Source organism: Cupriavidus sp. GW821-FHT02F09 (assembly GCF_059421605.1).
The window spans coordinates 1-54431 of record NZ_JBWKVH010000047.1; the positions used below are offsets into that span (position 1 = coordinate 1).

At 67.1% G+C, this 54431-nt stretch carries 43 protein-coding genes; 26 read left to right on the plus strand and 17 right to left on the minus strand.

Annotated features, from left to right (window positions below):
- Positions 1 to 273: 273 nt before the first annotated feature.
- From AC07XB_RS32745 to cobU, 4 genes are read right to left on the minus strand one after another with little or no spacing between them, the layout of a single operon-like run.
- Positions 274 to 1197, minus strand: a complete 924-nt coding sequence (locus tag AC07XB_RS32745) for a cobalamin-binding protein (protein ID WP_492375201.1) — start codon at positions 1195 to 1197, stop codon at positions 274 to 276.
- Between the two features lie 6 nt (positions 1198 to 1203).
- Positions 1204 to 2256: a threonine-phosphate decarboxylase CobD gene (gene cobD / locus AC07XB_RS32750; protein ID WP_492831551.1), complete on the minus strand. Its 1053-nt coding sequence runs from the start codon at positions 2254 to 2256 to the stop codon at positions 1204 to 1206.
- Positions 2253 to 3263, minus strand: a complete 1011-nt coding sequence (gene cbiB / locus AC07XB_RS32755) for an adenosylcobinamide-phosphate synthase CbiB (RefSeq protein ID WP_492831552.1) — start codon at positions 3261 to 3263, stop codon at positions 2253 to 2255. The genes cobD and cbiB overlap by 4 nt, the downstream gene beginning before the upstream one ends.
- On the minus strand, positions 3263 to 3973 hold the full coding sequence (gene cobU / locus AC07XB_RS32760; protein ID WP_492375204.1) for a bifunctional adenosylcobinamide kinase/adenosylcobinamide-phosphate guanylyltransferase: 711 nt from the start codon (positions 3971 to 3973) through the stop codon (positions 3263 to 3265). The genes cbiB and cobU overlap by 1 nt, the downstream gene beginning before the upstream one ends.
- 93 nt (positions 3974 to 4066) lie before the next feature.
- Between cobU and AC07XB_RS32765 the strand changes: the two genes are divergently transcribed.
- The gene (locus AC07XB_RS32765) at positions 4067 to 5590 is read left to right on the plus strand and encodes a cobyric acid synthase (protein WP_492831553.1); all 1524 of its coding nucleotides are present in this window, start codon (positions 4067 to 4069) and stop codon (positions 5588 to 5590) included.
- Between the two features lie 175 nt (positions 5591 to 5765).
- Positions 5766 to 6416: a nucleotide-binding protein gene (locus AC07XB_RS32770; protein WP_492375206.1), complete on the plus strand. Its 651-nt coding sequence runs from the start codon at positions 5766 to 5768 to the stop codon at positions 6414 to 6416.
- Here AC07XB_RS32770 and AC07XB_RS32775 read toward each other — a convergent pair.
- Positions 6367 to 6948 carry a GNAT family N-acetyltransferase gene (locus AC07XB_RS32775; RefSeq protein WP_492831554.1) on the minus strand — a complete coding sequence of 194 codons (582 nt, stop codon included), beginning with the start codon at positions 6946 to 6948 and terminating at the stop codon, positions 6367 to 6369. The two genes, AC07XB_RS32770 and AC07XB_RS32775, sit on opposite strands and share 50 nt — an antisense overlap.
- Positions 6949 to 7172: 224 nt before the next feature.
- On the opposite strand from AC07XB_RS32775, the gene AC07XB_RS32780 reads away from it, so the two are divergent.
- Complete coding sequence (locus AC07XB_RS32780) at positions 7173 to 8396, plus strand: PepSY-associated TM helix domain-containing protein (protein ID WP_492831555.1); 1224 nt, start codon at positions 7173 to 7175, stop codon at positions 8394 to 8396.
- A gap of 345 nt (positions 8397 to 8741) precedes the next feature.
- On the opposite strand, the gene panC is transcribed toward AC07XB_RS32780, so the two are convergent.
- The 3 genes from panC to AC07XB_RS32795 all read right to left on the minus strand — a co-directional run bounded on the left by panC (position 8742) and on the right by AC07XB_RS32795 (position 10845).
- Positions 8742 to 9590, minus strand: a complete 849-nt coding sequence (panC, locus tag AC07XB_RS32785; protein ID WP_492374967.1) for a pantoate--beta-alanine ligase — start codon at positions 9588 to 9590, stop codon at positions 8742 to 8744.
- Between the two features lie 138 nt (positions 9591 to 9728).
- A complete protein-coding gene (locus AC07XB_RS32790; protein WP_174422669.1) occupies positions 9729 to 10610 on the minus strand; it encodes a segregation and condensation protein A in 882 nt (293 codons plus the stop codon).
- Positions 10611 to 10656: 46 nt separating this feature from the next.
- On the minus strand, positions 10657 to 10845 hold the full coding sequence (locus tag AC07XB_RS32795; protein WP_006160566.1) for a DUF3460 family protein: 189 nt from the start codon (positions 10843 to 10845) through the stop codon (positions 10657 to 10659).
- Between the two features lie 243 nt (positions 10846 to 11088).
- Here AC07XB_RS32795 and AC07XB_RS32800 point away from each other — a divergent pair, with 243 nt between their 5' ends.
- The 3 genes from AC07XB_RS32800 (at position 11089) to bamE (ending at position 17783) form a co-directional block, all read left to right on the plus strand.
- Positions 11089 to 12945 carry an autotransporter assembly complex protein TamA gene (locus AC07XB_RS32800; protein WP_492831556.1) on the plus strand — a complete coding sequence of 619 codons (1857 nt, stop codon included), beginning with the start codon at positions 11089 to 11091 and terminating at the stop codon, positions 12943 to 12945.
- 79 nt (positions 12946 to 13024) lie between these two features.
- The gene (locus AC07XB_RS32805; protein ID WP_492831557.1) at positions 13025 to 17164 is read left to right on the plus strand and encodes a translocation/assembly module TamB domain-containing protein; all 4140 of its coding nucleotides are present in this window, start codon (positions 13025 to 13027) and stop codon (positions 17162 to 17164) included.
- A gap of 76 nt (positions 17165 to 17240) precedes the next feature.
- Positions 17241 to 17783 (plus strand): outer membrane protein assembly factor BamE domain-containing protein, encoded by a 543-nt coding sequence (bamE, locus tag AC07XB_RS32810; RefSeq protein WP_043352217.1) that lies wholly within the window; start codon positions 17241 to 17243, stop codon positions 17781 to 17783.
- On the opposite strand, the gene AC07XB_RS32815 is transcribed toward bamE, so the two are convergent.
- From AC07XB_RS32815 to AC07XB_RS32825, 3 genes are all read right to left on the minus strand, one after another.
- A complete protein-coding gene (locus AC07XB_RS32815; RefSeq protein ID WP_492831558.1) occupies positions 17780 to 19645 on the minus strand; it encodes a SulP family inorganic anion transporter in 1866 nt (621 codons plus the stop codon). The genes bamE and AC07XB_RS32815 overlap by 4 nt on opposite strands.
- Positions 19646 to 19776: 131 nt before the next feature.
- Positions 19777 to 21846 carry a methionine--tRNA ligase gene (gene metG, locus AC07XB_RS32820; RefSeq protein WP_492374971.1) on the minus strand — a complete coding sequence of 690 codons (2070 nt, stop codon included), beginning with the start codon at positions 21844 to 21846 and terminating at the stop codon, positions 19777 to 19779.
- Between the two features lie 324 nt (positions 21847 to 22170).
- Positions 22171 to 22803, minus strand: a complete 633-nt coding sequence (locus AC07XB_RS32825) for a YiaD family glycine zipper/OmpA-like lipoprotein (RefSeq protein WP_150984015.1) — start codon at positions 22801 to 22803, stop codon at positions 22171 to 22173.
- Between the two features lie 323 nt (positions 22804 to 23126).
- Between AC07XB_RS32825 and apbC the strand changes: the two genes are divergently transcribed.
- From apbC to AC07XB_RS32905, 16 genes are all read left to right on the plus strand, one after another.
- A complete protein-coding gene (apbC, locus tag AC07XB_RS32830; protein WP_492831559.1) occupies positions 23127 to 24215 on the plus strand; it encodes an iron-sulfur cluster carrier protein ApbC in 1089 nt (362 codons plus the stop codon).
- A 5-nt stretch (positions 24216 to 24220) separates the two neighbouring features.
- Positions 24221 to 24793, plus strand: a complete 573-nt coding sequence (locus AC07XB_RS32835) for a DUF3305 domain-containing protein (protein ID WP_492810796.1) — start codon at positions 24221 to 24223, stop codon at positions 24791 to 24793.
- Positions 24794 to 24809: 16 nt separating this feature from the next.
- Positions 24810 to 25484: a DUF3306 domain-containing protein gene (locus AC07XB_RS32840; RefSeq protein WP_492831560.1), complete on the plus strand. Its 675-nt coding sequence runs from the start codon at positions 24810 to 24812 to the stop codon at positions 25482 to 25484.
- Between the two features lie 100 nt (positions 25485 to 25584).
- Complete coding sequence (locus AC07XB_RS32845; protein WP_492831561.1) at positions 25585 to 27750, plus strand: 4Fe-4S binding protein; 2166 nt, start codon at positions 25585 to 25587, stop codon at positions 27748 to 27750.
- Positions 27751 to 27782: 32 nt separating this feature from the next.
- On the plus strand, positions 27783 to 28421 hold the full coding sequence (locus AC07XB_RS32850; protein ID WP_492831562.1) for a TorD/DmsD family molecular chaperone: 639 nt from the start codon (positions 27783 to 27785) through the stop codon (positions 28419 to 28421).
- Between the two features lie 136 nt (positions 28422 to 28557).
- Entirely contained in the window at positions 28558 to 28776 is a 219-nt protein-coding gene (locus AC07XB_RS32855; RefSeq protein WP_043348783.1) for a formate dehydrogenase, read from the plus strand.
- Between the two features lie 55 nt (positions 28777 to 28831).
- Positions 28832 to 31855, plus strand: coding sequence for a molybdopterin-dependent oxidoreductase (locus AC07XB_RS32860; RefSeq protein WP_492831563.1), 3024 nt, complete (start codon positions 28832 to 28834; stop codon positions 31853 to 31855).
- A 97-nt stretch (positions 31856 to 31952) separates the two neighbouring features.
- A complete protein-coding gene (gene fdh3B / locus AC07XB_RS32865; RefSeq protein WP_492374978.1) occupies positions 31953 to 32618 on the plus strand; it encodes a formate dehydrogenase FDH3 subunit beta in 666 nt (221 codons plus the stop codon).
- On the plus strand, positions 32615 to 32848 hold the full coding sequence (locus tag AC07XB_RS32870) for a hypothetical protein (protein ID WP_150984024.1): 234 nt from the start codon (positions 32615 to 32617) through the stop codon (positions 32846 to 32848). Before fdh3B ends, AC07XB_RS32870 begins: the two co-directional genes overlap by 4 nt.
- 52 nt (positions 32849 to 32900) lie before the next feature.
- Entirely contained in the window at positions 32901 to 34118 is a 1218-nt protein-coding gene (locus AC07XB_RS32875) for a formate dehydrogenase subunit gamma (RefSeq protein WP_492831564.1), read from the plus strand.
- 36 nt (positions 34119 to 34154) lie between these two features.
- Positions 34155 to 34556: a hypothetical protein gene (locus AC07XB_RS32880; RefSeq protein WP_492374981.1), complete on the plus strand. Its 402-nt coding sequence runs from the start codon at positions 34155 to 34157 to the stop codon at positions 34554 to 34556.
- 13 nt (positions 34557 to 34569) lie between these two features.
- On the plus strand, positions 34570 to 35109 hold the full coding sequence (locus AC07XB_RS32885; protein ID WP_492374982.1) for a superoxide dismutase family protein: 540 nt from the start codon (positions 34570 to 34572) through the stop codon (positions 35107 to 35109).
- A 66-nt stretch (positions 35110 to 35175) separates the two neighbouring features.
- Positions 35176 to 36006: a formate dehydrogenase accessory sulfurtransferase FdhD gene (locus AC07XB_RS32890; protein WP_416049447.1), complete on the plus strand. Its 831-nt coding sequence runs from the start codon at positions 35176 to 35178 to the stop codon at positions 36004 to 36006.
- A gap of 192 nt (positions 36007 to 36198) precedes the next feature.
- Entirely contained in the window at positions 36199 to 36765 is a 567-nt protein-coding gene (gene dcd, locus AC07XB_RS32895; protein ID WP_017230746.1) for a dCTP deaminase, read from the plus strand.
- Between the two features lie 142 nt (positions 36766 to 36907).
- Entirely contained in the window at positions 36908 to 39172 is a 2265-nt protein-coding gene (locus AC07XB_RS32900) for an arginine/lysine/ornithine decarboxylase (RefSeq protein WP_183036612.1), read from the plus strand.
- Between the two features lie 143 nt (positions 39173 to 39315).
- Positions 39316 to 40296: a quinone oxidoreductase family protein gene (locus tag AC07XB_RS32905; RefSeq protein WP_492831565.1), complete on the plus strand. Its 981-nt coding sequence runs from the start codon at positions 39316 to 39318 to the stop codon at positions 40294 to 40296.
- A 118-nt stretch (positions 40297 to 40414) separates the two neighbouring features.
- Here the strand turns inward: AC07XB_RS32905 and AC07XB_RS32910 are convergent, their stop codons facing one another.
- From AC07XB_RS32910 to AC07XB_RS32930, 5 genes are all read right to left on the minus strand, one after another.
- Positions 40415 to 42163 (minus strand): TRAP transporter large permease, encoded by a 1749-nt coding sequence (locus AC07XB_RS32910; protein WP_492831566.1) that lies wholly within the window; start codon positions 42161 to 42163, stop codon positions 40415 to 40417.
- Positions 42160 to 42702 carry a TRAP transporter small permease subunit gene (locus AC07XB_RS32915; RefSeq protein ID WP_492831567.1) on the minus strand — a complete coding sequence of 181 codons (543 nt, stop codon included), beginning with the start codon at positions 42700 to 42702 and terminating at the stop codon, positions 42160 to 42162. The genes AC07XB_RS32910 and AC07XB_RS32915 overlap by 4 nt, the downstream gene beginning before the upstream one ends.
- 214 nt (positions 42703 to 42916) lie before the next feature.
- Positions 42917 to 44326, minus strand: coding sequence for an argininosuccinate lyase (argH, locus tag AC07XB_RS32920; RefSeq protein ID WP_492374992.1), 1410 nt, complete (start codon positions 44324 to 44326; stop codon positions 42917 to 42919).
- Positions 44327 to 44462: 136 nt separating this feature from the next.
- Complete coding sequence (locus AC07XB_RS32925) at positions 44463 to 45209, minus strand: anti-sigma factor (protein WP_492831568.1); 747 nt, start codon at positions 45207 to 45209, stop codon at positions 44463 to 44465.
- A complete protein-coding gene (locus AC07XB_RS32930; protein WP_416049442.1) occupies positions 45206 to 45811 on the minus strand; it encodes a sigma-70 family RNA polymerase sigma factor in 606 nt (201 codons plus the stop codon). The genes AC07XB_RS32925 and AC07XB_RS32930 overlap by 4 nt, the downstream gene beginning before the upstream one ends.
- Before the next feature lie 195 nt (positions 45812 to 46006).
- Here AC07XB_RS32930 and AC07XB_RS32935 point away from each other — a divergent pair, with 195 nt between their 5' ends.
- Positions 46007 to 46642, plus strand: coding sequence for a ferritin-like domain-containing protein (locus AC07XB_RS32935; RefSeq protein ID WP_492376711.1), 636 nt, complete (start codon positions 46007 to 46009; stop codon positions 46640 to 46642).
- 182 nt (positions 46643 to 46824) lie between these two features.
- Here AC07XB_RS32935 and ppc read toward each other — a convergent pair whose 3' ends face one another.
- Positions 46825 to 49839, minus strand: a complete 3015-nt coding sequence (gene ppc / locus AC07XB_RS32940; protein WP_492810817.1) for a phosphoenolpyruvate carboxylase — start codon at positions 49837 to 49839, stop codon at positions 46825 to 46827.
- Between the two features lie 79 nt (positions 49840 to 49918).
- On the opposite strand from ppc, the gene hemC reads away from it, so the two are divergent.
- From hemC to AC07XB_RS32955, 3 genes are read left to right on the plus strand one after another with little or no spacing between them, the layout of a single operon-like run.
- On the plus strand, positions 49919 to 50920 hold the full coding sequence (gene hemC / locus AC07XB_RS32945) for a hydroxymethylbilane synthase (RefSeq protein ID WP_492831569.1): 1002 nt from the start codon (positions 49919 to 49921) through the stop codon (positions 50918 to 50920).
- Positions 50921 to 50929: 9 nt separating this feature from the next.
- On the plus strand, positions 50930 to 53089 hold the full coding sequence (hemDX, locus tag AC07XB_RS32950) for a fused uroporphyrinogen-III synthase HemD/membrane protein HemX (protein WP_492831570.1): 2160 nt from the start codon (positions 50930 to 50932) through the stop codon (positions 53087 to 53089).
- Between the two features lie 3 nt (positions 53090 to 53092).
- Positions 53093 to 54283: a heme biosynthesis protein HemY gene (locus AC07XB_RS32955; protein WP_174422644.1), complete on the plus strand. Its 1191-nt coding sequence runs from the start codon at positions 53093 to 53095 to the stop codon at positions 54281 to 54283.
- The last annotated feature ends 148 nt before the right edge of the window (positions 54284 to 54431 follow it).

Below are 54431 nucleotides of genomic sequence, written 5' to 3' on the forward strand. Positions count from 1 at the left end.
GATACTCAGACATGGGTCCCTCGTTTCCGCTCTTTTCGCCGAATCCCGAGGCGCCCCATACGGCCTTGGCACACCTTCACGGCTCGCTTCGCATCGCGCTGGGGTGTTCCCCGCCTGAGGGCGGGTCACACGGCTACGCCGAATCGTTGGTCTGACGATGTCGATTCTGCTCCTGCTGGTTGGCTCCCCTCTCCCACTTGTGGGAGAGGGGCCGGGGGAGAGGGCGGGCGCTCGTCAAGTACGAGATGTCAGACCTGACCCATTGTCTCGCTCCTACTGCGCTGGCCGTTTGCGCCTTGCGTTGTCCAGATCCTTGCACACGACTTCCGCGCCTTGGGCGATGCGTGGTCCGGCCCGGTTGACCAGGTCGCCGTCGATGGCGTAGAGGTTGCCACGCGCCACGGCGGTTACCTGTTTCCAGCGTTCCCACATGGCGAAGTCCGGCAGCGGCCGGTCGGAGCGGGTCGCGCCCATGCTGGCGGTCATCATGACTTCCGGGTTGCCGGCTACCACGGATTCCACCGAGACCGTCGGCACCAGCAGTGCTTCGTTGGCGAACAGGTTGCGGCCGCCGCATAGCGCGAGCACGTCGCTGATCAGGTGCTGGCCGCTGAGCGTCATCAGCGGTTGTTGCCATACCTGGTAGAACACCGTCACCGGCGCACGCGCCGCATAGGTCTGGCGCAGTTTGTCGATCTGCTGGCGGAAACTGGTGGCGGCGCTGTTGGCGGTGGGCTCGGTGCCGAGCAGCACGCCCATTCTCTCGATATTGCTGGGGATGCCTTCGAGCTTGCGCGGCTCGCTGTAGAACAGCGGCAGGCCGAGCGCGCGCAGGCGGTCGGTTTGTTTCTGCGCATTGCCGTGGCGCCACACCACGATCAGGTCGGGCTTGAGCGCGGCGATGCGTTCGAGATCCAGCGCCTTGTTGTCGCCGACCCGGGGGATGTCGCGGGCCTGTGGCGGGTAGTCGCTGTAGCTTACGGTGCCGACGATGCGCGAGCCGCCGCCGGCGGCGTAGAGCATTTCGGTGACGTGCGGCGCGAGCGAGATCACGCGGCGCGCGGGCTGGTCCAGCGTGACGGTCTGGCCGGCGTCATCGACCACGGATACGGCGGCGCCGGCGTGGCTGCAAAGGCCGCCGCCCAGCAGTGTGGCGAGGACCAGCAGGGCACGGGTAGTGATCGAGGTAGGGGGCATCGGGCGTTAGCTGGATAGGGTGCTTGTGTCGGAGCGCGTTGTTGCAAGGGCTTGGGCCAGTGCCGCATCGAGCCGTTGCCATGCTGGCTCCTGCGCTGGTGGCAAACCCAGGCGCAGGCTTGGCAACGCGCCAGGGATGCCCGGCGGTGCGTCGAACAGCCGCGTCCACACGCCTTGCCGCGCGAGCGCTTCGTGCAGGCGCGCGGCATCGGCATGCGGCACCCAGCTGAACAAGGGGCGGCCCACGGGCGTCAGGCCGTGCTTGCGCAGCAGTGTCGCGAGCCGGATGCCGGCCTGCTGCAAACGGTCGCGCGTGGCGGCTTGCCAGGCGCGGTCGGCTAGGGCCATGCGTGCGACCGCACGCGCCGGGCCGGCCACGGTCCAGTGGCCGAGGTGCTCGGCCAGCGCCGCCAGCAACGTGGGCTCGGCCAGCACAAAGCCGCAGCGCACGCCGGCCAGGCCGTAGAACTTGCCCAGCGAGCGCAGCACCACCATGCCGGGGCGATCCGCCAGCGCGGCCAGCGAGCGCTCGGGTGTGCAATCCATGAAGGCTTCGTCGAGCAGCAGCGTGCCGCCACGCGCGGCGAGATCCGCGTGCCATGCCCGCAGCGTGGCTTGCGCGAGCGTGCGCCCGGTCGGGTTGTTCGGGTTCACCACCACGAGGTGATCGAGCTGCGCGGCCAGGTCCGCACGGGCGAAATCCGTCTCCACGAGCGGCACAACCTCATGCCCCGCGCGTGCGAAGGCGGGAGCGTATTCGCTGTATCCCTGCACCGCCACGCCGACGCGCCCGGGCTTGAGCAGTTGCGGCAGCGTGCGGATGGCGGCCTGCGAGCCGGCCACCGGCAGCGCGCGCGGCGCGCCGTAGGCCTGCGCGGCCAGTTCGGCCAGGCCGTCGTTATCTTGCGGCAGCCGCAGCCACGCGTCGGCGGGCAGGGCTGGCACGGGATAGCCGTCCGGGTTGATGCCGGTGGAAAGGTCGAGCCAGTCTTCGACCGGACGGCCATGGCGGCGCGCGGCGGCGAGCAGGTCGCCGCCGTGGCGGATCGGAGTACTCATGCTAAGCCGTAGTGGAGGAGGGCGGCGCTGGTGCCGGAAGCGGCCAGCCACAGCCACAGTGTGCGTTGAACAAGGCGCAGGCAGGCATGCACATCGGCTGCGCCGGGCGCGTGGCCCATGCCCAGCGGCGGGCGCTCTTCCCATTCGCCGTGATAGCGGGCGGGGCCGCCCAGCGCCACGCCGACGGCACCGGCGCCGGCCGCCATGACCGGACCCGCATTGGGGCTGGACCATGCCGGTGCCTGCGCGCGCCAGCAGCGCAGCGCCTGGGCAGTGCGCCCGAGCAGCGCGTACGAGAGCGCGGTCAGGCGGGCGGGCGCCAGGTTGAGCACATCGTCAAGCCGCGCAGCCGCCCAGCCGAAATACAGCAGGCGCGGCGTGCGGTAGCCCCACATCGCATCGAGCGTGTTGGCCAGGCGATAGGCGACCACGGCGGGCGCGCCGCCGACCAGGAACCAGAACAAGGCGCCGAAGATGGCGTCGTTGCCATTCTCCAGCGCCGATTCGCAGGCGGCGCGGGCCAGCGCTTCGGTATCCGCGTCGGTGGTGTCGCGCGAGACGATGCGTGCCGTGAGCTGGCGCGCATCGGCGAGATTGCCCTGCGTGAGAGCGGTGGCGATCGGCGCAATATGCTGGGCCAGGCTGCGCGCGCCCAGTGCCGCGTAGAGTGCCAGCGCTTGCAGCAGCCACGCCAGCGCCGCGCTGAACTGCGCGGCGACATGCACCAGCAGCGCGGCCAGCGCGGCCGGCACCAGTACCATCAGCGCCCAGGCCGCCAGGCCGGTGAGCCGCTGGCGCAGTGGCGCGCCAGCCTGGCCGCGGTTCAGGCGGCGCTCAAGCGCTGCCGCAAGGCGGCCGAAGCCAACCAGCGGATGCCAGCGGCGCGGCTCGCCCAGCCATTGGTCCAGCAAGACGCCGGCTACCGCCGCGGCCACGCAGGCTTGCCAGCTGAACAGGGGAAACGGCCACCATGAAGACAGCGATGGCAGCGATGGCAGCCACGACATCACGCCGGGTCGGCGCCTTTCACGCTGACAGGGATGCCGGCTACCAGCAGGCGCACGCGGTCCGCTGCGGCGGCCAGCTTCTGGTTCAGGCGGCCCAGCTCGTCGACATAGAAGCGGGTGATGGCGCCCATCGGCACCACGCCGAAGCCGATCTCGTTGGAGACCAGGATCACGTGCCCGGGCAGGGTGGGCAGCGCGGACAGCAGCGCGTCGATTTCCTCGGTGAAGGCGGCCGGTGGCGTTACCAGGCCATGCTCGGGATAACTGCGCGCATCGAGGAACAGCAGGTTGTTGAGCCACAGCGTGACGCAGTCGACCAGGATGCAGCCATCGTGGGTGGCATGGGCATATAGCGCATCGGCCAGATGCAGCGGTGCTTCGACCAGGCCCCACTCGGCCGGGCGCCGCGCGCGGTGCAGCGCGATGCGCACCTCCATCTCTTCGTCGGCGCTGTCCTGGCCGTGGCGTGCGGTAGCGATATAGGTAACGGGGCCGCCGGTGGCAGCGGCATGGTCGGCGGCCATCTGCTCGGCGAAGTGGCTCTTGCCGGAGCGCGCGCCGCCCAGCACCAGCGTGAGCTGGCGCGCGCGGCCCGGGACGGCAGCGGCGTGCGGCGCGGCAGCAGCCTGGGGCGCGCGTTCGCTGGCCGGTGCATGGGTGGATGCGCGCACGGGCTCGGTGGCGGTGGCGGAAGCGTTGGCCGGGGTCATCCGGGTATTGTAGCGGGCGCATCCATGGATCGCACGCCCGCAGTGGTCCGCGCACAGGGCAGCGCCGCGGGACGCCGATGCGATAATCCCACGATGCAAAAAAATTCCTCCGAAGCCGCTGGCGCGGCATTACCGGGTGGCTTGCGCGGTACCTTGATGGTGCAGGGCACTACCTCCGACGCGGGCAAGAGCACGCTAGTGGCGGGCCTGTGCCGGGTGCTGGCCCGCGCCGGCGTGCGCGTGGTCCCGTTCAAGCCGCAGAACATGGCGCTCAACAGCGCGGTCACCGCGGACGGTGGCGAGATCGGGCGCGCCCAGGCCTTGCAGGCCGCCGCCGCCGGGCTGGCGCCGCACACCGATATGAACCCGGTGCTGCTCAAGCCGAGCAGCGATACGGGCGCTCAGATCATCATCCACGGCCAGGCGCGGATGGACCTGGACGCGCGGGCCTATCACGCTTACAAGCCGGTGGCGATGCAGGCGGTGCTGGCGTCGCACCAGCGCCTGTCCAGCGCCTACGAGGTGGTGATGGTGGAAGGCGCCGGCAGCCCGGCGGAGATCAACCTGCGCGAGCGCGACATCGCCAATATGGGGTTTGCCGAAGCGGTGGACTGCCCGGTGGTGCTGGTGGCCGACATCGACCGCGGCGGCGTGTTCGCTCATCTGGTGGGCACGCTGGACTGCCTGTCGGCGTCGGAGCGCGCGCGCATCAAGGGTTTCATCATCAACCGCTTCCGCGGCGATATCGCGCTGCTGCAGCCCGGGCTGGACTGGCTGGAGACGCGCACCGGCAAGCCCGTGCTGGGCGTGCTGCCCTACCTGCACGGCTTGCACCTGGATGCCGAGGACGCCATCATCGGCGCGCAGGCGGCCAAGCGGGGCGAACTGCTGCGCGTGATCGTGCCGGTGCTGCCGCGCATTTCCAATCACACGGATTTCGATGCGCTGCGCGCGCATCCGCAGGTGGACCTGCGCTTTATCGGCCCCGGCATGCCGATCCCGCCGGCGGACCTGATCGTGCTGCCGGGCAGCAAGAGCGTGCGCGCCGACCTGGCCTTCCTGCGTGCCAATGGCTGGGAGCCAGCCTTGCTGCGGCACCTGCGCTATGGCGGCAAGGTCATCGGTATTTGCGGCGGCATGCAGATGCTGGGGCGGCGCGTGGATGACCCGGCAGGCAACGAGGGCAAGGCCGGTAGCAGCGAAGGTTTTGGCCTGCTCGACTACGACACTGTGCTGGCGCCGCACAAGCAGCTGCGCGTGGTGAGCGGCCGGCTGGCGCTGGATGGCGCCACCGAGGCCACCGAGGCCGCCGTGCAAGGCTACGAGATCCATATGGGCGTGACCACAGGCCCCGCGCTGGCGCGCCCCGCGCTATGGCTGGAAGGCGAGCGCCCGGACGGCGCGCAATCGGAGGACGGGCAGGTGCTGGCCTCCTATGTGCACGGGCTGTTCGACCAGCCGCAGGCTTGCGGCGCACTGCTGCGCTGGGCCGGGCTGGCGCGGGCGGAAGGCGTCGACCTGGCCGCGCTGCGCGAGGCCTCGCTGGAGCGCCTGGCCGATACGCTCGTCGCGCACCTGGACATGGATGCCTTGCTGGCGCCGCTGCAGGCGTCATAGCGGGTGTCAAAGCGGCTCTCCAAGCAGGCTCGGCCGCCCGCCGCGCCTACTGCTAAACTCGCAGGCGGGCCTGCTCCGCCAGGGCCCGGCAGCGGCCAGCGGCAGGGCCATGGCGGAACCCGGAGCGGCGCGCCCGCCGGCGGCGCTGCCATGGAAAGCCATTGCGGAGACAACCATGCCCGTAGTCGTGATCGCCAATCCTAAAGGCGGCGTAGGCAAGACCACGCTGGCCACCAACCTGGCGGGCTACTTCGCCAGCGCCGGCCACGCCGTGATGCTGGGCGACACGGACCGGCAGCAATCCTCGCGAGCCTGGCTGGGTTTGCGCCCGGCCTCGGCACCGGCCATCCGCACCTGGGACATCAGCGCCGACCAGATCGCGCGCCCGCCCAAAGGCACTACCCATGTGGTGCTGGATACCCCGGCCGGCCTGCATGGCTGGCGCTTCAACGATGTGATGAAACTGGCGCACCGCGTGGTGGTGCCGCTGCAACCGTCGCTGTTCGATATCCTCGCCACCCAGGATTTCCTCACCCGGCTCGCCGATGACAAGCGCGTGCGCCACGGCGAAGTGGAGGTGGGCGTGATCGGCATGCGGGTCGACCTGCGCACCCGCGCGGCCGAGCAGCTGCAGCGCTTTGTCGCGGGGCTGGGGCTGCCGGTGCTGGGCTTTCTGCGCGATACCCAGAACTACGTGCAGCTTGCCGCGCACGGCCTGACGCTGTGGGATGTGGCGCCGTCACGCGTGGCGCGGGACTGGGAGCAGTGGCAGCCGATCATCGGCTGGCTGGAGCAGCCGGCGCTGGCGAGGTGCCCAGCCGCCTGAGCAAGGCATCCACGGAGGGCCAGCTCACCCGGCGCACGGCCACGATCAGATCGGCGCCGGGAAACTGGTCGTCGAACGCCTCGCTCTCCACGCCGTCCAGGCGCCGGTAGAACTCGCGCGCCTGGGTGTTGCCGTCCAGCACATAGAGAAAGAGGGGCTGCCCGGGCCAGCCAACGGCGGCACGCTGCGCGCAATGCGCGAAGAGGCGCTTGCCAAGCCCTAGCCCGTGCCATCCCGGCATCACATGCAAATTGTCCAGATACACGCCATATTGCGGCTCGGCCTCGGGTTGCAGGCAGGCAAAGCCGGCGGGCGTGCCGTCCACGCGCACGAGCGTGACTTCCACCGGGCCATCGGCGCCATCTACCAGGCGAGCCTGCCAGGCTTGTGTGCGCTGGGCCGGTGCTTCGTGCTCCAGGTATTCCGCCGGCAACAGGCCACTGTAGGCATGGCGCCAGCTCTGCGTGTGCAGATCGGCAATCAGCGCGGCGTCGTGAGGGTCGGCAGGTAGCAATTCGATGGAATGGGTCATCTTCAAGGGAGTCGTCCGGGGCCTGCAATGGGCGCAATCCACATTCTGCCGCAATCCCGGCAAGCCTCGCCATGGTCCCGCGCCTGTCACGCACTGGCAGGCCCTGCCTGTTAGAATCGCGAATCTTTCGCATTCTCATTATGGCGGCGTGATGCGTTCATCTCACGCCGGCATGGGGTCCGAAAACACAATCCCCACAACCCCCAAATCTGCTCCCGCCTCCCATGGTCACCGGCCGCCTGCGCGTTGTTTTCGTCAAGATTCACCTGTATCTCGGCTTGTGGCTGGGCCTGCTCTTTGTCATGCTGGGCCTGACCGGCACCGTCATCGCCTGGCGCGATGAGCTGGATGCCCTGCTGAACCCGGCGCTGCTGACGGCGTCGGCCGAAGTACCCATGCCGGTAGCGCCGGCCACGGTGCAGGCGGTCGCCGAGCGGCTGCAGGCCGACCCGCGCTATGGCCGCCCCACCTTGCTGATGCTGCCGTCCGCGCCGCATGAGGTGTTTATCGCCTGGTACCCGCTCAAGGGCACGCCCAACGCCGGGCGCTCGCGCCAGGTGATGGTCGATCCCGTCACATTGGCCGTGAAGGGCGAGCGGGTCTGGGGCGAGCCCGGCCTGTCGCGCCCGTTGCTGCTGCCCACCTTGTTCCAGGTGCACCACTACCTGCTCTCTGGCGAGACGGGCCGCACGATCCTGGGCATCACCGGGATGCTGTTGCTGATTCTGGTGATCGGTGGGGTTGTGCTGTGGTGGCCCAAGCTCAAGCCGCGCGCGGTGCTCAATGCGTTTCGCATCAGCCATGGCGGCTCGTGGTCGCGTTTTAATTACTCGCTGCATCGTACGGCTGGCATTTTTGCGGCGCCGGTGCTGGCGACGATGGCGTTTTCCGGCTGGTACCTGGATTTGCCCAAGTGGGTGACGCCGATCGTGGCTAGCGTGATGACGGTGTCGCCGCCCGGCAAGCCGGCATCGGCGGCAGCGCCCGAGGGCACGCCGCTGCTAGGCGTGGCGCAGGCCGTGAGCGGGGCTCAGGCGCTTTATCCTGCGGCGCTGGTGACGCGGGTCAGCTTTCCGCGCAAGGCGGGGGATCCGTTTGAGGTGCGGCTGCGCCAGCCGGGGGAAGTCCGCCAGGGCAGCGGGGCTACGCGGCTCTGGCTGGATGCCCATACGGGCAAGCGGCTCGGGGTTCGCGATCCGATGGATGCGCCGGCTGGGGATACTTTTCTTAACTGGATGTATCCGCTGCATACCGGGGAGGCGTTCGGATGGGTGGGGCGGGCGTTTATTTCGGTGTTCGGGGTGGTGCCGTTGATGTTTGCTGTTACCGGGGTGTTGATCTGGTGGAAGCGTAGGCGGGGGCATCGGCGGCATGTTGTGCGGACGATGGAGAGGGCTAGCGGTGCTAAGGGCGTTAAGGTGGTGCGGGAGGAGGCGGTGGAGGTTTGATTGCCGGTTGTCTGTGGCTGCAGAATCAGCTTTAAATTCAACGGATTAACTGCAAATTCAACTGCAGTTTCACCACCCCTGCGGGGCGGCGACCTACTTTTTTGTCTTGCCAAAAAAGTAGGCAAAAAAGGCGCGCCGGATGGGGCGACACCCCCTCGCCCCATACGGCCTTGGCACATCTTGACGGCTCGCTTCGCATCGCGCTGGGGTGTTCCCCGCCTTCAGGGCGGGTCACACGGCTAAGACGAACGGTTGCCGTGCGTCATCGCACGGTTGTCATCCGAGTTCAATCACATGGGTGACAGTTTGAGGCCTGGGGGCTTCCGCTTCCAGGCCTCGATTTCGTCAGATTTCCAGGTTGTCGATCAACCGGGTCGCGCCTAGCTTGGCTGCGGTCAGGATGACCAGCGGTTCGCCGGCTACATATTCTTCGCGGGTGGGGGCTTGCAGGTCCACGCGCTTGCGGATGGCGACGTAGTCGGGTTGCCAGCCGCGGGCTTGCAGGGCGGCCTTGGCGCTGGCTTCGATGGCGGCGAGGTCCGCGCTGGCGCTGTTGGCGGCCAGGACGGTGTCGCGCACTTCGTGCAGTGTCTTGTAGAGCACCGGGGCTTCGGTGCGCTCGTCGGGCGTCAGGTAGCGGTTGCGCGAGGACAAGGCCAGGCCGTCTTCAGCGCGCACGGTTTCGGCGGGGATGATGTCGATCGGCAGCGCGAACTGATGGACCATGCGGCGCACGATCATCAGTTGCTGGTAGTCCTTCTTGCCGAACACGGCCACGCGCGGCTGCGCGCAGGACAGCAGCTTCATCACTACGGTGCATACGCCCTTGAAGAAGCCGGGGCGGAACTCGCCTTCCAGGATGTCGCCCAGGTCGTGCGGCGGCTCCACGCGGTATTCCTGCGGCTCCGGGTACATGTCGCGCTCGGTGGGCGCAAACAGCACATAGACACCTTCCTTTTGCAGCTTCTCGATGTCGTCCTGCAGCGTGCGCGGGTACTTGTCGAAATCCTCATTGGGGCCGAACTGCAACCGGTTGACGAAGATCGACGCGACCACCGGGTCACCATGCTGGCGCGCCAGGCGCATCAGCGACAGGTGGCCTTCGTGCAGGTTGCCCATGGTCGGCACGAACGCCGCCCGGTTCTGCCCGCGCAACTGGTCCCGCAACTCGTGAATGGAGGAGATGACTTTCATGAAGTTGGTGTGCTGGTCGTGGTAGGAATGCCCTGGCGCGGGTGTGCGCCGGGAGGCCGGTCCGGTGCTCTAGGTGGCGCCGATTGTCGGCGGATTGTAGAGCATGTGGCCCGAGGCGGGCGGCGCTATTGGCGCGGCTTAGCTGGGAATGTACGCCAATCGCACATAAATCGGTGCGAAGGGTTCGGCCTGGGTGATCTCGACCAGGGCTTCGCGCGATAGCTCAAGCATGGCGATGAAGTTGACCACCACCACCGGCACGCCCTTGCCGGAACGCACCGCGTCTTCGAAGAGCTCGCTGAACTCCATGAAGCGGGCATGCTGCAGGCGGCGCAGGATGTGGCTCATGTGCTCGCGAACGGACAATTCCTCGCGCGAGATCTTGTGGTGCTGGTTGAGCCTGGCGCGCTTGATCACGTCGGCCCAGGCGGCCTGCAGGTCCACCACTTCCACATCGGGGAAGCGCGGCGCAATGCTCTGCTCGATGTAGACCTGCGAGTGCAGGAAATCGCGCCCGAGCTGCGGCACCTGGTCGATACGCATGGCCGCCAGCTTCATCTGCTCGTATTCGAGCAGGCGGCGGACCAGCTCGGCGCGCGGATCCTCTTCTTCGTCGTCGCTGTCGGACTTTTTCACCGGCAGCAGCATCCGCGACTTGATTTCGATCAGCATGGCGGCCATCAGCAGGTACTCGGCGGCCAGCTCAAGATTGCTCTTACGGATCTGCTCGATATACGTGAGGTACTGACGCGTCACTTGCGCCATCGGGATATCGAGGACGTTGAAGTTCTGCTTGCGGATCAGGTAAAGCAACAGATCCAGCGGCCCCTCGAACGCTTCCAGGAAGATTTCCAGCGCATCCGGCGGGATGTACAGGTCCTGCGGCAGCTTGAACAGGGGCTCGCCGTACAGGCGTGCGAACGCCATGCCGTCGACGGCGGCCGGCGTGGAATCCTGCTCGGGCGTCACGCTCGGCAGCTCGATCGCCGGCTTCAGCTTGTCCTGCTCGCTCTGGTTCATCTAGGGGCGCTCGCTCGGGGGTGGGGCGATGCGGCGGGTAAGGGCTTTAGTCCAGCGAGTAGACGTACGGCTTTTGCGCCACGCGCGAGGCGTCGGCACGGGCACGTTCTTCGAGGTTGATCGGGCTCTTGTCCCACAGCAGGGCGCGGCCCTGGCGTTGCTCCGCTTCCAGGGAAGGGCGCTCGTCCTTGAGCGACTTCAGGAACTGGGTGATATCCGATTCGTAGGCAGCCATGGCGGGAAACAGGGTGAAATTAACAAACAGCGGGGATTTTACCGTATCGGCGGGCCTGGCAACGGGATTGCGCGCGATTCTGCCGTTTTCATCCCGTGCTCTCGCCTTCGGCGACGGCTGTAGTGACGTTTGTGGCGGTCTTTTTGGCGGCGCCGGACAGGCCGGCCGCGCGGGTGTGGTCAAATATCGACTTTGCGTGACGTGCATCAATCGATGAGGATGGACCCAGGGAACCCGTGCACCATGCCCGCCGGCCTTGCCGCCCCTGCCGGCGGACTGCCGGTGGCGCCGGCCGTGCTGCGCCGCCTGATGCACCCGCTGCTGGTGGCCCTGACGCTATCCGCGGGGCCCGCTGCCGCCGCCTATAAAGTCGAGGTGGACGCGCCCAAGCCGATCAAGGAAATCCTGCAGGACCACCTGGACCTGTCGCGCTACCGCACCCGCGAGGATATCTCGCCCGACCAGTTCAACTATATGGTCGAGACCGTGGGCGAGCAGGTCCGCCAGTTCACTTCCACCGAAGGCTATTTCGATCCGCAGACCACCACCAAGGTGGACGGCAGCGGCGACGAGCGCACCGTGCGCATCACGGTGGAGCTGGGCGCGCGCACGGTGATTCGCGCCGTCGACTTGAGCGTGAGCGGCCCGGCCGCCAGCCAGTCGCCGGAGCGGATCGCCGAAATCAGGGCCAAGTGGGGCCTGCCGGTAGCCGCGCCGTTTCGCCAGGCGGACTGGGACAAGGCCAAGGAAGATGCCCTGGTGGCGCTGCAGAGCAACACCTACTACGGCGCCCGCCTGACCGGCTCGCAAGCCCGCATCGAGCCGGATGAGCACGCGGCTGACCTGAGCGCGCGCTTTGCCAGCGGCCCGGCCTACAGCATGGGGCCGCTGAAGATCAGTGGGCTGCGGCGCTATCCCGAGCAGATCATCCGCAACGTCAATCCGCTGTATGAGGGCGAGCCGTACCGCGTGGAGCGTTTGCTGGAATTCCAGCGCGCGATCCAGAACCAGCCGTATTTCTCCAATGTGCAGATCGACCTTGGCGAGCAGGAGACGACGGAGGACGGCAAGATTGTCGACACCAGTCCGGACCGGGCCGCCGAGCCCAAGGTTGACATGAGTGCCGACAAGGTCACCGTGCCGGTGTATGTCAGGGTGCGGGAGTATCCCGTCAATCGGCTGTCGTCCGGCGTGGGCTACACCACCGATACCGGCGCCCAGGTCGAAGGCAGATATTCGTACTACAACCTGTTCAACCGCGCCTGGGTGTTCGACTCGCAAGCGCGCATCGAGCAAAAGCGCCAGTACGCATTCGGCGAGATCGCGATGCCGCCGGACAGCAGGACGTACCGCAACAGTGCCTACGCCAGCTACGAACGCACCATCGACCTCGAAAGCACCGACCTGACCAGCCTGCGCACCGGCTTGAAACGGTCCCGCTCGCGCGAGAAGTACGACACCACCATTTCGCTCGACTATTACTACGACAACCTGCAGCCCTTCGGCGAGGCGAACCAGCTCAGCCGGGCGCTGGTGCCTGCCTTTGCCTGGACGCGGCGCGACGTGGACAACCCGGTGTTCCCGCGCCGCGGCAACGTCATCAGCACGCAGGTGGGCGTGGCCGCCAAGCACATGCTGAGCGACGAAACCTTCTTCCGCCTGTACGGGCGTATCCGCCAGTATGTGCCCGTGGGCAAGCGCGACCTGGTGGTGGCCAGGCTGGAGCTCGGCGCGGATATCACCAACGGCGACGTGACCAAGATCCCCGCCTCGCTGCGTTTTCGGGCGGGCGGCACGGATTCGATCCGGGGCTACGGCTACCAGTCGATCGGTACCCGCAACGGCGCCAGCGTGCTGCCGGCCAAGTACCTCGGCACGGCGAGCCTGGAGTACCAGTACTGGTTCCTGCATGACTGGGGCGCCGCGATCTTCTGGGACGTGGGCACGGCCACCGACAACCTGACGGGCGTCAAGCTCTACAACGGCGTGGGCATCGGCGCGCGCTGGCGCAGCCCGGTGGGGCCGGTGCAGCTCGACGTGGGCTACGGCATCCAGGCAAAGCAGTTCCGCCCGCATATCTCGCTGGGAGTCGCGTTCTGATGATTGTTCTGACGATGACGATGCGGCCCGGCCGCCAGCACGGCGGCCTCCATGAACGCAGTTGCAGGGGTTTTGCCACATGAGCATTCCCGACATGCCTCCCGTGCCCGCCTCCGGCGATGTTCCGCCCGGGCCGGCACGGCCGCGCCGCACGCGCCTCGGGCGCTGGCTGGCCTGGTGCGTCGTGGTGCTGCTGTTGTTGGTGCTGGCGGCGCTCGCGGCGGTGGTGCAAGCCTTGCGTACGGAGGCCGGCACGCGCCAGCTGTGGTCGCTGGCCACGCGCCTGTCCTCAGGCGCGTTGTCTGGCAAGCTCGAAGGCGGCACGGTGGCGCATGGCCTGCGGTTGCGCGATGTGGTGTTTGCCAGCGGCGAGACACGGGTGACGATTGACCGTGTCGACGGCAGTTGGGCGCTTGGCTGGTCGCCGACCCGCTTGCATGTCAGCGCGCTGCGCGTGGGCGCCGTCACGCTGCACCTGCCGCCGTCGCAGCCTGACAGCGCGCCCGCCACCTTGCCAAAATCGCTCGAACTGCCATTGGCAGTGGACGTGGATACGCTCACGCTGGACCGCCTGACCTTGCTGCAAGGGCCGCCGGCCACGCCCAGCGAGATGGTGTTTAGCGACCTGGCGGGCTCGCTGCATTCCGACGGGCAACGCCACCGCATCAGCGTGGAACGGCTGGTCACGCCATACGGCAAGCTGGCCGCCAATGCGCAGATCGCCGGCCAGGCGCCGTTTGCGCTGAACGGCGCCGCGCTGCTGGAGGGCAGCTGGCAGAAGGAATCCTTTAGCATCAGCGCCAATGTGCGTGGCTCGCTTGCCATGCTGCACGCGCAAGCCGAGGCCAGCGGTGATCGCCTGCGCGGCCGCGCCGAGGCGGACCTGACGCCGTTTGGCAAGGTGCCGTTCACCCATGTGCTGGTCAATGGCGAGCACATCAATCCGCGCTTGTTCAGCCCCTCGGCACCGCGTGCCAATCTTTCCGTGCAGGCCGAGTTGCGCCCGGTGGATGGCGCGGCTACGCCGGTGCCGGCCGCAGCGGCCAGCGCCCCGGCGGCACCGCCGGCATCGGCATCGGCAGTTGCAACGTCGGCCTCCACGCCCGCCGCCAAGCCTGGCAGCGCCCACGACAGCGTGCCCCTGCGCGTGGCGGGCGACGTGCGCATCGTCAACCACGAGGCCGGCAAGCTCGACGCCGAGCGCCTGCCGGTGGAATCGGTGCAAGCGTATATCGAGGTCAGCGAGGCGGCGCAGATGGTGCGCGACCTGCACGTGGCGCTGGCCGGCGGCGGCGAGATCCGCGGCGGCGGTGCGCTGCGCGATGGCCGCGGCGGCTTCGACCTCGACGTGCGCGACCTCGACCCGCAGGCCCTCTATGGCAGCCTGAAGCGCGTGCGCTTGTCCGGGCCGGTGAGCTTGCGGATGGAGCCCGGCCGCCAGAGCGTGGCGCTGGACCTGGCCGGCGGCGAGTACAAGCTCTTTGCCGATGCGCATCTGGATGCCGAGGCAGTGACGTTGACCTCGCTGCGTGCCGGCATCGGCGCGGGCACGCTTAACGCCGATGGCAAGCTGTCGCTGAAGGACACGCAGCCCTTCAGCTTCAAGGGCAAGCTGATCAATTTCGACCCGGCCCGCGTGGCCGAGGTGGCGCCCGGGCGCATCAATGCGGACTTCACCGCCAGCGGCACGCTAGCGCCGGAGCACCGCGTGGCGCTGGACTTCGCGGTGCGCGACAGCGTCTATGCAGGGCTGCCGATGCGTGGCGAGGGCAAGCTGCGGCTGGCAGGCGAGCGCTTGCTGCCGAGCCAGGCCACGCTGGAGATGGCAGGCAACCAGGCCCAGCTCAACGGCAGCTTTGGCGCGCGCGGCGACCGCCTGAAAGTGCATGTGGACGCGCCGCAGCTCGATCGGCTCAAGTTCGGCGTGGCCGGCGTGCTAAAGCTCGACGCGGACATCACCGGCACGCTGGCGCGGCCCGAGATCGTGGCCAGCTATGCCGCGCAGTCGCTGGTGGTGGGCCCGCACCACGTGGCCAGCGCCAGCGGCAGCGCCGAGTTGCGCGGGGGGCTGAACGGCACGCTCGCGCTGAAACTGAACGCCCGCGACTATCGCGGCCCGGTCGCCACGCTGCGCACGCTCGATGCCTCGCTCAGCGGCACCCAGGCCAGCCATGCCTTCGACCTGAAGGCGGCCGGCGCGTTGCACGACAAGCCGATGCAACTCGCCTTGTCGGGGCAGGGCGCCTGGCAGGGGGCGGCCGGCTGGAAGGGCACCATCGGCTCCTTGGAGGAGCGCGGCACGGTCAACGTGCGGCTGATCGCGCCGACGCAACTGCAGGTGGCGGACCAGCGCGTGCATCTCGGCGCGGCCAGCCTGCAGTTCGAGCGCGCCCGCGTGATTGTGGACAGCTTCGATTTCGACCACGGCCGCATCCGCACCCAGGGCAACCTCGATGGCCTGCAGGTGGCCAACGTGCTGCGCCTGGCCGAGGCCTTGACGGGCGAGGCGCCGCCGGTGCGCTCGGACCTGGTCTTGGACGGCCGCTGGAACATCACGCTGGCCGAGTCTGCCTCCGGCTTTGCCGAGCTGCGCCGGCGCAGCGGCGACGTCTCGGTGAGCGCCGGGCGGGGCTACACCGCGCTGGGCCTGGGAGAAACCGCGCTGCGCGCCGAGTTTGCCGGCAGCCGCGTCAACCTGAAAGGCGGCATCGAGGCCGCACGGGTCGGCAAGGTGGTGGTAGACGCCTCCGCCGGGCTGATCCAGGAGCAGGGCCTGATGACGGTGACGCCGGCTTCCACGCTGGCGGGCAAGGTCTCGCTGGATGTGCCGAAGATCAAGTCGCTGGAGGCGCTGAGCGGCCCGCAATACGCGTTCGATGGCAAGCTGGCGGCAGTCCTGCAACTGGCGGGCAGCGTCGGGCAGCCCCTCGTCACCGGCAATATCGACGGCACCGGCATCGCCATCACGCTCTACGACCTGGGTATCCAGCTGACCGATGGCATCGTGCACGTGGTGCTCGACCAGAACACCATCGAGCTCAAGCAGGTGGAGTTCCGCGGCGGCGACGGCAAGATCGTGGCCACCGGCAACGTGAAACTGGGCGACACCGATCCCAACCTGACGGGCAAGATCGTGGCCGACAAGCTCCAGCTCTTTGCCAGCCCCGAGCGCACGCTGATCATTTCCGGTGATGCCAGCATCGCCAACGAGAATCGCCAGATCGTGATCCGCGGCAAGTTCCGCGTGGATCGCGGCTTGTTCGACCTGCCCAAGGCCGGCGCCCCGGAGCTGGGCGACGACGTAGTGGTGGTGCGCCGCCGCGACCAGCGCGAGATCAAGACCGCCGCCACGCCGGTGCCGGAGGCCAAGCCGGCCAGCCGCTTCAGCCCGCTGATCGACCTCACGCTCGACCTTGGCGACAATTTCCGCTTCCGCGGGGCCGGCGCGGACCTGCGCCTGGGCGGGCAGCTTGGCGTGCGCAGCGCCCCACTGACGCCGCTGCGCGCCACCGGCACCATCCGCGTGACCGACGGCACCTATGAAGCGTTCGGGCGCAAGCTCAACATCGAGCGCGGCATCGTCAATTTCAACGGGCCGGTGGACAATCCCAACCTCAATATCCGCGCCATGCGCCGCAACCAGGAAGTGGAGGCGGGGGTGGAGGTGACCGGCACGGTACGCCTGCCGCGCGTCAAGCTGGTGTCCGAGCCGAATGTGCCGGAGGAGGATAAGCTGTCATGGCTCATGTTCGGCTACGGCGCGGAAGGCGCCGCGGCCGGACAGCAGCAGCAACTGAGTGCGGGGGCCCTGGGCGGTGCCGCGCTGGGCATGCTGGGCGGGCGCGCGGGCAAGGGGATCGTGCAGCATCTGGGCATCGACGAGTTTTCGATCGGGCCAAGCACGGCCGGCCTCAACGACCAGCAGGTGGTCAGCGTGGGCAAGGCCGTGACCGAAAAGATCTCGGCGGGCTATGAGCAGAGCCTGACCAGTGCCAGCAACGTGGTCAAGCTGACCTGGGCATTCTCGCGGCGCTGGTCGCTGATTGCCAAGGGCGGCTCGATCAACGGGCTTTCGGTGCTGTTTAACCGCCGCTTCGACAGTTGGGGTAATTTGTTCACGGGCGCGTCCAGCCGCGCCGGAACCGCGAGGAGCCAGACCGATGCCAGCCAGGATGCCGACAGCAATGCAACGGACGCAGCCGCGCCCGCGCAGCCCTGAGACACGCGCCATGATCTGCGTGCCGCCCACCTCCGCCACCTCCGTCACTGCCGCGTCTTACCGACGCCTTGCCGCCATGGGACTGATTTCCTCCGTGCTTGCCCTGTTCGGGTGCGACCAGCAAAAGGTCGACGAAGCGATGAAGAAGGCGGGCGATACCGCGCACGCCACCTGGAACTCGGTCAAGCCCGACAGCCAGTTGTTCAAGGGCATCGTGGTGGGCGAATCCAGCGAGGACGACGTGCGCAAACAGGCCGGGCGCCCGGAGATCACCTGGGAAGAAGAGGACGGCGGCCGCCGGCTGGAATACCCGCGCGGCCCGGAAGGCGCCACCACCTGGATGGTGACGATCGGCGCCGATGGCAAGGTGCGCGCGATCGAGCAGGTGCTGACCGCGGAGAACTTCGCGCGCGTGCGCGCCGGCATGAGCCGCGACGATATCCGCCGCCTGGTCGGCAAGCCTACCAAGGTGGAAGCTTTCGCGCTCAAGAAGGAAGAGGTGTGGGGCTACCGCTGGTGGGAAAGCGCGCAGGAGAAAGCGTTCTTCAACGTGCATTTCAACGCTGACGGCAAGGTAACGCACACCTCGCGCAGCGACGAGAGGCTGCAGGGCGGTTAGCCTGCCGCGGGCCGCTCGGCCCGCTCTGCGAGCAAGACGCCGGCCCTGGCACAGGCTGCGGCCAGCGTGTCGCAATAGTTTGCCGTGCCCATCTGTTCCAGGAAGCCCGCGCGCCGCATCAGCGACATCACCTGTGCTGCCGCGGCGCACAGCACCAGCGTGCCGCCACGCCGCGCCAGCGTCTTGCGCAAGGCGTCCAGCGTGTCCAGGCCGGTGGTGTCCAGTGCCACCAGCTTGCCCACGTCCAGGATCAGCACCGCCGGTACCGGCTGCGTGCGGTCGCGGGGGTCGATCAGCGCTTCCACTTTGTTGACGGCGCCGAAGAAGAGCGCGCCGGTCATGTGATAGGCCGCCACCTCGCCGGCCGGCAGCGGCCTGCCGTCGGCCGCCGGGGGCAGCGCGGCTGGCGCGATCGCCTCGATCTGCGTGAGCGCGGCCATGCGGTAGATGAAGAACAGGCAGGCGAGCACCAGTCCCACCTGCACCGCCACGGTCAGGTCGAACACCACGGTCAGCACGAAGGTGCCGAGCAGGATGATGCGGTAGTTGTTGCTGTAGCGCTTCAGGTGCGTCAGCCCGAACACATGCCACTCGCCCATGTTCCACGCCACGTAGAGCAGGATGGCGGCCAGCGTGGCGAGCGGGATGGCGCTGGCCATTGGCGCCGCCACCAGCACGATCAGCAGCAGCGTGGCGGCGTGGATCATGCCAGCCACCGGCGTGCGCCCACCGCTGCGTACGTTGGTGACGGTACGGGCGATGGTGCCCGTGGCCGGCAGGCCGCCGAAGAACGGCGTGACGATATTGGCGATGCCCTGCGCCATCAGTTCCTGGTTGGGATCGTGGCGGTCGTCGATCAGGCTGTCGGCCACGCGTGCGCAGAGCAGCGATTCGATGGCGCCGAGCAGGGCGATGGTCAGGGTGGGCGCCACCAGTTGCTGGACCAGTTGCCAGCTCAGTTGCGGCAGCGCAAACGGCGGCAGGCCCTGCGGAATGCCGCCGAAGCGCGTGCCGATGGTCTCCACCGGCAAGTGCAGCAGGGCATTGGCCGCGGTGGCTAGCACCAGCGCTGTCACCGTGCCGGGAACCATGGCCAGCGCGCGGCCAAGGCGGCCGTGCGCATTGGGCGGGCTTGCCGGGTTTGCCGCAATCGTCGATACGGGGCGCCAGCGCTTGCCTGCCAGCAGGGCCAGGCGCGACCAGCCCGCCACCACCACCAGCGAGCTGACCGCCAGTGCCACCGTGGGCCAGGACACCGTGGGCAGGGCGCGTCCCAGCACACGCATCTGCGAAAGGAAGTTGCCAGGCAGCTTGCCGGTTTGCAGGCCAAGGAAATCGGCGATCTGCGAGACCATGATCAGCACGGCGATGCCGTTGGTGAAGCCGATCACGATGGCCACGGGGATAAAGCGGATCAGGGTGCCTAGCCGGAACAGCCCCATGGCGAACAGCAGGCCGCCCGCCAGGATGGTAGCGATCAGCAGGTTGGCCACGCCGTAGCGCGCCACGATGCCGTAGACGATGACGATGAAGGCGCCGGCGGGACCGCCGATCTGCACCGGCGAGCCGCCCAGCGCGGCGATCAGGAAGCCCGCGATGATGGCGGTGAACAGGCCGGCCTGCGGTGGCATCCCGCTGGCGATGGCAAAGGCCATCGCCAGCGGCAGCGCCACCACACCCACGGTGAGGCCGGCGGCGAGGTCCTTGAAGAAGAGGGCGCGGTTGTAGTCGCGCAGGCTGTCGAGCAGGCGCGGGTGGAAGGCGGCGAGGGGGAAGGGCTGGCGTAGGCGCGGCCTGCCGCCAGCGGGCGGCGCTGGCGTGCCAGCGGGGGCGGGGGCGTGGCCGGGAACGCTGTCGGGCATGCCAGGAAATCCCATCAACACCCTGTCGGGCATGGGTGCAGTATGGGCTTCCCGGGGGCGTGGCGTCAATCGGCGCCGGCGCCATGGCGCGTTGGCGGCTCAGCGCTGGCGCGCCTCACCGCCCCCGCGGGTCAGCCGATGCGCATGCCCGGCACAGCGCCTTCGTGCGGCTCCAGGATCCAGAGGCCCGGCGTGGCTTTCTCATCCGCTGCCGATGCGGCCAGCACCATGCCCTCGGACAGCCCGAACTTCATCTTGCGCGGAGCCAGGTTGGCCACCATCACGGTGAGCTTGCCCACCAGCTGCTCGGGCGTGTAGGCCGACTGGATGCCGGAGAAGACGTTGCGCGTCTTGCCTTCGCCCAGGTCCAGCGTGAGCTGCAGCAGCTTGCTCGATCCTTCCACCTTCTGGCAGTCCACGATCTTGGCCACGCGCAGGTCGATCTTGGCGAAGTCGTCGATTGTGATGGTGTCGGCGATGGGCTCGATCGACGCAGCGGCGGCATCCGCTTCACCGGCGGGCGCGGTGGCCTGCAGCGAGTCGCGGTTGGCGGCCAGCAGTGCGTCGACCTGCTTGGCATCCACGCGCGTCATCAGGTGCGAGTACGGCTGCACCGGGCGCGAAGCCGAGAGTTGCTTGTCGATGCCGCGCCAGTCCAGCGGCTCGATATTGAGGAATCGCTCCACGCCCGCGGCCATTTGCGGCACCACCGGCTTGAGGTAGACGGTGAGCAGGCGGAAGGCTTCCAGCGAGACCGAGCACGCAGCGTGCAGGGCCGCGCGCTTGCTTTCGTCGCGTGCCAGCTCCCACGGCTTCTCCGTGTCGACGAAGGCGTTCACCGAATCCGTGAGCTCCATCACCAGGCGCAGCGCCTTGCTGTACTCGCGGGCTTCATAGAACTGTGCCACTTGCGGCGCGGCTTCACGCAATTGCTTGAGCAGCGGGTTGGCCAGCGCGGCCTCGTCCACCACGCCGTCGAAACGCTTGACCAGGAAGCCGGCGGCGCGGCTGGCAATGTTGACGTACTTGCCGATCAGGTCGCTGTTCACGCGCGCAATGAAGTCATCGAGGTTCAGGTCGAGGTCTTCCATGCTGGCGTTGAGCTTGGCGGCGAAGTAGTAGCGCAGCCATTCCGGGTTCATGCCGGTGTCGATATAGCTCTGCGCGGTAATGAAGGTGCCGCGCGACTTGCTCATCTTGGCGCCGTCCACCGTCAGGAAGCCGTGGGCAAACACGTTGGTGGGCGTGCGGTAGCCCGAGAAGCGCAGCATGGCCGGCCAGAACAGCGTGTGGAAGTACAGGATGTCCTTGCCGATGAAATGATATTGCTCGGCGGTGGAGTGCGGGCCTACCCAGGCGTCGAAATCGATGCCCTTCTTTTCGGCCAGGTTCTTGAAGCTGGCGTAGTAGCCGATCGGCGCATCCAGCCACACGTAGAAATACTTGCCGGGAGCGCCGGGAATCTCAAAGCCGAAGTAGGGCGCATCGCGCGAGATGTCCCAGTCCGAGAGCGTGGAAGCCTCGCCTTCGGCGCCCAGCCATTCCTGCATCTTGTTGGCCGCTTCCGGCTGGGCCAGGTCGGCCACCCACTCGCGCAGGAAGGTTTCGCAGCGCGGGTCGGACAGCTTGAAGAAGTAATGCGCGGAGGACTTGCGCACCGGGGTGGCGCCCGACACCACCGAGTACGGGTTTTTCAGGTCGGTGGGCACGTAGGTCGTGCCGCAGACTTCGCATGAGTCGCCGTACTGGTCCTTGGCGCCGCACTTCGGACATTCGCCCTTGATGAAGCGGTCCGGCAGGAACATGTTCTTGACCGGGTCGTAGAACTGCTCGACCTCGCGCTCGGCGATCAGGTCCTCGGCCTTCAGCGCCAGGTAGATCTTCTCGGAGAGCTGCTTGTTCTCATCCGAGTCGGTGCTGTAGTAGTTGTCGAACGACACCATGAAGCTGTCGAAGTCGCGCTTGTGCTCGGTCCACACGCGATCGATCAGCTGCTTGGGCGTAATGCCTTCCTTCTCGGCCCGCAGCATCACCGGAGTGCCGTGCGTGTCGTCCGCGCCGACGTAGTAGACCTCGTTCGCCATCATGCGCTGGAAGCGCACCCAGATGTCGGTCTGGATGTATTCCACCAGGTGGCCGATATGGATCTGGCCGTTGGCGTAGGGCAGGGCAGAAGTAACGAGGATGCGACGTGCGGTCATGGAAAAATTGCCGGTCAGGAGGGGGGTGGACGGTAAGGCGGGGGGCGTCGCCACCAAAGTCGGGCGGGCACCGTGAGAGGGCTATTCTAACAAGCGGGGCGGGCAGCGCGTGCACTGCGGCAGCGCGCAGGCGGAAGAGAGGGCTTCGAGTGATATTTAGTGACGCAAGAGGCGCTCAATAAACTGAGGACAAAAAAAGCGCCGGTCAGAGCCGGCGCAGCTTTCCACAACGGAAAAGGAGGAGAAATCAGATACCGCCCGGGAGGTCAGCCACCCATCGCGAGCCAGCAACGGTGACAAGCGGTACCTATTTCTATGACCGCATCATCTCTGAATTGGTTTCAAATAAATTTCGACCCGGCGATTTTGTGCGCGCCCGGCCTCGGTGGCGTTGTCCGCGACCGGCTGGGTCTGGCCCCGTCCTTCGGCTGCCAGGCGGGTCCGGGCAACGCCTCGGTCACCCAGGTAGGTTGCGACGCTCTGGGCGCGGCGCTGCGACAACTGCATGTTGTAGTTCGGGTTGCCGGTGCTGTCGGTATGGCCCACCACGGTGGCGGAGACGTCCTGTTGCTGGGCAAGGGTCTGCGAGACCTGGTCGAGCACCGAGCGGAACGACGGCTTGATGGTGGCGCTGTCCGTATCGAAGGTCACCTGGCTCGGGATGTTCACCTTGAGCGAGCCGTCCGGCTGCTCGGTGATCTGCGTGCCCGTGCCCGCCGTGTCCTTGTTCAGCTTGCCGCGGATTGCGTTCCAGTTGTAACCCGTGGCCCCGCCCAGGGCCCCGCCGACCGCCGCGCCGACGAGCGTGCCGGTGGTATTGCCGCCGATCAGGTTGCCCAGGCCGGCGCCGACCGCAGCGCCCACGCCGGTGCCGACCGCGGTCTGGGTGCCTTGCTCTGTGGCGCAGCCCGCGGCAAGGGTGGCGACAATGGCAAGGCTGACGAGCTTGAGTTTCATGCTTTCTCCTTCAGGACGAAGCGTTTTGGCTGATTTTGAAGTGGTGCGCGCAACACCGCTAGAAATAACGCGGAAGACACCTGAATACAAGGGCCCGGACCGTATTCACCGGGCTCGCGTTCCTGGCGCACTACAATAAGGAGATGGTGCCGGGTGCACAAGCCTGTTGCTGTGACAGTTGTAAGTGCGTGTAATTCCACGTGTAGATCCTGGGCTTGCCGCTCTCGCATTACCCTCACGTTACCCTTGCGCCGCACTTCGCTCATACTTTGATAAAGTACGCGCCTTCCCCCATATTCCCATATTCAGTAGCGGAGATTGTCTTGAGCCTCACCGTCGACCAGGTTACCGAAGTCCTGCGCACCGTGATCGACCCCAACACGGGCCGGGATCTGGTGTCCACCCGTTCGGCTCGCAATGTGCGGGTCGAAGGCGGCGATGTGTCGCTGGAAGTGGAGCTGGGTTATCCCGGCAAGAGCCAGCTGGAACCGATCCGCAAACAAGTGGTGGATGCGCTGCGCCAGTTGCCTGGCGTGGCCAATGCCAACGTGGCCGTCAGCATGAAAATCGTGGCCCACGCGGTGCAGCGCGGCGTCAAGCTGCTGCCGGGCGTCAAGAACGTGATCGCCGTGGCGTCGGGCAAGGGCGGCGTGGGCAAGTCCACCACCGCCGTCAACCTGGCGCTGGCGCTGTCCGCCGAGGGTGCCCGCGTGGGCATGCTCGACGCCGACATCTACGGCCCGAGCCTGCCCATGATGCTGGGCATCGATGGCCGCCCGGAGTCGTCCGATGGCCAGACCATGGAACCGCTCGAAGGCCACGGCCTGCAGGCCAACTCGATCGGCTTCCTGATCGAGCAGGACAACCCGATGGTGTGGCGTGGCCCGATGGTGACCTCGGCGCTGGAGCAGTTGCTGCGCCAGACCAACTGGCACGATCTCGATTACCTGATCGTCGACATGCCGCCGGGCACCGGCGACATCCAGCTGACGCTGTCGCAGAAAGTGCCGGTGACGGGTGCCGTCATCGTCACCACCCCCCAGGATATCGCCCTGCTGGACGCCAAGAAGGGCCTGAAGATGTTCGAGAAGGTGGGCATCCCCATTCTCGGCATCGTCGAGAACATGGCTGTCTACTGCTGCCCGAACTGCGGCCACGTCGAGCATATCTTCGGCGAAGGCGGTGGCGAGAAGATGTGCGAGGACTACGGCGTGGACCTGCTGGGCAGCATGCCGCTTAACCGCTCGATCCGCGAGCAGGCCGATACCGGCCGGCCCACCGTGGTGTCCGATCCTGATAGCCCGATCGCCGAGCTGTACCGCGCCATGGCGCGCAAGGTGGCTATCAAGGTGGCCGACCGCGCCCGCGATATGACCAGCAAGTTCCCCAGTATCGTGGTGCAGAACACCTGATCCCCATGGACACGCCAGCCGACTCCGCTGCAGGCAACCCGGCCCCCGACGCCGTGCCCGCTGGCCGGCCCGGCGTGACCATGGCCGTGGTGATGCGCCGCGTGCCGCTGGCCAGCCGCTGGCAGCCTTGGAAATGGGAACTCGGCGCCGTGCTGCCGGATCTTGGCGAGTTTGGCGCCGTGCCCCACTGCCTGGCGCAGGACGAACACGGCGCGCGCTGGCTGTACCCGGGCTACGCTGTCACGCTGTTCCGCGACGAGGCCGAGGGTTATTACCTCAACCTCACTTCCACCGCGCCCTGCTGGTTCGTGCTGTGGCGAATGGCAGAGGAGGGCGGGCAGGCTGCCGTGCCGACGTCGCGAGACGGCGAGCCGCTGCCGGTGCCGGTGACGGTGACACTGTCCTACAACGAGGCTGGACGCTGGCTCGACGCCGGCGAAACCGTCGAGAACGTGCCGCTGGCCCCTGAGCAGCTGGAGTGGCTGCAAGCCTACGTGGCCCAGTACTACCACCCCGAGCCCAAGAAACGCCGCCGCCCGGAATCATTCAAGGCGCCGGAGGACAGGGCGCGCTACTGATGCTGGCAGACCGCGCATGAGCGATGCTTCCTTCCTGTCGCGCTGGTCCCGCCGCAAGGCCGCGGCGCGCGACGGCAAGCCGCTTGAGGCTGAGCCACCCCTGCCGGCGGAATCATCCGTGCCTCCCGGCAAGGATGCACCAGTAGCCCAGGCACTGCCAGACCCCGTTCCACCTACCCCACCCGCTGAACCGCTCCCCACGCTAGCCGATGCCGCCTTGCTGCAGCCGGGCGACAGCATCGCTCGCTTCGTCGCGCGCGGCGTGGACGAGAACGTGAAGCGCGCCGCGCTCAAGACGTTGTTTGCCGATCCGCATTTCAACGTGATGGACGGCCTCGATACCTATATCGACGACTACAGCCAGCCCGATCCGATTCCGCTTGATGTGCTGCGGCGTATGCGCCAGTCCGAGACGCTGGGGCTGTTCGCGCCCACCGATGAGGAACTGGCGGCGGCTCGCGCACAGCAAGAAGGGCCCGATGTGCAAGATGCCGCCCTGGTGACGCCCGAGCCGTTTGCTGCATTGCCGCAAACAGCCGGCGAGGCTGGGGAGGCCGGCATTGCCACCGCCACCGCAACTGCAACTGCAACCGCCACCGATGCCGATGCCGATGCCGATGCCGATGCCGATACTGGCTTGCCTCCTGCCGCGTCCCCGGCCGGCACTTCCGCCCCAGGCAAACACGCGTAGTCGCTGCCCTTGGCGCGGCCTACAATAGGCTTCCCCCACATTCAGCTGGCGGCAAGACTCCCAACAAATGGAGCGGCCAGGCCGGCCAGCCGCACTCTCCATGCCGACGCTGATCTGCAATTGCAACGACACGATGCCGCTTGACGGGGCGGCATTGTCGGGCAATGTTCCCGCGCCCGCGGGTGGCGTGAAGACGCCACTCAAGGTCCATCATCTGCTGTGCCGCCGCGAGATTGGAGACTTCACCGCCGCGCTCGCCGGCACCGACGATGTCATCGTGGCTTGCACGCAGGAGCGCGCGCTGTTTACCGAGGTAGCCGCCCGGCGCCAGGCCGAGGGCACCATGACGGCGCCCGTGCGCTTCGTCAATATCCGCGAGACCGGTGGCTGGTCGCAGGGGGCGCGGCGCGACCCGAAAACCGCCAACGCCAAGATCGCTGCCTTGCTGGCCGCCGCCGCGCTGCCGGACCCGGATCCGGTGCCCGTGGTGGACTACCGCTCTGGCGGCGCTGTGCTGGTGCTAGGCCCCGCCGACCGTGCGATTCCCTGGGCCGGCAAGCTGGCCGAAGCCGGCATGGATGTTTCGGTGCTGCTCAGCGCCGCCGCCGCCGGGGCCATGGCCCCGGCCGGCCTGCCCGCCTCGCGGGCGTTCCCCGTGCACAGCGGCAAGCTGGTCAAGCTCGGCGGCTGGCTGGGCGCCTTCGAGGCCAGCTGGGAGACCGGCGCGGGACGCAGCAACCCGATCGACCTGGACCTGTGCACGCGCTGTAATGCCTGCATCGACGCTTGCCCGGAAGACGCCATCGATTTCAGCTACCAAGTGGACCTGGACCGCTGCCGCTCGCATCGCGCTTGCGTGATGGCCTGCGGCGCCGCTGCCGCGATCGATTTCGAGCGCCCGGCCGCCACTGCCACGGAACGCTTCGACCTGGTGTTCGACCTGGCCGACACGCCGGCCTTCCTCATGCACGCGCCGCCGCAGGGCTACCTGTACGCCGGCGCGGATGCGCTGCGCCAGCAGGCGCAGGCATTGGCACTGGTCCAGTTGGTGGGCGAGTTCGAGAAGCCGAAGTTCTTCCAGTACAAGGAGAAACTCTGCGCGCATGGCCGCAACCAGACCACGGGTTGCACGGCCTGTATCGACATCTGCTCCACCGAAGCGATCCGCTCGCAATGGCACGACGGGCGCGGCCGCATTGAGGTCACGCCGAACCTGTGCATGGGCTGCGGCGCCTGCACCACGGTGTGCCCAACCGGCGCCATCAGCTATGCCTATCCCAAGCCGGATCACCTCGGCGAGCGCTTGCGCACCCTGATCTCGGCCTACCGCGCTGCGGGCGGGCGCGACGCTGTGCTGTTGCTGCATGGCGAGGAGTACGGCAATGCGCCCATCCTGGCGTTGGGCCGCGCTGCGCGCGCCGGACAGGCCCACGGCATGCCGCCCAATGTGATTCCGGTGGGGTTGTTCCACCCGGCCGCGTGCGGGCTTGAGCTGTGGCTGGCGGCCATCTGCTGGGGCGCCGGACGTGTCGCCGTGATGCTCACCGGTGACGAAGCCCCGCAATACCGCACGGCGCTGGCCGGGCAGGTAGCAGTGGGGCAGGCTATTCTGGCGGGCCTCGGCTATGACGGCGAATGCCTGTCGCTGGTCGATGGCCCGGATGCCGTCACGCTGGACGTGCAACTATCGGCCTTGGCCGCGCCGGGGAGCAACCTGCCAGCCGCCGTGTTCCACGCTGCGGCCGCCAAGCGCGAGACGCTGGATTTTGCGCTGGATCATCTCGTGCGCAATGCGCCGCGCCCGGCCGCCAGCGTGGCGCTGCCTGCCGGGGCGCCGCTGGGCGCGGTGGCGGTGGACACCGGGCGCTGCACGTTGTGCATGGCCTGCGTTGGCGCCTGTCCCTCGCAAGCCCTGCGCGATAATCCCGAGCAGCCGGTGCTGGGCTTCCTGGAGCGCAACTGCGTGCAGTGCGGCTTGTGCGAGAAGACCTGCCCGGAAGACGCCATCACCCTGGTGCCGCGCTTGCTCAGCGGTGAGCAAGCGCGCCGCACCGTGACGTTGGCCGAGACCCAGCCCTTCCATTGCATTCGCTGCGCCAAGCCGTTCGGCACCGCCCAGATGGTGCATGCCATGCTGGCCCGGCTGGCGAGCCACCCGGCGTTTGCCGGCGAGGCCGCCGAGCGCTTGAAGATGTGCGGCGATTGCCGCGTCGTCGACATGATGGAAAAGAACAGCGGCGAGGCCAGCGGCAACGCCTTGCAGTAGCCAAGCAGGCCATCCTTGAGAATCATCACGACATGACAGATTTCCAGCCTATCCAGCTGATCCCTCCGGTCGCCCACGCGGCGCCCGACGCAGAAGACACCGCCCGGGCGGACCTGTACGGCCTGCTGGCCACGCTGCTGTATCGCGCGCCGGATGCCGCGCTGCTGCACCATATCGCCGCCAACCGCGCGCACGGCGAGGACGCCGCCACGCCGCTGGGCGACGCCTGGAACGATTTGTGCGACGCAGCATCGGTCACCACGGCCGAGCAAGCCAGCGACGAATACCAGCAATTGTTCGTCGGCGTGGGCAAGCCGGAAGTCCTGCTGTACGGCTCCTACTACCAGACCGGCTTCCTCAATGAGCGCCCGCTGGTGGCGCTGCGCGACGATCTGGCGCGCTATGGCCTGGTGCGCCAGGACAATGTCAGCGAAACCGAGGATCACATCGCCACATTGTGCGAGGTGATGCGCTTCCTGGTGGCGGGCGAGGACGCCGGCGTGGCAAACCTTGCCGAGCAGCAGCACTTTTTCTCGCGCCATCTGCAGTCATGGGTGGAAACCCTGTGCGACAGCGCGACGGCGCATCCGCAAGCGCGGCTCTATGCCCGCGTGGCCGCGCTGCTGAAGGCCTTCATGGCGGTCGAGGCGATCGCGCTGGACATGCATTGATCGCACGCAAGTTCTTGATTGCCATCATGGAAATCCCGGGGATTCATGGTCTTTCGACACATATCATTCTAAAATAGGCAATAGCATTCATAACAGGATTGGTAATCGGTCTGGACAGGCCGAGGAGCCCCCCCAAATGAAAGACAAGCAGCCGAAGGCCGCGCGCCGCGCCTTCCTTGCCGGCACCGGGGTTGTTGCCGCGGCCGGCGCCGCCGCCGCGCTGACTTCGCGCGGTCCGGCCATGCCCGCCGTGCCCAGCCTGGCGGCGGCCATTCCCGATGTCACGTCGACCGACGGCGACGGCTACCGGGTCACAGAGCATATTCGCAAGTACTACCGGACTACGCTGGTGTGAGTGGCCGCGCCTGGCGCACGCCTCGCTCTACCTCGTTTCCATCCTGGGGTGACACATGATCTTGACCCGCAAACGCGCGGCGCAGGGCAGCGCATCTTCGCAACTGGCTAGCGGCTCGGGCGAGCGCGCTGGCGGCCGGCTCTCCGAGCGTCTGGCTGCCGGGCTGGCGGGTGCCATGCCCACCATGGACCGGCGCAGCTTTCTCAAGCGCTCCGGCATCGGGGTGGGCGTGGGGCTGGCGGCTTCGCAGCTGACGCTGTTGCGCCGGGCCGATGCCGCGGATGCCTCAGGTGCGGCGGCCGGCGGCGAGGACAAGGGCAATATCGTGGTGCGCCGTACCGTGTGTGGCCACTGCTCGGTGGGGTGCGCGGTCGATGCCGTGGTGCACAACGGCGTGTGGGTGCGCCAGAACCCGGTCTTCGATTCGCCGATCAACATGGGCGCGCACTGCGCCAAGGGCGCCGCGCTGCGCGAGCACGGCCACGGCGAGTACCGGCTGAAGTACCCGATGAAGCTGGTGAACGGCAAATACCAGCGCGTCAGTTGGGATCAGGCGCTCGACGAGATCACCGCCAGGATGAAAGAGATCCGCCAGCAGACCGGGCCGGACTCGATGTTCTTCGTCGGTTCCTCCAAGCACAGCAACGAAGGGTCCTACCTGCTGCGCAAGTGGGTATCGTTCTTCGGCACCAACAACACCGACCACCAGGCACGCATCTGCCACTCCACCACGGTGGCCGGCGTGGCCAATACGTGGGGCTATGGTGCGATGACCAATTCGTACAACGATATGCAGAACGCCCGCGCGGCGCTGTATATCGGCTCCAACGCGGCCGAGGCGCACCCGGTGTCGATGCTGCACCTGCTGCACGCCAAGGAGAACGGCTGCAAGGTGATCGTGGTCGATCCGCGCTACACCCGTACGGCCGCGAAGTCCGATTACTACGTACGGGTCCGCTCGGGCACCGATATCGCTTTCCTGTTCGGCGTGCTGTACCACATCTTCCAGAACGGCTGGGAAGACCAGAAGTACATCAACGATCGCGTCTACGGCATGGACCGCGTCAAGGAGGAAGTCCTCGCCAAGTGGACGCCGGACAAGGTCGAGGAAGTCTGCGGCGTGCCCGAGGCGCAGGTCCATCAGGTTGCCGAGATCATGGCCAAGAACCGGCCCAGCACGCTGGTGTGGTGCATGGGCCAGACCCAGCACACCATCGGCAACGCCATCGTGCGCGCCTCCTGCATCGTGCAGCTGGCGCTGGGCAATATCGGCGTGTCGGGCGGCGGCGCCAACATCTTCCGCGGTCACGATAACGTGCAGGGCGCGACCGACGTGGGTCCCAACCCGGACTCGCTGCCGGGTTACTATGGCCTGGCCACTGGCGCCTGGAAGCACTATGCCGCGGTGTGGGGCGTCGACTACGAATGGATCAAGAAGCAGTACGCCTCGCAGGCGATGATGGAGAAGTCCGGGACCACAGTGTCGCGCTGGATCGATATCGTGACCGAGAAGCCAGAGCTGATCGACCAGGACAACAACGTCCGCGGGGTGTTTTTCTGGGGCCATGCACCCAACTCGCAGACGCGCGGGCTGGAGATGAAAAAGGCGCTCGACAAGCTCGACCTGCTGGTGGTGATCGACCCTTATCCGTCAGCCACCGCCGCGATGGCCAACATGCCGCCGGCGGAAGGCGACAAGGTCAACCCGAACCGCGCGGTCTACCTGCTGCCGGCCTGCACGCAGTTCGAGACCACCGGGTCCTGCACGGCCTCCAACCGCTCGCTGCAGTGGCGCGAGAAGGTGATCGAGCCGCTGTTCGAGTCGATGCCGGACCACACCATCATGCAGGCCTTCGCCGAGCGGCTCGGCTTTGGCAAGGAGCTGTCGAAGAACTTCAAGCTCAACGAGGTCAAGCGCGCGGGCCGGACCTGGATGGAGCCCGAAGTCGAATCCATCCTGCGCGAGATCAATGCCAGCAACTGGACCATCGGCTACACCGGGCAATCTCCCGAGCGGCTCAAGTCGCATATGCGCAATATGGAGAAGTTCGACGTGCGCACGCTGCGCTGCCTGGGCGGCAAGGATCCGTTGACCGGCTACGACCTGACCGGCGATTACTTTGGCCTGCCGTGGCCGTGCTATGGCACGCCGGAGCTCAAGCACCCCGGCTCGCCCAACCTGTATGACACCAGCCGCAACGTCATGGACGGCGGCGGCAACTTCCGCGCCAACTTCGGCGTGGAGCGCGACGGCGTCAGCCTGCTGGCCGAGGACGGCTCGTACTCGAAAGGCGCGGACATTACCACCGGCTACCCGGAGTTCGACCACGTGCTGCTGAAGAAGCTGGGCTGGTGGGATGAGCTGACGGACGCCGAGAAGCAGAAGGCCGAGGGCAAGAACTGGAAGACGGATTTGTCCGGTGGCATCCAGCGCGTGGTGCTGAAGAACCATGGCTGCCACCCCTTTGGCAACGCCAAGGCGCGGGCCATCGTGTGGAACTTCCCTGACCCGATCCCGCAGCACCGCGAGCCGCTGTATTCCACCCGGCCCGACATGGTCGCCAAGTACCCCACGCACGACGACAAGATGGCGTTCTGGCGGCTGCCCACGCTGTACAAGTCGCTGCAGCAGCGCAACGTCGAGAACAAGCTCTACGAGAAGTTCCCGATCATTCTCACCTCCGGCCGCCTGGTCGAGTACGAGGGCGGGGGGGAGGAAACCCGGTCCAACCCGTGGCTGGCCGAGTTGCAGCAGGAGAACTTCGTCGAGATCAACCCGCGCGCGGCGTCCGATCGCGGCATCCGCAACGGCGACTTCTGCTGGGTCAGCACGCCCACCGGCGCGCACATCAAGGTGCGCGCGCTGGTGACCGAGCGCGTCGGCGTGGATACCGCCTTCATCCCGTTCCACTTCTCCGGCTGGTGGCAGGGCAAGGACCTGAAGGAGTACTACCCGGAGGGCGCGATGCCGATCGTGCGCGGTGAGGCCATCAACACGGCCACCACCTACGGCTATGACTCGGTGACGATGATGCAGGAAACCAAGACCACGATCTGCCAGATCGCGCGGTTCACCTGAATGCGGTTGTGATCGCCATCGAGATAGCGACAGGGTTAGCGACAGAGATGGCGGCAGAGATGGCGATAGGGACAGAGACCAAGGGCAAGGAACGACCATGGCACGCATGAAATTCATCTGTGACGCCGAGCGTTGCATCGAGTGCAACAGCTGCGTCACCGCCTGCAAGAACGAGCACGAGGTGCCGTGGGGCGTCAACCGGCGTCGCGTGGTGACCATCAACGACGGCATCGTCGGCGCCGAGAAATCGATCTCGGTCGCCTGCATGCACTGCTCGGACGCGCCTTGCATGGCGGTGTGCCCGGTCGACTGCTTCTACCGTACCGAAGACGGCGTGGTGCTGCACGACAAGGACGTCTGCATCGGCTGCGGCTACTGCTCCTACGCCTGCCCGTTCGGCGCTCCCCAGTTCCCCAGCGCCGGGACCTTCGGCGTGCGCGGCAAGATGGACAAGTGCACGTTCTGCGCCGGCGGGCCGGAGAAAAACGGCAGCGACGAAGAATTCGAGAAGTACGGACGAAACCGGCTGGCCGAAGGCAAGCTGCCGCTGTGCGCGGAAATGTGCTCGACCAAAGCGCTGCTGGGCGGCGACGGCGACGTGATTGCCGACATACTGCGCAACCGCGTGATCAAGCGCGGCAAGGGCGGCGATGTGTTCGGCTGGGGCACGGCCTACGGCAACAAGGGCGCCACGCAGGGTACCGCGGGCGCGGGCGCGGCGCCGCCCGCCGCGCCACCCGCTTCAGGAGCGCAGCCATCATGACCCGCCTGTTGCTGATCCTGCTGGCCGCCGGCTGCACCGCGCTGGCCGCCTGTGGCGAGCGCGCGCAGACCGCCACGGCGGCGCACAAGAAATCCGACGCGCCGGCGTACGAGGGCGCGCCGGGCGACCCCTTCGTGGCCAAGGGCTGGACGCCAGGCGACAAGACCAGTTGGCAAAACCAGATCCGCGAGCGCAACCAGTACCAGAACGAATACAACCGCACGCCATGACGGCGGCGATGCGAAGCCCGGGGCGCACCCTGGCCGACCCGATGGAGGGCATATGAAGCCGACGCTCAATCCTGGCTGGTTCCGCTACCTGGTGGGGGTGGCCTGCGCGCTGGCCTTGCTGGCGCCGCCCGGGGCCGCGCGGGCGCAAGCCCAAGCCCAAGCCCCGGCCCAGGGCGCTTCCGCGCCGCAGGCGGCCGGCGCGCCCGCCGAGGCCAACAACCCCGCCACGCATCCGGCCCAGCCCTTCGCGGGCATCGCTTCCGAGAACATCTTCAACGTGCCCCGCCGCGATCTCGCAGCCGAGGCGCAGGCCCAGCAGGCGCGTAGCAAGGATCAACCGGGCAACAACGCGCCGGTCTGGCGGGAGGCGAATTCCGACCAGGCGCACTACAGCAGCCTGCCAGCCAAGGAAGCCGGGGTGCTGATCCAGCGCACCGGGCAGAAGTGGCGCCTGTTCCGCAACGGGGTGATCACCGTCTGGGGCGGCTGGCTGATCGTGGTGGTGCCCGCCGCGATCCTGGCCTTTTTCTTCTGGCGCGGCGCGATCCCGCTCAAGACGCCGCGTACCGGCCGCATGATCCAGCGCTTTACGCCGCTGGAGCGCATGGTGCACTGGACCATGGCGATTTCATTCGTCACGCTGGCTGTCTCGGGCATCGTGATGCTGTTCGGCAAGCATTTCCTGCTGCCCCTGATGGGCCACACCTTGTTCGGCTGGCTCACCTACCTGCTGAAGAACGTCCATAACATCGTCGGCCCGGTCTTTACCTTGTCGGTGATCGTCGGCTTCGTGATCTTCGTGCGCGACAACTTCCCCGCCCGGGAGGACTGGCAGTGGCTCATCAAGCTCGGCGGGCTCGTGTCCGGCAAGCACGTGCCAAGCGGGCGCTTCAACGCCGGCGAGAAGGCCTGGTTCTGGGGCGGGCTGGTGGTCTTCGGCCTGATCCTGTCGGCCTCCGGCTGGGTGCTCGACATGATCGTGCCCGGCATGGATTTCTACCGCGCCACCATGCAGGTTGCCAACGTCATCCATGGCATCGCGGCGGTGCTGATGATGGCCATGGCCTGCGGCCATATCTACATGGGTACCATCGGCATGGAAGGGGCCTACCGCGCCATGCGCGACGGCTGGGTCGATGAAGCCTGGGCCAAGGAGCACCACGAGCTCTGGTACGACGATATCAAGGCAGGCAAGATCCCCGTGCAGCGCGCGGCCGAGCCAGAGCCGGGCGAGCGTGCCGGCGGCCGGGCCAGCCCGGGCGAAGTCTGAGCGCGCACGGCCGATCCCCAACGAGGAGCCCGATCCATGAACCGCATTCTGCTGGTGCTCGCCCTGGCCCTTGGCGGCACAGGCGCCCTGGCCAAACTGCCGCCGCCGACCGAGGCGCAAAAGCTCAAGGCCGACGAGGCCAAGGCGCGCGCCGGCTGGGCCGACAAGGTGGCCGCTTATCAGCTGTGCCGAGCGCAAGACAAGGCGGCGGCGCACTACTACAGCGACATGCAGGCCAAAGGCAAGGTGGTGGCGGCGGCTGCCACCGCCGCGCCGTGTGCCGATCCGGGCCCGTTCGTAGCGCAAGCGCCGGCTGCGCAAGCCGCAGCAAGCACTGCTGGAGGACCTTCCACCGCACCTGTCGCCACGCCTTCGGATCACAAACCGGCCGCAGCGCCGGGCACGGGAGCGGTACAATCGCCCCGGACATCACCGTGAGAGGAGGTTCGGCATGAAGCGTGTACGTGTACTTTTCGGTCTGGCTGTAGCGGGCACCCTGGCAGGCACTCTGGCCGGCTGCGGGGGCATGGGGATGAGCAGGTCCGATACCGCGGTCGCCGCGCTGGCGTCCAAGAGCGGTACCGCGACGCAGGGCAGCATCACCTTCACCCAGCGCGGTGACACGGTGCTGGTCAAGGCCGACGTAACCGGCCTGCCGCCCAATACCGAGCACGGCTTCCACGTGCACGAGAAGGGCGACTGCTCGGCCCCCGACGCCATGAGCGCGGGCGGCCACTTCAACCCGACGGCCAAGCCGCACGGTTCGATGTCGATGCCCGACCATCATGCTGGCGACATCAACAACCTCAAGGCCGACGCTACCGGCCGCGCCCAGGCCAGCTTCGAGCTGACCGGCGTGACCTTGGGCGCCGGCCCCACCAGCCTGGTGGGCCGCGCGGTGGTCGTCCACAAGGACCCGGACGACTACAAGACCCAGCCCACCGGCAACTCCGGCGGCCGCATCGCTTGCGGCGTGATCGCCAAGTCCTGACGGATGGGGGGCAGCGCGGGCCGGCAGTTCCCAGCACGCGCCGCCCATCCCGCATCCCCAACGCCCATGCCCCTGCGCCCTGAAATGACCCACGCGTGCGTCCCCTTGATCGAAGAGGTCGAGGTGGTCGACGAGCAGGGGCGCGTGCGCCAGGCCTTCCTGCCCGGCGAGCGCCCGCTGACGGTCTACCTGGACAAACGCGAGCTGGTGACGCTGATGACGCTGGGCGGGGCGCCCGAGGCCCTGGTGCTGGGTTACCTGCGCAACCAGCGCCTGGTCGAATCGGTCGAGGATATTGCTGCCATCCAGGTCGACTGGGAGACCGAATCCGCCGCCGTCACGACCCGCACGGGCGTGGATCGCATCGAGGAGCGCACGGCGCGCCGGGTGGTGACCACCGGCTGTGGCCAGGGCACCGTGTTTGGCTCGTTGCTGGACGAAGTGGACAATATCCGGCTGCCGGACGACGCCACCCTGGACCAGGAAACGCTCTACGGCATCGTCGACACCATCCGGCTGCAGCAGTCGGTCTACAAACAGGCCGGCTCCGTGCATGGCTGCGCACTGTTCCGCGGGCGCGAGCTGCTGATGTTCATCGAGGATGTGGGCCGGCACAACGCCGTGGATGCCATCGCGGGGCTGATGTGGCTTGAAGGCATGAGCGGCGCTGACAAGGTGTTCTACACCACCGGGCGGCTGACCTCGGAGATGGTGATCAAGGGCGCCCAGATGGGCATTCCATTCCTGCTGTCGCGCTCGGGCGTCACGCAGATGGGCTACCAGATGGCCCAACGCGTCAACCTGGCTCTCTTTGCCCGGTGCACGGGGCGCCACTTCCTGCTCTATACCGGCCGCGAACGCTTCCGGCACCAGTTGCCGGAACAAGCCACGGCCTGACGCCCGGGGGCGGACAGCCCGTTCCGGGGCCGGGGCGGCATTTAAGGCGGTGATGCCGGATTTTGGTTGTACAATGCGGCCCATCGCAAGGCCCCGGCAGGTCCGGCGCGCCTGTGAGCAAATGCGAGCAGTGTTCCCGGTCAGCATGGGCCGCGCCCGAGCCTGCCCTCATTTGTTCATCCCGATACCCCTATGAGCATCAAATCCGATAAGTGGATCCGCCGCATGGCGGAACAGCACGGCATGATCGAGCCCTTCGAGCCCGGCCAGGTACGGGAAGAAGACGGCCGCAAGATCGTTTCGTACGGCACCTCGAGCTACGGCTACGACATCCGCTGCGCCGACGAATTCAAGATCTTCACCAACATCAACAGCACCATCGTCGATCCGAAGAACTTCGACGAAAAGTCCTTTGTCGACTTCAAGGGCGATGTCTGCATCATCCCGCCGAACTCCTTCGCGCTGGCCCGCACGATGGAGTATTTCCGCATTCCGCGCAGCGTGCTGACCATCTGCCTGGGCAAGAGCACCTACGCGCGCTGCGGCATCATCGTCAACGTGACCCCGTTCGAGCCGGAATGGGAAGGCTATGTGACGCTGGAGTTCTCGAACACCACGCCGCTGCCTGCCAAGATCTACGCCGGTGAAGGCTGTGCCCAGGTGCTGTTCTTCGAGAGCGACGAGATCTGCGAGACTTCCTACCGCGATCGCGGTGGCAAGTACCAGGGTCAGCAAGGTGTCACACTGCCGAAGACCTGATCGCATACAATGCGCGCGTTGCGGTGTTACGGGAAACCCCGGGGCCGCGCGCCAAGCCTGAACGTCGAGCCACATGCCGACCCAGGGGGACGAATCCCCGGGCCATGTGGCTCAAGTCCTTCTTGCCGTCCAAGGATGCCAAATGAAATTCCGCTTCCCCGTCATCATCATCGATGAAGACTTCCGCTCCGAGAACATTTCCGGCTCGGGCATCCGCGCGCTGGCGCAGGCCATCGAGCAAGAAGGCATGGAGGTGATGGGCCTGACCAGCTATGGCGACCTGACCTCCTTCGCCCAGCAGTCCAGCCGTGCTTCTTCGTTCATCGTGTCGATCGACGACGACGAGTTCGTCAGCGAGGACGACCGGCCCGAAGCCGCGGCCATCGAGAAACTGCGCGCCTTCGTCAACGAAGTGCGCCGCCGCAACACCGACCTGCCCATCTTCCTGTACGGCGAGACCCGCACCTCGCGGCATATCCCCAACGATATCCTGCGCGAGTTGCACGGCTTCATCCACATGTTCGAGGACACGCCGGAATTCGTCGCGCGCCACATCATCCGCGAAGCCCGGGTCTACCTGGATTCGCTGGCGCCGCCGTTCTTCAAGGCGCTGATCGCCTACGCGCAGGACAGCTCCTACTCGTGGCACTGCCCGGGGCACTCCGGCGGCGTGGCGTTCCTCAAGAGCCCGGTCGGCCAGGTGTTCCACCAGTTCTTCGGCGAGAACATGCTGCGCGCCGACGTCTGCAATGCCGTCGATGAGCTCGGCCAGCTGCTCGACCACACCGGCCCGGTGGCGGCCTCGGAGCGCAATGCCGCGCGCATCTTCAACTCCGACCACATGTATTTCGTCACCAACGGCACATCCACCTCGAACAAGATGGTGTGGCATGCCAACGTGGCGCCGGGCGACATCGTGGTGGTGGACCGCAACTGCCACAAGTCGATCCTGCACGCGATCATGATGACAGGCGCGATTCCCGTGTTCCTGATGCCCACGCGCAATCACTACGGCATCATCGGCCCGATCCCGAAGAGCGAGTTCGATCCCGAGACCATTCGCCGCAAGATTGCCGCGCACCCGTTCGCCAGCCAGGCCAAGAACCAGAAGCCGCGCATCCTGACCATCACCCAGGGCACCTACGACGGCGTGCTGTACAACGCCGAACAGATCAAGGAAATGCTGGCCACGGAGATCGACACGCTGCATTTCGACGAAGCCTGGCTGCCGCACGCGGCATTCCACGACTTCTATCGCAACATGCACGCGATCGGCAAAGACCGCCCGCGCAGCAAGGACGCGCTGGTGTTCGCCACGCAGTCCACGCACAAGCTGCTGGCCGGCCTGTCGCAGGCCTCGCAGATCCTCGTGCAGGATTCGGATACGCGCAAGCTGGACCGCTACCGGTTCAACGAGGCGTACCTGATGCACACGTCCACCAGCCCGCAGTACTCGATCATTGCCTCGTGCGACGTGGCGGCGGCGATGATGGAAGCCCCGGGCGGCACCGCGCTGGTCGAAGAAAGCATCCAGGAAGCGATGGACTTCCGCCGCGCCATGCGCAAGGTCGAAGGCGACTACGATGCCGGCAACAACGGCGACTGGTGGTTCAAGGTGTGGGGCCCCGAGGCGCTGGTCGAGGACGACATCGGCGACCGTGAAGAGTGGATGCTCAAGGCCAACGAACGCTGGCACGGCTTCGGCGACCTGGCCGACGGCTTCAACCTGCTCGACCCGATCAAGGCCACCATCATCACCCCGGGCCTGGACGTGGACGGCGAGTTCAGCGACCGCGGCATCCCTGCGGCCATCGTCACCAAGTACCTGGCCGAGCACGGCATCATCATCGAGAAGACCGGGCTGTACTCGTTCTTCATCATGTTCACCATCGGCATCACCAAGGGCCGCTGGAACTCGCTGGTGACCGAGTTGCAGCAGTTCAAGGACGACTACGACCAGAACCAGCCGCTGTGGCGCGTGCTGCCGGAATTCGTCGGCAAGCATCCGCAGTACGAGAAGCTCGGCCTGCGCGACCTGTGCGACGCGATCCACAGCGTCTACAAGGCCAATGACGTGGCCCGCGTGACCACCGAGATGTACCTGTCGGACATGGAACCGGCAATGAAGCCGTCGGACGCGTGGGCCATGATGGCCCACCGCGAGATCGAGCGCGTGGCCGTCGACGAACTGGAAGGCCGCGTTACCGCCATCCTGCTCACGCCTTACCCCCCGGGCATTCCGCTGCTGATTCCGGGCGAGCGCTTCAACCGCATCATCGTGCAGTACCTGAAGTTCGCGCGCGAGTTCAACAAGCTGTTCCCCGGCTTCGAGACCGACATCCACGGCCTGGTCGAGGAAGAGGTCGAGGGTGGTGGCAAGGCGTATTTCGTCGACTGCGTGAAGTAACGCAGGCTGGCGGCAAGCAAGAAGGCCTCGCGCGTGCGAGGCCTTTTTTCTGCGCTTGCCCATGCCTTGCGCACGGCCGACGCGTTGCGCGAGATTGCGATAGAGTGGCGCTCACAAATCTATGCAACCTCGACGGAGTGGAAATGACATCAGCACGCGTGGTGGAATTGACGGAGTTCGGCGGCCCCGAAGTGATGCACCTGGTGAATGCCGAGTTGCCCGCGCCGGCGGCCGGCCAGGTGCGGTTGCGCCAGACCGCCATCGGCTTCAACTATATCGACGTCTACCAGCGCTCGGGCAAGTACCCGCTGCCGTCGCCGACCGGGCTGGGCCATGAAGCCGCCGGCGTGGTCGAAGCGGTGGGCGAGGGCGTGACCGCCCTGCGCGAAGGCGACCGCGTGGTCTACATGCACGCTGGCATCGGTGCCTATGCCAGCCGGCGCAACGTGCCCGCCGACAAGCTGGTCAAGCTGCCCGACAGCATCGACGACCTCACCGCCGCGGCGATCTTCTTCAAGGCCATGACCGCGCAATACCTCGTGCGCAAGACACATCCCGTGCAAGCCGGCGACGTCGTGCTGGTGCATGCCGCCGCGGGCGGCGTAGGGCAGATCCTCAGCAGCTGGGCCAAGGCGCTCGGCGCCACCGTGATCGGCACCGCCGGCTCGGCCGAGAAGTGCGAAGTGGCCCGCGCGGCAGGGTGCGATGTCGCCATCAACTATTCGCAGGCGGACTGGGTGGAGCAGGTGATTGCCGCCACCGACGGGCGCAAGGCACGCGTGGTCTATGACTCGGTGGGCAAGCATACCTTCATGGGCTCGCTGGACTGCGCGGCACCATTCGGGCTGGTGGCGCTCTATGGCGCCGCCTCGGGGCCCGTGCCGGCGTTTGAGCCGGAACTGCTCAGCAAGAAGGGCTGCCTGTTCCTGACGCGGCCATCGGTGTTCCCGCACAACGCCGATCCGCAGACGTTCCGTGCCAACGCGGCGGATGTGTTCCAGGCGATCGGGCAGGGCGCGATCCGGGCCGCCATTGGCGCGCGCTTCCCGCTTGAGCAGGTGGCCGAGGCGCATCGGGTGGCAGAGGCGCGCGCGACCACGGGCGCTATCCTGCTGCTGCCGTGACCTGAACCAAGCAGACAAGATGCGGGGGCAACCCCGGAAAACAAAAAGGCCTCGGGTTTGAACGGAACCCGAGGCCTTTTTCCATGCTGGCGACCGAATCCGCCGGCGCATTCTCTCGCTACTTCTTCTTGTCGAACTCGAACTGCGGCGTAGCGGGCTCGCTGTCGGCAGGCGCCGCCGGCAACTCCAGCGTGCCAGGCTCGCTACGGCCGCCCGGCGCAGGCGCCGGCACCGAGGCCGCACCGCCCGGGCTCTCGCCCCCCAGCGGAATCGTGACCTCCGCCGCATTGCTATGGTGCAACGACCCCTTGTCCAGGAACATCGTCACCAGGCCCGGCCAGAACATCACCAGCACGACCATGATCAGCTGCAGGCCGACCCAGGGCAGCGCGCCCCAGTAGATGTCGGAACTCTTCACTTCCTTGGGCGCAATGCCGCGCAGGTAGAACAGCGCGAAGCCGAAGGGCGGGTGCATGAAGGAGGTCTGCATGTTCACGCACAGCATCACGCCGAACCACACCAGCGCCGCGGTGGCTGCCGCTTCCGGGTTGCCGCCCATCGAATCGGCGACGACCGGCGCCAGCACCTTGACCGCAACCGGCGCCAGCATCGGCACCACGATGAACGCGATCTCGAAGAAGTCCAGGAAGAAGGCGAGGAAGAAGATGAACAGGTTGACCACCAGCAGGAAGCCGATCCAGCCGCCCGGCAGCGAGGTGAACATGTGCTCCACCCAGGCGCCGCCATCCACGCCCTGGAACACCACCGAGAAGCAGGTGGAGCCGATCAGGATGAATACCACCATGGCGGTGATGCGCGCCGTGGACTGGTAAGCCTCGATGATCAGCCCGCGCAGCGCGGTCAGTTGGCCGGCGCGCAGCAGCAGCCATGCGATCACGAGGTAGACCACCGCCAGCGGAATGCGGAAGGCATGCGAGCCGAACGCGACGGTGCCGGCGATAATGGCCACGCCCGTGGCGGCAAGGCCGATACGATAGACATTGCGGTCGAGCTTGCCGAAGCCGGGGTCGCGCAGCACCGCCAGCACCAGCGCGCCGACTGCGCCCATGGCGCCGGATTCGGTCGGCGTGGCGATGCCCAGCATGATCGTGCCCAGCACCAGGAAGATCAGCACCGCGCACGGAATGATGCCGCGCAGGCATTTGCGCCACAGCGCCCAGCCGCGCAGCGTGCGTTCTTCCACCGGCACCGGCGGCAGCCAGTCGGGCTTGATGCGGGCCAGCACGAAGGTATAAAGCGCGAACAGCGCGATCTGGATCACCGACGGGCCCCAGGCGCCCAGGTACATGCTGCCCACGTCGGCGCTGCCCATCGGCGTCTTGAGCTGGTCGGCCAGCACTACCAGCACCAGCGACGGCGGTACCAGCTGCGTGATGGTGCCCGACGCCGCCAGCACGCCGGTGGCGTACTTCATGTTGTAGCGGTAGCGCATCATGACCGGCAGCGAGATCATCGCCATGGCGATCACCTGCGCCGCCACGGTGCCCGTGATGGCGCCGAGGATGAAGCCCACGATGATGACCGAGTAGCCCAGGCCGCCGCGCACCGGGCCGAACAATTGGCCCATGGAGTCCAGCATGTCCTCGGCCAGCCCGCACTTCTCCAGTATCGCCCCCATGAAGGTGAAGAACGGGATGGCGAGCAGCAACTCGTTGGCCAGCACGCTGCCGAACACGCGGCTGGGCACCGCCTGCAGGAAACTGACCGGGAAGTAGCCAAACTGAATGGCCAGGATGCCGAAGGCAAGGCCCACCGCCGACAGCGAAAATGCGACCGGGAAGCCGATCAGCATGAATACCACCAGGCCGCCGAACATCAGCGGCGGCATATATTCCAATGGAATCATTGCACCGGCCTCTCGTATTTCGATTCGATGCGCACGAGGCCCTTGAGGGCGGCGACGCGCTTGATCAGCTCGGACACGCCCTGCAAGGCAAGCAGGGCGAAGCCGAGGGGCACCACCAGCTTGATCGGGTAACGCGGCAGGCCGCCGGAATTACCGGATTGCTCGAGGATGTGCCACGAGGGCAGGAACAGCGATTCCCACGACAGCCAGGCAAACAGCACGCAGGATGGCAGCAGGAAAAAGACAATACCGAAGATGTCGATCCAGTGTTGCGCGCGCTCCGATACGTTGCCGTAGATCAGGTCCACGCGCACGTGTTCGTTGCGCTGGAAGGTGTAGGAGGCGCCGAACATCACCGCGATGGCGAACATATACCATTGCAGCTCGAGCGGCCAGTTGTCGCTGAGGTTGAAGCCGTAACGCAGCAGGGCGTTGCCTGCGCTGATCAGGCACGACAGCAGGATCATGATGTTTGCAAGCCTGCCCGTGTGCTGATTCAACCTGTCGATCTGTCGTGACAGACCAAGCAAGTAATACATGGGTTGTCTCCCCTGTTTTTGCGGCGATTAGTTTATCTGTAACAAAATGCTTCGGCGCTTGGGGCTAATACCTACCGCTTCGCGCAAAAATCAAAAGAGCCGGGAAACAATAAAAAAAGCCGCCAGGGGTCTGCCCTGGCGGCTTTCTTTCAAAACAAAACTTACGTGAAACTTACATCGGCACGCTGCGCTGCATTGAATCCGCAGCCTGCGTTTAAAGCGTGGCGCGCGCCGCGGCAATGGCCGCGCGTACCTGTGCCGGCGCGGTGCCGCCGATGTGGTTACGCGCCGCGACCGAGCCTTCCAGCGTCAGCACCGCGTGCACGTCATCGCCGATCAGCGCGGCCTTGTCGCCCAGGCCGGTGACTTCGCGCAGCTCGGCCACGGTCAGGTCGGCCAGGTCGCAGCGGCGGTTGTCGCATGCGCGCACCGCGTGGGCCACGGCTTCGTGGGCATCGCGGAAGGGCAGGCCGTGCTTGACCAGGTAGTCGGCCAGGTCGGTGGCTGTGGCATAGCCTTGCAGCGCGGCGGCGCGCATGGCGTCCGGCTTGACCGAGATGCCCGGCACCATGTCGGCGAAGATGCGCAGCGTATCGGCCACGGTGTCCACCGTGTCGAACAGCGGCTCTTTGTCTTCCTGGTTGTCCTTGTTGTACGCCAGGGGCTGGCCCTTCATCAGGGTCAAGAGGCCGATCAGGTGGCCGTTGACGCGGCCGGTCTTGCCACGCGCCAGTTCGGGCACGTCCGGGTTCTTCTTCTGCGGCATGATCGAGCTACCGGTGCAGAAGCGGTCGGCGATATCGATAAAGCCCACGCGCGGGCTCATCCAGATCACCAGTTCTTCGGAGAAGCGCGAGATGTGGGTCATCACCAGCGCGGCGGCGGCGCAGAATTCGATGGCGAAGTCGCGGTCGGAGACGGCGTCCAGTGAGTTGCGGCACACGCCGTCGAAGCCCAGCTGCTGCGCCACGAACTCACGGTCGATCGGGTAGCTGGTGCCGGCCAGCGCGGCGGCGCCCAGCGGCAGGCGGTTCACGCGGCGGCGGCAGTCGGCCATGCGCTCGGCGTCGCGCGTGAACATTTCCACGTAGGCCAGCAGGTGGTGGCCGAAGGTGACCGGCTGGGCCACCTGCAGGTGGGTGAAGCCCGGCAGGATGGTGTCGGCGTTCTTCTCGGCCAGGTCCAGCAGCGCGCCACGCAGCGCGCCCAGCAGGCCGATGATGGTGTCAATCTCGCTGCGCAGCCACAGGCGGATATCGGTAGCGACCTGGTCGTTACGCGAGCGGCCGGTGTGCAGGCGCTTGCCGGCGTCGCCGACCAGCGCGGTCAGGCGCGCTTCGATATTCAGGTGGACGTCTTCCAGGTCGAGCTTCCACTCGAAGCCGCCGGCCTCGATCTCGCCACGGATCTGCGTCATGCCGCGCTCGATCTCGGCGCGGTCGGCCTCGGCGATGATTCCCTGCTTGGCCAGCATGGCGGCGTGCGCCAGCGAACCCTGGATGTCGAACAGAGCCAGGCGCTTGTCGAAGAACACCGAAGCGGTGTAGCGCTTCACCAGGTCGGACATCGGTTCGGAGAAGCGGGCGGACCAGGCTTCGCCTTTCTTGGCAAGTTGGGAGGTCATGGGCGGTAAGGCTGGGTTAGCTCGCAAGCCGGCGGCGGGCCGCGGGGCGAACGAGAGAATTCGGGGAAACCACGATTATATCGCTGCCGGGCCCCACGCAGACGGTAGCGGGTCCGGGAGGGCCTCCCGGACCGCCCTATAAGGTGTTGTCGATGACCTGGCCCTTGAACACCACCGGCCCGGTGGGGCCGTTGGGGTCGGGCGAGCCGCCGCGCGGCTCCACGCTGATCGCCAGCGCCGGCACTTTGCCCAGCGCCTGGGCGACCGCCAGGCGCAACTGGCGCTGGTGCCCGATCACGCCGAGCGACTGCGGCTTGCCGCCGGCGGGGAGGGCCCAAAGCTGCAGGGCCTGCGCATCGTTCAGTGGCAGGTGATCCAGGCGGCGCAAGGTAAGCGCTTGCGAACGTGCATCCCAAGTCACAAGCACGGCGGCCTGGGCGCGATCGTCGTTGAGCACGGCCACCGCATTGACCAGCGGTGCAGTGTCCAGTTGGCGGGACATCCGCACGTTGAGGCCGATTGCCACGGCTGCCAGCGCGGCGGTCGCCATGGTGGCACCGCGCCAGAAGCCGGGGGCGGCCCACAGCCGTTGCCACCAGGCTGCGGGTGCCGCACCGGCCGGGGTGGCCGCGTCGGACGCCTTCATGGCTTGCCAGCCCAGCCGTTGTTCGATCCCGCACCACACCTTCTCCACCGGCGCCGAGGCAGGCTGGAGTTCGGCAAGGCCTGACAGCCTGGACTGCCAGTGGCTGATGGCAGCGCGGATCGCGGGTTCCTCGCGGGCGAGCGTCTCCAGCCGGCGGCGCGCGCCCCCGCGCAACACGCCCAGCGCGTACTGCGCGGCAAGGCGGTCGATCAGGTCGGGATGGCGGCTGAGGTTCATGACAGGCTTTCCAGGCACGTGCGCAGGCGCTCCAGGCCGCGCCGTATCCATGACTTGATGGTGCCAAGCGGCACCTGCAATTGTTCGGACAGCTCGCTATGGCTCATGTCCTTCAGGTAGGCCAGCGAGATAGCCTGCCGCTGTGGCTGTTCCAGCCGCTGCAGGCACTGGTTCAACGCCCGCGCTTGCTGGCTGGCGAGCGCAAGTTCCGCCGGGCCGGCCGCTTCGTCGGCCAGCCACTCGCCAAGGCTGTCGTCCAGCTCCACGGTCTGGCTGGTGCGGGCAGCTGCCTGGCGGCGCAGGCAATCCAGCGCCCGGTTGCGCACGATGGCTGTCATCCAGGTCATCGGGGCAGCCAGGTGCGGCCGGTAGTCGCCGGCGTGATGCCAGATGCTGACGAAACTCTCTTGCACCACATCCTCCGCCCAGTCGTGCCTGTTGGTTATACGCAGCGCGAGGCCAAACAGTTTCGTTGCGGTCTGGTCGTAGAGCTGCCGCAAGGCGTGCCGGTCTCCCATGGCCGCGCCTTGCAGCAACGCGGCAAGCAGGTCGGCGTCGGCCGGCCTGGGGGCAAAAGAGGAGTCGGCGGGGGAGGAGGGCACCGGGGGCGGATATCAGCAAGTGACGTTCCCGGATTATAGGCACGGCTCGCGCGCGGCATGCGAAGGATCGCTGCATCCGATGGCCAATTGCGCGCGTAGAAGAGGCAGGCGCCGCCGTTGCAGCCGCGATGCAAGCCGCATCCGAGCGCATGCGACCCCATGAAGGCGCCGTCCACCCCTATACAGGAGAACACCATGGAACGCATGCAGTCGAGCACCGCGCAGCACGAACGCCAGGCCGGCGAGGACACGGACAGCCGCATCCTTGTTGCGCCGGATGCGCGCCGGCGCGGCTTGCTGAAAGTCCCCGGCCTATTCGCGCTGGGATCGCTGGCGGTGATGAGCCTGGGCGAGTCGATGCCAGCATGGGCGCAGGTTCAGTCCGGCAGCACCAAGGACGATATCGCGATTCTCAATGTTGCCCTCGGGCTGGAATACCAGGCCATCGCGGCCTATCAGGTTGGCGCGGAGAGCGGTTTGCTGCAAAAACCCGTGCTGGAAACAGCGGTCAAGTTCCAGACGCACCACAAGGCACACGCACAGGTGCTGGCGGGCACGGTGTCCAAGATGGGCGGCAGCCCCGTGATCACCAAAAAGCCGGGCGAATACGGCTTCCCGACCGATCAGCTGAAAACCCAGGCCGACGTACTGCGCTTTGCCGCCGGCCTGGAGAAGGGGGCCACCGCGGCCTACCTGGGCGTATTGCCGAACTTCCACAATCGCGAGCTGACCAAGGCCGCCGGCAGCATCCTGGGTGACGAAGCGATGCATTGGGCCATCCTGCTCTCGGTGCTCGGCGAAGACCCGGTGCCGGGCGCGTTCGTCGGCTAAAAGCCTGGCCGCCAATATCGGATGGAGAGCCGCGCGCCCGGTCTGCCGTTTCTGCCCGAATAGCCAATACCTACGGTAGACGAGCCACACTCTGCGCCGTCCGGCCAACTGGCCGGACGGGTTCCCCGCCATGGTGCCAGCCACCATGGCGGCTTTTTTTGCGCAGTGTGCGCAGCCTCGCCTTAGCCGCTGTTGCGCAGGCCCGCCGCCACCCCGTTGATGGTCAGGTGAATGCCGCGCCGCACGCGGATGTCGTCACCGTCCTTGCCCGAGCGGTAGCGCTTGAGCAATTCCACCTGCAAGTGGTTGAGCGGGTCCAGGTAGGCGAAGCGGTTCTTGATGGAACGCGCCAGCAGCGGGTTGTCGGCCAGGCGCTCATGACGGCCGGTGATCAGGGCCAGCATGTCGCAGGTCAGGTGCCACTCGGCGCTGATGCGCGCGAACACCGTCTTGCGCAGCGCGGCGTCTTCGCACAGCTGCGCATAGCGCGAGGCCACGGCCAGGTCGGTCTTGGCCAGCACCATGTCCATATTGGACAGCAGCGTGGTGAAGAACGGCCAGGTCTTGACCATGCGGCGCAGCGTGGCTACGGCCGCCTTGTGCGCACGCTCGTCCGGCGCCTCGTCCAGCAGTGCCTTGACCGCGCTGCCAAAGCCGTACCAGCCCGGTAGCAGCAGCCGGCACTGGCCCCAGGAAAAGCCCCAGGGAATCGCGCGCAGGTCTTCGATGCGGCGCTGCTTCTTGTCCATCAGCTTGCGCGAGGCCGGGCGCGAACCCAGGTTGAGGTCGGCGATCTCGGTGATCGGCGTGGTGGCGAAGAAGTAGTCCTTGAAGCCGGGCGTGTCGTACACCAGGTGACGATACGACGTGAACGCGCGATCCGAGAGCTGCTGCATCACGGCCTCGAACGTCGCCAGGTCCTTCGGCGCGTTCTGCGTCGGCAGCAGCGAGGCTTCCAGCGTGGCGGCGATCACCGTTTCCAGGTTGCGCCGGCCGATCTCGGCGTTGGCGAACTTGCTGTTGATGATTTCGCCCTGCTCGGTCAGGCGGATCTGGCCGTTGACCGTGCCCGGCGGCTGCGACAGGATGGCCTGATAGGTCGGGCCGCCGCCGCGGCCAACGGTGCCGCCGCGGCCGTGGAATAGCCGCAGCTTCACGCGGCGCGCCTCGAACACCTGCACCAGTGCCAGCTCGGCCTTGTATAGCTCCCAGTTGGAGGTGAGGAAGCCGCCGTCCTTGTTGGAGTCGGAGTAGCCCAGCATCACTTCCTGCTCGCCGCCATGGTGGGCGATCACCGAGGCAAAGCCCGGCAGCTCCAGCAGCGATTGCATGATGCCGGCGGCGTTGCGCAAGTCCTCGATGGTCTCGAACAACGGGATCACCATCAGCTCCGGGCGCGCTGGGTTGGTCTTGTTGCCCAGCGTGCCGTGCAGCATGCCGGTTTCCTTCTGCAGCAGCAGCACTTCGACCAGGTCGGACAGCGTCTCGGTGTGCGAGATGATGTAGTTGCGGGCCACGCGCGCGCCGTAGCGGGCGCGCAACTCGCGCGCCATGTTCAGAATGGCCAGCTCGCTGCGGGTCTGCTCGGAATAGGCATGCCAGGGCAGCGTCAGCAGGCGCGGCTGGCGCAGTTCGGCCAGCAGCAGTTCCAGCTTGCGGGCTTCCGTCAGGCCGGCATAGTCGGCCTCAACCCCGGCTGCGGCGAACAGTTCCGCGATCACCGCCTCGTGCACGTCGGACACCTGGCGCATGTCGATCGAGGCCAGGTGGAACCCGAATACGGCGATGGCCTTGGCCAGCGCGTCGATGCGGGTGCGCGCCAGCGCCTCGCCGTGATGGGCGCGCAGCGAGTCGATCACGACCTGCACGTCGGCGGCAAAGGATTGCGCGTCGGCATAGGGCGCGGAGTCGGCCACCGGGTGGCGCGGCGCGGCCTGGCCGGTGACGGCCTGGCAGGTTGCCGCCAGGCGCGCATAGATGCCGATCAGTGCGCGGCGGTACGGCTCGTCGGCGCGATGCTCGGAGTGGTCGGGCGAGGCATCCGCCAGCGCCAGCAGTTCCGGGCTGGCCTCCACCATCAGGCTCGACATCGACAGTTCGGCGCCCAGCGCGTGGACTTCGTCCAGGTACCACTCCAGGATCAGCGACGATTGCTGGCTCGCGGCGTGTTGCAGCGTGTCGGCGGTGACGTTGGGGTTGCCGTCGCGGTCGCCGCCGATCCAGGAGCCCATCTGGAAGAAGGGCGCGAGCTGGGTAGAGGCGGCAGGCGCAGCCTTGCTCTTGCGCGCGGCGGGAAACACCGCGGCGATGTCCTCTTCCAGCTCGCTCATCAGTTGCGGGATGCCGCGCAGGAAGCAGGTGCGGTAGTAGGACAGCGCATTCTCGATTTCGTCCACCACCATCAGCCGCGTATTGCGCAGCATGCGGGTCTGCCACAGCGTGGTGACGCGCGCGCGCAACAGTGCGGTGTTGTGCTCGCGCTCACGCGCGGTCATGGGCAGGTCGCGCTCGGCCAGCAGGCGGGCGATCTCGCGCTCGGCGTCGAGAATGCTCTTGCGCTGGACTTCGGTCGGGTGCGCGGTCAGTACCGGCACGATCAGCGCTTCGTCGAAGAACTTGCGCAGTGTCTTGCCGGTTACGCCGGCCGCGTCGATGGCCTGCAGCGCATGCGCCAGGCTGCCCGGCTGCGGCGGCGATCCGGCCAGCGCGTGCACGCGCCGGCGGCGGTTGTGGTGCTGGTCCTCGGCGATATTGGCCAGGTGCGAGAAATAGCTGAAGGCGCGCACCACCGAGTTGGTCTGGTCGCGCGACAGGCGCTTGAGCAGACGATCCAGCTCCGCGCCGGCGGCGCGGTCGTTCTCGCGGCGAAAGCGCACGGCGGTCTGGCGGATGGTCTCGACCAGCTCGAAGGCCGATTCGCCTTCCTGCTCGCGCACGCAATCTCCCAGCAAGCGGCCCAGGAAGCGGATGTCCTCGCGCAGAGGCACATCCTTGTCGCTGGCGCGGCGGGCCGGGGTCGCGGCGGGCGCGGCTTCAGGCTTCGCGGCGCTGGTGCGCCTGGCGCGGGTGGCCTTGGCGGATGGGGCAGATGGGGCGGTCGCGGGAATCGAGGCGGAAGCCAATGCGGTGTCGGGGGCGTCTGCCCGGCTGGCGGTTGGCTTGCGCCGGCCTGCGGGGCGCGCAGCTTGCTGCGTCATGCAATCTCCTGTCGTTTCTTATCTATTGTGTGTTGTCTGTTGGCCCGGAGCGGCTTGGGGTGCGTGCTAACATTCGCGGATGCAAGCATCCGTCTCCCCGTCGTCGTCCAGCGCTGCGCCGCGCAAGCTAGTCATCGCCTCCCGTGAAAGCCGTCTGGCTATGTGGCAGGCCGAGCATGTGCGTGCTGCGTTGCAACAATACTATCCCGCGTGCGATGTGTCCATTCTCGGAATGACGACGCGCGGAGATCAGATTCTAGACCGTACTTTGTCCAAGGTTGGCGGCAAGGGCCTGTTCGTCAAGGAACTCGAGATCGCGATGGCCGAAGGCCGCGCCGACCTCGCCGTGCACTCCCTCAAGGATGTGCCGATGGAGTTGCCTGAAGGGTTTGCCCTGATCGCCATCATGGAGCGCGAGGACCCGCGCGATGCGCTGGTCTCAAGCCGCTTCGCCTCGCTGGACGACATGCCCGCGGGCACCGTGGTAGGCACCTCCAGCCTGCGCCGCGAGGCCGCGTTGCGCACCCGCTACCCCCACCTGGTGATCCAGCCGCTGCGCGGCAACCTGGATACCCGCCTGGCCAAGCTCGACCGCGGCGACTACGGCGCCATCATCCTGGCCGCCGCCGGCCTCAAGCGACTTGGCCTGGCCGACCGTATCCGTGCCGTGCTGGATCCCGTCAGCTCGCTGCCGGCAGCCGGGCAGGGCGCGCTGGGTATCGAGATCCCGTCCGGCCGCCCCGAGCTGGCCGCGTGGCTGGCGCCGCTGAACCATGCGCCCAGCGCGCTGGCCGTGACCGCCGAGCGTGCCGTGTCGCGCATGCTGGGCGGTTCGTGCCAGGTGCCGCTTGCCGCGCATGCGCGCTGGGAGGGCACGCAACTGCACATCGACGCCTTCGTGGCGCTGCCCGACGGCAGCCGCAGCGTGCGGGCCCAGTCCGCGGCCGTGGTGGAAGGCGCCGATGCGTCCAGCCAGGCCGAAGCGCTTGGCAAGGCCGTTGCCCAGGACCTGTTGGGGCAGGGCGCGGCTGATATTCTCGCGGCGCTGGTGGATCCGGCGTCCCCTCAAGCCCCTGCCTGAGACCGGCCCATGCCCCGCCCGACCGTCGTTGTAACACGACCCGCCGGGCAGTCCCGGCAACTTACCGAGGCCTTGTCGGCCGCCGGCCTGGACGTGCTTGGCTTTCCCCTGCTGGCGATCGGCCCCGTGGCCGACGATGCCCGCTTGCGCGCGGCGCTGGCGCAACTGGCGGACTTCACGCTGGTGGTCTTCGTCAGTCCCAATGCCGTGGCCTTCGCACTCGATGCGCTGGCCCAGGTGCAGGACAAGCCCGCGCCGCAGTGGCCGGCATCCGTAGCGGTAGCCGTGGTTGGCCCCGCCAGCGTGGCTGCGCTGGCCGAGCGCGGGATTGCCGCGCCCAACTACCGCGTGATCGCCCCGGCGGGTTGCACGACCGGCCATGAGGCAGACAACGGCGACGCCGCCAACGGTGGCGACGGCGCCGCGGCGCGCTTCGATTCCGAGGCCCTGTGGCAACAGCTTGAAGCCCAGCTTGGTGCCGGGGCTCTTGCCGAACGTAAGGTCTTGATCATCCGTGGCAATGGCGGACGCGACTGGCTGGCCGAGCGCCTGCGCGCCGCCGGCGCCGAGGTGCAGGCGGTCGAGGCCTACCAGCGCTCGGTCCCCACGCCCGGCAGCATGCAATGGCAAGCCGTGCGCGACGCGCTCAAGCCGGGCGCGGCACCGCAGGCCTGGCTGCTGACCAGTTCCGAAGCCGTGCGCAATCTCGATGAGATGGCGCGCCAGGCCCTGAGCCCGCAAGAGCTCGCCTGCCTGCGCCAGGTGCAGTGCATCGCGCCCCATGCGAGAATCGCCGAACAGGCCTTGGCCCTCGGGTTCTCGCACTTGCTGCGCGCCGCACCCGGAGACGAAGGCCTGCTGGCGGCTTGCCGCCAGTGGGCGCAGGCGCATGCCGGCCCGCCGGCGCCGATGCCTGTCGCGGCGCCGCCGGCTGCCGCCGCGCCCGTCCCGCTCGCCACGGTGCCGCCACTCCCGGCACCACCACCAGTCAACCCACCGCCCGCAACGTCAACGAAGGTCGATCGCGTGACGCAAGACAATACCGCTCCTCCCGCTTCCAGCCCGCCTCCCGCGGCTGGCGCCTCGCTGCCCGCGCGCGGCGCACCCCGCGTCAATCCATGGTGGTTGCTGCTGTTCCTGCTGATCCTGGCCATCGGCGGCGGTTTCTGGTGGCTGCAGCAGCGCGTGGACCACCTGACCCAGGAACTGGCGCGGCGCCAGCAGAGCAACGATGCGCTAGTGCAGGAAACCCGGGTGCTCTCGCGCAACGCGCAGGACACCGTCAAGGAACTGCAGGCCAAGGTTGGCGCGCTGGACGGCCAGGTGGGCGAGGCCCGCGACAAGCAATCCGCGCTGGAGCAGGTCTACCAGGACCTGATGCGCAACCGCGACGACTGGGAGATTGCCGAGATCCAGCAACTGCTCACCAACGCCGGCCAGCAACTCCAGCTGACGGGCAATGTGCAGGTAGCACTGGCCGCGCTGCAAAGCGCCGACACGCGCCTTGCACGGACCGACAAGCCGCAGTACAACCTGCTGCGCCGTGCCATCGCCCGCGACGTGGCGCGCATGAAGGCCGTGCCGGATACGGACCTGACCGGTGCCGCCATCAAGCTCGATGAAGCCATCAACCAGATCGATACGCTGCCGTTGCTGTCGAGCGAGCGCATGCTCGAGCGCAGTGAAGCGGATGCGCGCAAGACGGACGGGAAGGCGGAGGCTGTCGACAAGCCCGCCAAGCCCGCCGGCGCCAAGGCTGGCAAGAATGCCGCCAAGGACGAGGCCGCGCCGGCCGGCAACGCGATCGGCAACTGGTTTGGCCGCCTGTGGGGCAGTGTGCGCGACGAGCTGATGCAGGTTATCCGCATCCGCCGCGTGGATGATGCCCAGGCACTGCTGCTGACCGGCGACCAGGGCTGGTTCCTGCGCGAGAACGTCAAGCTGCGGCTGCTCAATGCGCGCCTGGCGCTGCTGTCGCGCAACGAGCCGGTGTTCCGCAATGACCTGGCGGCCGCGCAAGCCATGATCGGACGCTATTGCGACACCAAGTCGCGCCGCGTGCAGGCCGTTCTGACCCTGCTCAAGCAGGCCCAGGCCGGCGCCGTGACGGTGCAGTTGCCCACCATGGCGGAAAGCCTCGGCGCGCTGCAAGCGCTCAAGAAGGAGTAGCGCATGCGGCTTCTTTTCTGGGTAGCTATCCTGTTTGGCGGCGCGGTCGGGCTCGCGCTGTTCACGCAGTTCAACCAGAGCAACCTGGTTCTGTTCTACCCGCCTTACCGGGTTGAGCTGTCGCTGAACCTGGCGCTGGCCCTGCTGTTGCTGGCGTTCTTCGTGGTCTGGACCATCCTCAGCACTGCGCGCCATCTGTCCGAGATGCCGGCGCGTGCCGCGGCCTACCGCGAGCGCAGCCGCATGAACCGCGCGCAGGCGGCCTTGCGCGAGTCCATCGAGAACCTGTTCGCCGGCCGCTTTGCCCGTGCCGAGCGTACCGCGCGCGAGGCCCAGGCCTGGCCTGAGCAGGCCCAGACGGCAGCGCTGATCGGCGCCCGCGCGGCGCACCGCATGCAGGAAACCGAGCGGCGCGACGCCTGGATGGCGCAGGTGACCGATCCTGAGCGCGAGCAGGCCCGGCTGGTGTCGATGGCCGAGTTGCTGGTCGACGCGCGCGATGCGGAAGGCGCGCTGGAAACCATCGCGCAGCTGCAGGCCCAGGGCGCGCGTCAGATCCACGTGCAGCGCATCGCGCTGCGTGCCCACCAGCACCTGAAGAACTGGACCGAAGTCCTGCGCCTGGCGCGCTCGCTGGAAAAGCGCAATGCCCTGCATCCTGTGCTGGCGCTGCGCCTCAAGCAACTGGCCTGCGAGGCCCTGCTGGAGGAGCGCCGCCACGACGTGCAGGGCCTGCAGGATTTCTGGCGTTCGTTGTCCACCGACGAACGCCGCGCGGCCCGCATCGCCGAGCCCGCAGCGCGCTATTTCGCGGCGCTGGGCCGTCAGGATGAAGCGCGCAAGATCGTGGAGGACGCGCTCAAGGTCAACTGGGATAGCCGGCTGGTCTTGCGCTATGCCGAATGCGCGGAGCCGGGACGTGCGCTGCCGCAGATTCAGCAGGCGGAGAAATGGCTGACGCAGCATCCTGTGGACGCGGATCTCTACTTCACGCTAGGCGTGCTGTGCCTGGGCGAGAAGCTATGGGGCAAGGCGCAGTCCAGCTTTGAGCGGGCGTTGAAATATGCGGATGCTGACCTGCAGCGCAGGCTGCGGGTTCGGGCGCATCTGGCGTTGGCTAAGATGTTTGAGGAGACCGAGCGGCCTGAGGAGGCACAGCGGCATTATCGGGAGAGTGCGATTTTGGCGGCTTGAGGGGGTGGGTTGGGGTTGATGTCAACTGCAAAATTAGCTTCAACGTCAAGGGATTAACCGCAACTTCAACAGCAGTTTCACCACCCCTGCGGGGCGGCGACCTACTTTCTTGTCTTGCCAAGAAAGTAGGCAAAGAAGGCGCGCCGGA

Bases quoted from the DNA above. Each gene is read 5' to 3' on its own strand.
- AC07XB_RS32745 (WP_492375201.1), bottom strand. From the start codon at position 1,197: ATGCCCCCTACCTCGATCACTACCCGTGCCCTGCTGGTCCTCGCCACA.
- cobD (WP_492831551.1), bottom strand. From the start codon at position 2,256: ATGAGTACTCCGATCCGCCACGGCGGCGACCTGCTCGCCGCCGCGCGC.
- cbiB (WP_492831552.1), bottom strand. From the start codon at position 3,263: ATGTCGTGGCTGCCATCGCTGCCATCGCTGTCTTCATGGTGGCCGTTT.
- cobU (WP_492375204.1), bottom strand. From the start codon at position 3,973: ATGACCCCGGCCAACGCTTCCGCCACCGCCACCGAGCCCGTGCGCGCA.
- AC07XB_RS32765 (WP_492831553.1), top strand. From the start codon at position 4,067: ATGCAAAAAAATTCCTCCGAAGCCGCTGGCGCGGCATTACCGGGTGGC.
- AC07XB_RS32770 (WP_492375206.1), top strand. From the start codon at position 5,766: ATGCCCGTAGTCGTGATCGCCAATCCTAAAGGCGGCGTAGGCAAGACC.
- AC07XB_RS32775 (WP_492831554.1), bottom strand. From the start codon at position 6,948: ATGACCCATTCCATCGAATTGCTACCTGCCGACCCTCACGACGCCGCG.
- AC07XB_RS32780 (WP_492831555.1), top strand. From the start codon at position 7,173: ATGGTCACCGGCCGCCTGCGCGTTGTTTTCGTCAAGATTCACCTGTAT.
- panC (WP_492374967.1), bottom strand. From the start codon at position 9,590: ATGAAAGTCATCTCCTCCATTCACGAGTTGCGGGACCAGTTGCGCGGG.
- AC07XB_RS32790 (WP_174422669.1), bottom strand. From the start codon at position 10,610: ATGAACCAGAGCGAGCAGGACAAGCTGAAGCCGGCGATCGAGCTGCCG.
- AC07XB_RS32795 (WP_006160566.1), bottom strand. From the start codon at position 10,845: ATGGCTGCCTACGAATCGGATATCACCCAGTTCCTGAAGTCGCTCAAG.
- AC07XB_RS32800 (WP_492831556.1), top strand. From the start codon at position 11,089: ATGCCCGCCGGCCTTGCCGCCCCTGCCGGCGGACTGCCGGTGGCGCCG.
- AC07XB_RS32805 (WP_492831557.1), top strand. From the start codon at position 13,025: ATGAGCATTCCCGACATGCCTCCCGTGCCCGCCTCCGGCGATGTTCCG.
- bamE (WP_043352217.1), top strand. From the start codon at position 17,241: ATGGGACTGATTTCCTCCGTGCTTGCCCTGTTCGGGTGCGACCAGCAA.
- AC07XB_RS32815 (WP_492831558.1), bottom strand. From the start codon at position 19,645: ATGCCCGACAGCGTTCCCGGCCACGCCCCCGCCCCCGCTGGCACGCCA.
- metG (WP_492374971.1), bottom strand. From the start codon at position 21,846: ATGACCGCACGTCGCATCCTCGTTACTTCTGCCCTGCCCTACGCCAAC.
- AC07XB_RS32825 (WP_150984015.1), bottom strand. From the start codon at position 22,803: ATGAAACTCAAGCTCGTCAGCCTTGCCATTGTCGCCACCCTTGCCGCG.
- AC07XB_RS32835 (WP_492810796.1), top strand. From the start codon at position 24,221: ATGGACACGCCAGCCGACTCCGCTGCAGGCAACCCGGCCCCCGACGCC.
- AC07XB_RS32840 (WP_492831560.1), top strand. From the start codon at position 24,810: ATGAGCGATGCTTCCTTCCTGTCGCGCTGGTCCCGCCGCAAGGCCGCG.
- AC07XB_RS32845 (WP_492831561.1), top strand. From the start codon at position 25,585: ATGCCGACGCTGATCTGCAATTGCAACGACACGATGCCGCTTGACGGG.
- AC07XB_RS32850 (WP_492831562.1), top strand. From the start codon at position 27,783: ATGACAGATTTCCAGCCTATCCAGCTGATCCCTCCGGTCGCCCACGCG.
- AC07XB_RS32855 (WP_043348783.1), top strand. From the start codon at position 28,558: ATGAAAGACAAGCAGCCGAAGGCCGCGCGCCGCGCCTTCCTTGCCGGC.
- AC07XB_RS32860 (WP_492831563.1), top strand. From the start codon at position 28,832: ATGATCTTGACCCGCAAACGCGCGGCGCAGGGCAGCGCATCTTCGCAA.
- fdh3B (WP_492374978.1), top strand. From the start codon at position 31,953: ATGGCACGCATGAAATTCATCTGTGACGCCGAGCGTTGCATCGAGTGC.
- AC07XB_RS32870 (WP_150984024.1), top strand. From the start codon at position 32,615: ATGACCCGCCTGTTGCTGATCCTGCTGGCCGCCGGCTGCACCGCGCTG.
- AC07XB_RS32875 (WP_492831564.1), top strand. From the start codon at position 32,901: ATGAAGCCGACGCTCAATCCTGGCTGGTTCCGCTACCTGGTGGGGGTG.
- AC07XB_RS32880 (WP_492374981.1), top strand. From the start codon at position 34,155: ATGAACCGCATTCTGCTGGTGCTCGCCCTGGCCCTTGGCGGCACAGGC.
- AC07XB_RS32885 (WP_492374982.1), top strand. From the start codon at position 34,570: ATGAAGCGTGTACGTGTACTTTTCGGTCTGGCTGTAGCGGGCACCCTG.
- AC07XB_RS32890 (WP_416049447.1), top strand. From the start codon at position 35,176: ATGCCCCTGCGCCCTGAAATGACCCACGCGTGCGTCCCCTTGATCGAA.
- dcd (WP_017230746.1), top strand. From the start codon at position 36,199: ATGAGCATCAAATCCGATAAGTGGATCCGCCGCATGGCGGAACAGCAC.
- AC07XB_RS32900 (WP_183036612.1), top strand. From the start codon at position 36,908: ATGAAATTCCGCTTCCCCGTCATCATCATCGATGAAGACTTCCGCTCC.
- AC07XB_RS32905 (WP_492831565.1), top strand. From the start codon at position 39,316: ATGACATCAGCACGCGTGGTGGAATTGACGGAGTTCGGCGGCCCCGAA.
- AC07XB_RS32910 (WP_492831566.1), bottom strand. From the start codon at position 42,163: ATGATTCCATTGGAATATATGCCGCCGCTGATGTTCGGCGGCCTGGTG.
- AC07XB_RS32915 (WP_492831567.1), bottom strand. From the start codon at position 42,702: ATGTATTACTTGCTTGGTCTGTCACGACAGATCGACAGGTTGAATCAG.
- argH (WP_492374992.1), bottom strand. From the start codon at position 44,326: ATGACCTCCCAACTTGCCAAGAAAGGCGAAGCCTGGTCCGCCCGCTTC.
- AC07XB_RS32925 (WP_492831568.1), bottom strand. From the start codon at position 45,209: ATGAACCTCAGCCGCCATCCCGACCTGATCGACCGCCTTGCCGCGCAG.
- AC07XB_RS32935 (WP_492376711.1), top strand. From the start codon at position 46,007: ATGGAACGCATGCAGTCGAGCACCGCGCAGCACGAACGCCAGGCCGGC.
- ppc (WP_492810817.1), bottom strand. From the start codon at position 49,839: ATGACGCAGCAAGCTGCGCGCCCCGCAGGCCGGCGCAAGCCAACCGCC.
- hemC (WP_492831569.1), top strand. From the start codon at position 49,919: ATGCAAGCATCCGTCTCCCCGTCGTCGTCCAGCGCTGCGCCGCGCAAG.
- hemDX (WP_492831570.1), top strand. From the start codon at position 50,930: ATGCCCCGCCCGACCGTCGTTGTAACACGACCCGCCGGGCAGTCCCGG.
- AC07XB_RS32955 (WP_174422644.1), top strand. From the start codon at position 53,093: ATGCGGCTTCTTTTCTGGGTAGCTATCCTGTTTGGCGGCGCGGTCGGG.